The sequence below is a fragment of the Bacillus sp. MBGLi79 genome (genome assembly GCF_002953915.1).
Map to the genome: position 1 here is coordinate 4,724,035 of NZ_CP026521.1, position 45,750 is coordinate 4,769,784.

At 44.5% G+C, this 45,750-nt stretch carries 50 protein-coding genes, 4 tRNA genes and 2 pseudogenes; 16 read left to right on the forward strand and 40 right to left on the reverse strand.

Annotated elements, in window-relative coordinates; all coding sequences use genetic code 11:
• Positions 1-287 precede the first annotated feature (287 nt).
• Both rlmH and C1T29_RS24075 read right to left on the reverse strand, forming a co-directional pair.
• On the reverse strand, positions 288-767 hold the full coding sequence (rlmH, locus tag C1T29_RS24070) for a 23S rRNA (pseudouridine(1915)-N(3))-methyltransferase RlmH (protein WP_044429977.1): 480 nt from the start codon (positions 765-767) through the stop codon (positions 288-290).
• An 80-nt stretch (positions 768-847) separates the two neighbouring features.
• Positions 848-1,018, reverse strand: a complete 171-nt coding sequence (locus tag C1T29_RS24075; RefSeq protein WP_003219122.1) for a CxxH/CxxC protein — start codon at positions 1,016-1,018, stop codon at positions 848-850.
• A 184-nt stretch (positions 1,019-1,202) separates the two neighbouring features.
• On the opposite strand from C1T29_RS24075, the gene C1T29_RS24080 reads away from it, so the two are divergent.
• Entirely contained in the window at positions 1,203-1,613 is a 411-nt protein-coding gene (locus C1T29_RS24080; RefSeq protein WP_103749132.1) for a hypothetical protein, read from the forward strand.
• Between the two features lie 33 nt (positions 1,614-1,646).
• Here C1T29_RS24080 and fdhA read toward each other — a convergent pair whose 3' ends face one another.
• The 6 genes from fdhA to C1T29_RS24110 form a co-directional block, all read right to left on the reverse strand.
• Positions 1,647-2,873, reverse strand: a complete 1,227-nt coding sequence (gene fdhA, locus C1T29_RS24085) for a formaldehyde dehydrogenase, glutathione-independent (protein WP_103749131.1) — start codon at positions 2,871-2,873, stop codon at positions 1,647-1,649.
• Positions 2,874-2,935: 62 nt separating this feature from the next.
• Positions 2,936-3,106 (reverse strand): hypothetical protein, encoded by a 171-nt coding sequence (locus tag C1T29_RS24090; protein ID WP_021481067.1) that lies wholly within the window; start codon positions 3,104-3,106, stop codon positions 2,936-2,938.
• A 103-nt stretch (positions 3,107-3,209) separates the two neighbouring features.
• Positions 3,210-3,458 carry a DUF2651 family protein gene (locus tag C1T29_RS24095; RefSeq protein WP_014478530.1) on the reverse strand — a complete coding sequence of 83 codons (249 nt, stop codon included), beginning with the start codon at positions 3,456-3,458 and terminating at the stop codon, positions 3,210-3,212.
• A gap of 15 nt (positions 3,459-3,473) precedes the next feature.
• On the reverse strand, positions 3,474-4,637 hold the full coding sequence (locus tag C1T29_RS24100; protein ID WP_103749130.1) for a hypothetical protein: 1,164 nt from the start codon (positions 4,635-4,637) through the stop codon (positions 3,474-3,476).
• A 10-nt stretch (positions 4,638-4,647) separates the two neighbouring features.
• On the reverse strand, positions 4,648-5,385 hold the full coding sequence (locus C1T29_RS24105) for a YiiX/YebB-like N1pC/P60 family cysteine hydrolase (protein ID WP_095430990.1): 738 nt from the start codon (positions 5,383-5,385) through the stop codon (positions 4,648-4,650).
• 140 nt (positions 5,386-5,525) lie between these two features.
• Positions 5,526-5,996, reverse strand: a complete 471-nt coding sequence (locus C1T29_RS24110; protein ID WP_095430989.1) for a GNAT family N-acetyltransferase — start codon at positions 5,994-5,996, stop codon at positions 5,526-5,528.
• Positions 5,997-6,106: 110 nt separating this feature from the next.
• Here C1T29_RS24110 and rapG point away from each other — a divergent pair, with 110 nt between their 5' ends.
• Positions 6,107-7,204, forward strand: coding sequence for a response regulator aspartate phosphatase RapG (gene rapG / locus C1T29_RS24115; RefSeq protein ID WP_095430988.1), 1,098 nt, complete (start codon positions 6,107-6,109; stop codon positions 7,202-7,204).
• On the forward strand, positions 7,205-7,321 hold the full coding sequence (locus tag C1T29_RS24120) for a Phr family secreted Rap phosphatase inhibitor (protein ID WP_014666080.1): 117 nt from the start codon (positions 7,205-7,207) through the stop codon (positions 7,319-7,321).
• A gap of 235 nt (positions 7,322-7,556) precedes the next feature.
• Here C1T29_RS24120 and rocF read toward each other — a convergent pair whose 3' ends face one another.
• The 3 genes from rocF to rocD all read right to left on the reverse strand — a co-directional run bounded on the left by rocF (position 7,557) and on the right by rocD (position 11,352).
• The gene (rocF, locus tag C1T29_RS24125) at positions 7,557-8,447 is read right to left on the reverse strand and encodes an arginase (RefSeq protein WP_003226959.1); all 891 of its coding nucleotides are present in this window, start codon (positions 8,445-8,447) and stop codon (positions 7,557-7,559) included.
• Positions 8,448-8,520: 73 nt separating this feature from the next.
• The gene (locus C1T29_RS24130; RefSeq protein WP_095430987.1) at positions 8,521-9,924 is read right to left on the reverse strand and encodes an amino acid permease; all 1,404 of its coding nucleotides are present in this window, start codon (positions 9,922-9,924) and stop codon (positions 8,521-8,523) included.
• 222 nt (positions 9,925-10,146) lie between these two features.
• On the reverse strand, positions 10,147-11,352 hold the full coding sequence (gene rocD / locus C1T29_RS24135; protein ID WP_095430986.1) for an ornithine aminotransferase: 1,206 nt from the start codon (positions 11,350-11,352) through the stop codon (positions 10,147-10,149).
• A gap of 240 nt (positions 11,353-11,592) precedes the next feature.
• Here rocD and rocR point away from each other — a divergent pair, with 240 nt between their 5' ends.
• Positions 11,593-12,975 carry an arginine utilization regulatory protein RocR gene (rocR, locus tag C1T29_RS24140; protein ID WP_014666083.1) on the forward strand — a complete coding sequence of 461 codons (1,383 nt, stop codon included), beginning with the start codon at positions 11,593-11,595 and terminating at the stop codon, positions 12,973-12,975.
• Here the strand turns inward: rocR and C1T29_RS24145 are convergent.
• Both C1T29_RS24145 and C1T29_RS24150 read right to left on the reverse strand, forming a co-directional pair.
• Positions 12,957-14,423: a sensor histidine kinase gene (locus C1T29_RS24145; RefSeq protein WP_095430985.1), complete on the reverse strand. Its 1,467-nt coding sequence runs from the start codon at positions 14,421-14,423 to the stop codon at positions 12,957-12,959. The genes rocR and C1T29_RS24145 overlap by 19 nt on opposite strands.
• Positions 14,420-15,103: a response regulator transcription factor gene (locus C1T29_RS24150; protein WP_103749129.1), complete on the reverse strand. Its 684-nt coding sequence runs from the start codon at positions 15,101-15,103 to the stop codon at positions 14,420-14,422. Before C1T29_RS24150 ends, C1T29_RS24145 begins: the two co-directional genes overlap by 4 nt.
• 211 nt (positions 15,104-15,314) lie before the next feature.
• On the opposite strand from C1T29_RS24150, the gene C1T29_RS24155 reads away from it, so the two are divergent.
• Both C1T29_RS24155 and C1T29_RS24160 read left to right on the forward strand, forming a co-directional pair.
• On the forward strand, positions 15,315-16,214 hold the full coding sequence (locus C1T29_RS24155; RefSeq protein ID WP_095430984.1) for a PepSY domain-containing protein: 900 nt from the start codon (positions 15,315-15,317) through the stop codon (positions 16,212-16,214).
• Between the two features lie 160 nt (positions 16,215-16,374).
• On the forward strand, positions 16,375-16,875 hold the full coding sequence (locus C1T29_RS24160; RefSeq protein ID WP_071581800.1) for a PepSY domain-containing protein: 501 nt from the start codon (positions 16,375-16,377) through the stop codon (positions 16,873-16,875).
• Here the strand turns inward: C1T29_RS24160 and C1T29_RS24165 are convergent.
• From C1T29_RS24165 to dnaB, 14 genes and pseudogenes are all read right to left on the reverse strand, one after another.
• Positions 16,872-17,001: pseudogene (locus C1T29_RS24165) on the reverse strand (hypothetical protein). The gene C1T29_RS24160 and the pseudogene C1T29_RS24165 sit on opposite strands and share 4 nt — an antisense overlap.
• Before the next feature lie 19 nt (positions 17,002-17,020).
• Positions 17,021-18,223 carry a serine protease HtrC gene (gene htrC / locus C1T29_RS24170; RefSeq protein WP_095430983.1) on the reverse strand — a complete coding sequence of 401 codons (1,203 nt, stop codon included), beginning with the start codon at positions 18,221-18,223 and terminating at the stop codon, positions 17,021-17,023.
• A gap of 81 nt (positions 18,224-18,304) precedes the next feature.
• Positions 18,305-19,099 carry an MBL fold metallo-hydrolase gene (locus C1T29_RS24175; protein ID WP_003226939.1) on the reverse strand — a complete coding sequence of 265 codons (795 nt, stop codon included), beginning with the start codon at positions 19,097-19,099 and terminating at the stop codon, positions 18,305-18,307.
• A gap of 21 nt (positions 19,100-19,120) precedes the next feature.
• Positions 19,121-19,963, reverse strand: a complete 843-nt coding sequence (gene walI, locus C1T29_RS24180) for a WalRK two-component regulatory system regulator WalI (RefSeq protein WP_014666090.1) — start codon at positions 19,961-19,963, stop codon at positions 19,121-19,123.
• Entirely contained in the window at positions 19,950-21,317 is a 1,368-nt protein-coding gene (gene walH / locus C1T29_RS24185) for a WalRK two-component regulatory system regulator WalH (RefSeq protein ID WP_095431142.1), read from the reverse strand. Before walH ends, walI begins: the two co-directional genes overlap by 14 nt.
• Positions 21,307-23,142, reverse strand: a complete 1,836-nt coding sequence (gene walK / locus C1T29_RS24190; RefSeq protein ID WP_014666092.1) for a cell wall metabolism sensor histidine kinase WalK — start codon at positions 23,140-23,142, stop codon at positions 21,307-21,309. Before walK ends, walH begins: the two co-directional genes overlap by 11 nt.
• Positions 23,143-23,149: 7 nt before the next feature.
• Complete coding sequence (gene walR, locus C1T29_RS24195) at positions 23,150-23,857, reverse strand: cell wall metabolism DNA-binding response regulator WalR (RefSeq protein ID WP_003244363.1); 708 nt, start codon at positions 23,855-23,857, stop codon at positions 23,150-23,152.
• A 384-nt stretch (positions 23,858-24,241) separates the two neighbouring features.
• Positions 24,242-24,314: transfer RNA gene (locus C1T29_RS24200), tRNA-Phe, on the reverse strand.
• Positions 24,315-24,349: 35 nt separating this feature from the next.
• Positions 24,350-24,426: transfer RNA gene (locus C1T29_RS24205), tRNA-Asp, on the reverse strand.
• A gap of 81 nt (positions 24,427-24,507) precedes the next feature.
• Positions 24,508-24,579 (reverse strand) — tRNA-Glu (locus C1T29_RS24210).
• A gap of 9 nt (positions 24,580-24,588) precedes the next feature.
• A tRNA-Lys gene (locus tag C1T29_RS24215) sits at positions 24,589-24,664 on the reverse strand.
• A gap of 224 nt (positions 24,665-24,888) precedes the next feature.
• Positions 24,889-26,181: an adenylosuccinate synthase gene (gene purA, locus C1T29_RS24220; protein ID WP_014666093.1), complete on the reverse strand. Its 1,293-nt coding sequence runs from the start codon at positions 26,179-26,181 to the stop codon at positions 24,889-24,891.
• Between the two features lie 205 nt (positions 26,182-26,386).
• Complete coding sequence (locus C1T29_RS24225; RefSeq protein WP_095430981.1) at positions 26,387-26,806, reverse strand: VOC family protein; 420 nt, start codon at positions 26,804-26,806, stop codon at positions 26,387-26,389.
• Positions 26,807-26,925: 119 nt separating this feature from the next.
• A complete protein-coding gene (dnaB, locus tag C1T29_RS24230) occupies positions 26,926-28,290 on the reverse strand; it encodes a replicative DNA helicase (RefSeq protein WP_003226923.1) in 1,365 nt (454 codons plus the stop codon).
• Between the two features lie 169 nt (positions 28,291-28,459).
• Between dnaB and C1T29_RS24235 the strand changes: the two genes are divergently transcribed.
• Positions 28,460-28,660, forward strand: coding sequence for a DUF2188 domain-containing protein (locus tag C1T29_RS24235; protein WP_014666095.1), 201 nt, complete (start codon positions 28,460-28,462; stop codon positions 28,658-28,660).
• Between the two features lie 47 nt (positions 28,661-28,707).
• Here C1T29_RS24235 and C1T29_RS24240 read toward each other — a convergent pair whose 3' ends face one another.
• A complete protein-coding gene (locus C1T29_RS24240) occupies positions 28,708-28,911 on the reverse strand; it encodes a hypothetical protein (RefSeq protein WP_014666096.1) in 204 nt (67 codons plus the stop codon).
• Positions 28,912-29,031: 120 nt separating this feature from the next.
• On the opposite strand from C1T29_RS24240, the gene C1T29_RS24245 reads away from it, so the two are divergent.
• The 3 genes from C1T29_RS24245 to C1T29_RS24255 all read left to right on the forward strand — a co-directional run bounded on the left by C1T29_RS24245 (position 29,032) and on the right by C1T29_RS24255 (position 32,619).
• Positions 29,032-29,172 (forward strand): YycC family protein, encoded by a 141-nt coding sequence (locus C1T29_RS24245; RefSeq protein ID WP_003242786.1) that lies wholly within the window; start codon positions 29,032-29,034, stop codon positions 29,170-29,172.
• A gap of 72 nt (positions 29,173-29,244) precedes the next feature.
• Positions 29,245-30,453 carry a CynX/NimT family MFS transporter gene (locus C1T29_RS24250; RefSeq protein ID WP_095430980.1) on the forward strand — a complete coding sequence of 403 codons (1,209 nt, stop codon included), beginning with the start codon at positions 29,245-29,247 and terminating at the stop codon, positions 30,451-30,453.
• A gap of 105 nt (positions 30,454-30,558) precedes the next feature.
• Positions 30,559-32,619: an ArnT family glycosyltransferase gene (locus tag C1T29_RS24255; RefSeq protein ID WP_103749128.1), complete on the forward strand. Its 2,061-nt coding sequence runs from the start codon at positions 30,559-30,561 to the stop codon at positions 32,617-32,619.
• A 36-nt stretch (positions 32,620-32,655) separates the two neighbouring features.
• On the opposite strand, the gene rplI is transcribed toward C1T29_RS24255, so the two are convergent.
• The 4 genes from rplI to C1T29_RS24275 all read right to left on the reverse strand — a co-directional run bounded on the left by rplI (position 32,656) and on the right by C1T29_RS24275 (position 36,422).
• Positions 32,656-33,105, reverse strand: coding sequence for a 50S ribosomal protein L9 (rplI, locus tag C1T29_RS24260; RefSeq protein ID WP_003226915.1), 450 nt, complete (start codon positions 33,103-33,105; stop codon positions 32,656-32,658).
• Positions 33,102-35,081, reverse strand: a complete 1,980-nt coding sequence (gdpP, locus tag C1T29_RS24265) for a cyclic-di-AMP phosphodiesterase GdpP (protein ID WP_040081167.1) — start codon at positions 35,079-35,081, stop codon at positions 33,102-33,104. Before gdpP ends, rplI begins: the two co-directional genes overlap by 4 nt.
• A 36-nt stretch (positions 35,082-35,117) precedes the next feature.
• The gene (locus tag C1T29_RS24270) at positions 35,118-36,047 is read right to left on the reverse strand and encodes a YybS family protein (RefSeq protein WP_103749127.1); all 930 of its coding nucleotides are present in this window, start codon (positions 36,045-36,047) and stop codon (positions 35,118-35,120) included.
• Between the two features lie 225 nt (positions 36,048-36,272).
• Positions 36,273-36,422, reverse strand: a complete 150-nt coding sequence (locus tag C1T29_RS24275; protein ID WP_003226909.1) for a hypothetical protein — start codon at positions 36,420-36,422, stop codon at positions 36,273-36,275.
• Between the two features lie 145 nt (positions 36,423-36,567).
• On the opposite strand from C1T29_RS24275, the gene cotF reads away from it, so the two are divergent.
• Positions 36,568-37,050 carry a spore coat protein CotF gene (cotF, locus tag C1T29_RS24280; protein ID WP_014666104.1) on the forward strand — a complete coding sequence of 161 codons (483 nt, stop codon included), beginning with the start codon at positions 36,568-36,570 and terminating at the stop codon, positions 37,048-37,050.
• A 29-nt stretch (positions 37,051-37,079) separates the two neighbouring features.
• On the opposite strand, the gene hypR is transcribed toward cotF, so the two are convergent.
• Positions 37,080-37,457 carry a transcriptional regulator HypR gene (gene hypR, locus C1T29_RS24285; protein ID WP_014666105.1) on the reverse strand — a complete coding sequence of 126 codons (378 nt, stop codon included), beginning with the start codon at positions 37,455-37,457 and terminating at the stop codon, positions 37,080-37,082.
• Between the two features lie 204 nt (positions 37,458-37,661).
• Here hypR and C1T29_RS24290 point away from each other — a divergent pair, with 204 nt between their 5' ends.
• A complete protein-coding gene (locus C1T29_RS24290) occupies positions 37,662-38,591 on the forward strand; it encodes a manganese-dependent inorganic pyrophosphatase (RefSeq protein WP_103749126.1) in 930 nt (309 codons plus the stop codon).
• Between the two features lie 32 nt (positions 38,592-38,623).
• Here C1T29_RS24290 and C1T29_RS24295 read toward each other — a convergent pair whose 3' ends face one another.
• Together C1T29_RS24295 and C1T29_RS25025 are read right to left on the reverse strand one after the other, a co-directional pair.
• Complete coding sequence (locus C1T29_RS24295) at positions 38,624-39,070, reverse strand: DUF6376 family protein (RefSeq protein WP_069838302.1); 447 nt, start codon at positions 39,068-39,070, stop codon at positions 38,624-38,626.
• Between the two features lie 11 nt (positions 39,071-39,081).
• Positions 39,082-39,402 (reverse strand): hypothetical protein, encoded by a 321-nt coding sequence (locus tag C1T29_RS25025; RefSeq protein WP_069838301.1) that lies wholly within the window; start codon positions 39,400-39,402, stop codon positions 39,082-39,084.
• 100 nt (positions 39,403-39,502) lie between these two features.
• Here C1T29_RS25025 and C1T29_RS24305 point away from each other — a divergent pair, with 100 nt between their 5' ends.
• Together C1T29_RS24305 and C1T29_RS24310 are read left to right on the forward strand one after the other, a co-directional pair.
• Complete coding sequence (locus tag C1T29_RS24305) at positions 39,503-40,813, forward strand: MFS transporter (protein ID WP_103749125.1); 1,311 nt, start codon at positions 39,503-39,505, stop codon at positions 40,811-40,813.
• A 158-nt stretch (positions 40,814-40,971) separates the two neighbouring features.
• The gene (locus C1T29_RS24310) at positions 40,972-41,709 is read left to right on the forward strand and encodes a MerR family transcriptional regulator (protein WP_095430975.1); all 738 of its coding nucleotides are present in this window, start codon (positions 40,972-40,974) and stop codon (positions 41,707-41,709) included.
• 37 nt (positions 41,710-41,746) lie between these two features.
• Here C1T29_RS24310 and C1T29_RS24315 read toward each other — a convergent pair whose 3' ends face one another.
• The 4 genes and pseudogenes from C1T29_RS24315 to C1T29_RS24330 all read right to left on the reverse strand — a co-directional run bounded on the left by C1T29_RS24315 (position 41,747) and on the right by C1T29_RS24330 (position 44,074).
• Positions 41,747-42,535 (reverse strand): hypothetical protein, encoded by a 789-nt coding sequence (locus tag C1T29_RS24315; protein WP_095430974.1) that lies wholly within the window; start codon positions 42,533-42,535, stop codon positions 41,747-41,749.
• Between the two features lie 67 nt (positions 42,536-42,602).
• Positions 42,603-42,776: pseudogene (locus C1T29_RS24320) on the reverse strand (DUF4440 domain-containing protein); the annotation flags it as partial.
• 16 nt (positions 42,777-42,792) lie between these two features.
• Positions 42,793-43,455: an MBL fold metallo-hydrolase gene (locus C1T29_RS24325; RefSeq protein ID WP_103749124.1), complete on the reverse strand. Its 663-nt coding sequence runs from the start codon at positions 43,453-43,455 to the stop codon at positions 42,793-42,795.
• A 166-nt stretch (positions 43,456-43,621) separates the two neighbouring features.
• A complete protein-coding gene (locus tag C1T29_RS24330; protein WP_103749123.1) occupies positions 43,622-44,074 on the reverse strand; it encodes a MarR family transcriptional regulator in 453 nt (150 codons plus the stop codon).
• Positions 44,075-44,191: 117 nt separating this feature from the next.
• Here C1T29_RS24330 and C1T29_RS24335 point away from each other — a divergent pair, with 117 nt between their 5' ends.
• Positions 44,192-44,638: a GNAT family N-acetyltransferase gene (locus C1T29_RS24335; RefSeq protein WP_103749122.1), complete on the forward strand. Its 447-nt coding sequence runs from the start codon at positions 44,192-44,194 to the stop codon at positions 44,636-44,638.
• The gene (locus C1T29_RS24340) at positions 44,635-45,240 is read left to right on the forward strand and encodes a YczE/YyaS/YitT family protein (protein ID WP_040081144.1); all 606 of its coding nucleotides are present in this window, start codon (positions 44,635-44,637) and stop codon (positions 45,238-45,240) included. Before C1T29_RS24335 ends, C1T29_RS24340 begins: the two co-directional genes overlap by 4 nt.
• Before the next feature lie 96 nt (positions 45,241-45,336).
• Here the strand turns inward: C1T29_RS24340 and C1T29_RS24345 are convergent.
• Positions 45,337-45,750 (reverse strand): GNAT family N-acetyltransferase (locus C1T29_RS24345; protein WP_231516527.1); only part of this gene is annotated, 414 nt, incomplete at its 5' end.

The following is a 45,750-nucleotide window of genomic DNA, read 5'->3' on the forward strand; positions in this document are numbered from 1 at the left end:
ACGCCGCACGTGCTAAATCTTCTTTATCTTTAATCAGCGCGAGTTCCGCTTTATCTTGCCAATCTTTAATTTGTTTTATGAACTTATACCTACTCTTTATGATTAATAATATTTTAATTGACTCTCGAAGGGTGCCTAGAATAGCCCTAGAGCTATTTGACATCCTTTTTTTCTAATATTTGTGTCAAAATAAAAGAAATTCTTTCAAATCCATTTGTTAATTAATGGTGTGTAGGTTTTCAAAGCGTAACGATGATACAAAAAGGCGTACCATGTTTATGGTCGCTTTATTTATGATAAGGCTCCCCACGATTAATCCGAAAAGCCCGATAAACCTGCTCCACCAAAATCAATCGCATCAACTGATGAGGAAACGTCATTTTCGAAAACGACAGCTTTTCATCCGCTCGTTTCATCACTGCGTCGCTCAGTCCGAGTGATCCGCCGATGACGAAGGTGACTTTGCTTTTTCCATATGTAGCCAGCTTATCTATTGTATCGGCTAGTTCTTCGGATGTTTTCATTTTTCCTTCGATGGCGAGGGCGATGACGTGGGCGTCGGGACTGATTTTTGATAGGATGCGGTCGCCTTCTTTGTCTTTTATGATTTTCATGTCCTGGTCGCTTAGGTTTTCCGGTGCTTTTTCGTCCGGGAGTTCGATGATGTCGATTTTTGCGTAGGCCGAAAGTCGTTTTGTGTATTCTTCAATGCCTTGCTTGAGGTATTTTTCTTTTAGTTTTCCGATTGTCACAATATTGATATTCACAGGTCATCCCCACTTTAGAAACAAGTTATTCATATATATTGTCCACAATTGTGGATATCTTTTCTGTATTTTGTGTAAGATCATTCGTTCCCCACTATATATACTGCGGGGTCTCCACATAATTCACAGGCTGTGGATAAACTGTTAGTATGTTCGATTTTTCTGATTTCGGGCGGCAGCTCGTGGTCGTCTATGTACATATCCAGCACGGTTTCGATGTGTTCTTCACAGGAATAATAGGCTTGTTTCATGTTCAAATCCTCCGATGGTTTCTTGCTTTTTTGCAAATATTCTCTTCCCAATATAACCTATTTATTCACATGTTAGTAGTGCTTCGGGCTGAGTTTTATCCACAATTCGACAAACAAGCTGTTGATGACTCTATTTCGCTCGTATGTTAGTTTGGATGTAACCGATGGGTGGGGAGGTTTGCATTTGCGCTTTAGATGGGTTTGGCTTTTTGTGATCATGTTGCTGCTTGCTGGGTGTCAGCCGTCTTATTGGGTGTTGGAGAAGGATCGACTTGATGAAGTGACAGATATAAAAATGTACGTAAATGATCTTCAAATGCATGATGACGTGAAAGGATATCAAGTCTTCACCATTTTAGAAGGGAGAAAAATGGTTATTGTGTCTCTCGGAAGCAGCGAGAAAGATAAGAAGCTTGAAGTGTCAGACGTCAAATTCTCACCTAAAGAAACGATTGTAACTGTGAAACGAAAACCTGCTCCTACGGCAAATGAGAAAAACCCTTATATTTTGATTGGACTGGACAAAATCGAAGGGGAATTCATCGTACAGGATGAAATGGGAAATCGATTTGAAGAAACGGATTATCAGCAATAAAGCCGGCGTTCTGAGAACGTCCGGCTTTTTCTTTTACTTCAATGTTCCATGCGGGTCGATGACGAATTTTTTGGCTGCGCCTTTGTCGAAGTCGCTGTAGCCTTTTGGCGCGTCGTCCAGAGAAATGACGGTGGCGTTGACTGCTTTTGCGATCTGCGCTCTGCCGCTCAGGATCGCTTTCATCAAATTGCGGTTGTATGTCATGGCGGGCGTTTGTCCGGTGACGAAGGTGTGGGCTTTGGCCCAGCCGAGTCCGAAGCGGATTTTTAGTGAGCCTGTTTTGGCGTCCGCATCCTTTGCGCCGGGATCTTCGGTCACGTATAAGCCTGGAATGCCAAGGCTGCCTCCGACCTGGGTGACGTCCATGATTGAGTTCAGCACGGCGGCGGGCGCTTCCCCTTGATTGCCGTGTCCGGATGCTTCAAAGCCGACACAGTCCACTGCGGCATCAACGGTTGGTTCACCTAGTATTTGTTCAATTTGCTCGCCGAGGCGGTCGTGTTTTTGTACGTTGACCGTTTCACAGCCGAAGCTTCTCGCCTGTGCCAGTCTATCTTCGTTCAGATCGCCGACAATCACGGTGGAGGCGCCTAGGAGCTGAGCGGAGTGTGCAGCTGCCAAGCCAACAGGCCCCGCTCCCGCGATATAGACGGTTGAACCTGTTTGCACGCCCGCTGTGTAAGCTCCATGGAAGCCGGTCGGGAAAATGTCGGACAGCATGGTCAAATCGAGAATCTTTTCTAACGCCTGTTCTTTATCAGGGAACACCAAAAGCTGAAAGTCAGCGTACGGCACCATGACATATTCAGACTGGCCGCCGACCCAGCCGCCCATATCGACGTAGCCGTAAGCCGATCCCGGCCGGTCCGGATTGACATTCAGGCACACATGCGTTTTCTGCGTTTTGCACATCACACAGCGTCCGCAGGCAATATTGAAAGGAACGGATACGATGTCGCCTTTTTTGATAAATTCAACATCACGCCCCGTTTCAATGACTTCTCCCGTAATTTCATGCCCGAGCACCAAGCCTTCAGGCGCCGTTGTGCGGCCTCTGACCATATGCTGGTCGCTTCCGCAAATGTTGGTTGTAATGACTTTGAGAATAACCCCATGCTCACATTTTCGATTCACATTCGCCTTCGGGACGCCGGGCCCGTCCCTTAAGATTAACTCCGGATAACCGATATCCTCCACCGCTACAGTCCCTTTGCCTTTGTACACAACCGCTATGTTTCCTGTCAACGCCATTCCTCCCATTCATGTGTTTGGACTCTTCGTCCTTGCACATGACTTCGGTTCGGTCTGGCCCTTTCCCTTTTTCACGACTGTTTTTTCTGTATTCTTACAACAACAAATATGCCAAGAAAGCAGCCAATAATAGTTCCGAGGATGTCTAAAAAGTCGACTTTACATCCATTTAACAGGAATACAGTAATGGCCGAAACCAGGCTGATCATAACTGCCAGAAGAATAACCCGTTTGGTGCGCATGTCATTACTCCTTTAGATTCGTTTCTATACCATACCCAAAATCTCTGCGAACTTCGGTTCAACAAAAAAAGAGACTTCATACCAGTCTCTTCATAAACAGAGATCACTCAAAAAATTTCCTGAGAAATAATGTGGCTACACTGGTTACTAACGCAATTGCCGTATACATAACAACCCAAAACATGAATGAGCTATTGCCCGAAGCTAACGTAAATAACAATATCAAACTCGCGATAAGGACGATGAGCGGCGCCACCCAAAATCTCTTAAATAAAAAATGACCCGCTATACCAAATACACCTGCAATGATCGGAAAACCAAAAACGATAAATAAAACGGCGATAGCTCCCATAAAACCTCCTTGCCCTTAAAACCCCTTCATCACCTCAACGTCATACAGCTTCAAATGACTCTTCGGCGTCACGACATCCTTTACCTTCCCAATTTCTTTTTTTTTCATTTTCTTTCCGGTTTTCAGACTGTACTGTTCAATGTAGGCAGGCTTGTTATACGTGTATGTGAAGAAGTAGAGACTGCTGCCTTTTTGGGTGATTTCTTTGAAATCGGCTTTCATTTTGTCGCGGGAAAGAGTGAAGGCGATGCTTGTTTTTCCTGTCTTGGCATCGATTTTGTGCACTTTTCCGAAGCCGTCAATGAAGTACAGGCCCCCGTCATAAGAGAAGAAGCTTTTTTTGAAGCTAAAGGGCATGGAGCTGTATATCGTTTGTTCGTCGTTTTTGTATTCGGCGATGTCGTGCAGCTCTACTTTGCCGCTTTTTTTGTTGATCTTGACCATTTGATAGAGATTTCGCGCCTTCTGGCCGCGAATCATGACATACACAGCTTGGTCGTCCACGGCAAGCTGGGATTCGACTGAGGCTCCTTCCCTGTACTGCCATTCCGTTATCTTGTGGTAGGTGAGCTTCTTCTGATCCGCTTGAATCTGAAGGAGCTCATAGCCTTTTTCGTCAGCTGTCGGAACGAGTGCGAAAATCGCACCGTCATGAAAACCGGAGGCCCGAATGTAGGATGGGATGACGTCTTTTTTCCACTTTCCGTTCATTTGGCGGTACAGCTCTGAGCGGTATCCGTCTCTCTTTTTGTCGTAGCCGGAGTTGTATAAGGTATAAAAACCGTCCGTGTTTTGCAGAAAGCCCGCGCTGTCTCCGGTGTGCTGGTAGGTTCTTTTATGGGAGCGCAACCCGTTTTTGATCGTGTAAATCGTGTTTTTGTCCTCCAGCATCACACTGTCGCCGTGAACCTTGGCTGAGCCCAGCTCAAGGCCCTTCATCTTAAAGGAAGACAGCGACCCGTCCTGGCTGATAAACAGGGCGTAGCTTTTCCCGCCGCCAAATGCATCTTGATCCGCAGAGGATGAGAAATACAGCAGGATTTCTTTGTCATCCAGGAAACCGGGATCTCTAAGATCCTGCTGACTCACGGCTTTATGGCTTTTGAGAGGGGAAACGAAGACAAATAGTGCGATTCCTGCGAGTACAAGCATGGCAATGATGATCATCCACTTTTTCATATCCCTCTCCTTATCTGATGGTCATAATGGTTGCTGTATAGGATGAGCTGGTGATGTCGCGCGGATACACCCCTAAACCTCCGTTGCTGTCTATATCAATGCCGGCTTTCAGCAAAAAGGCGGACCATAGGAGCTTTGAACAGTTTTTGGCGCCGTCATGGCCGGTATTTCTGTTATTGACGAAGTTAAATGAGTATGGGTCACCGACTTTTGATACCGCCCAGTCAGCGGCAGCTGTTTTTTGAGATGAGGTAACACTGACGGTCTGTACAATGGAGTTGTCTTCCACGTCTCTGGCATTGTAAGCGATCTGCCTGACACCGTCACCCGGGACAGATTCAACAATTTTGTCAGCGGCGGAATACATGCCGACGTGGCCATGATTATAGTAGGCTGTGTAGGAGTTCGTGTAATAAATGTTGCCTTTCGCGCTTGTCGGAAGTTTTTTCGTGCCGGACGAGCCGCCCATGATAGACATGCCGCTTTCCTTGGCGAGCCTGTCACCTTCTGCTTTATCTGCTGTGATTTCCTTATAAAACTGCTTCAGAATGACGTCTTGCTTTACATGTTGCTGTTTGGCAATCTGGCTGGCCGATTTCATGATTTCCTCCGGTGTCGTGCCTGGCTGCAGTGCGGCGATTTCTTCAGCATAGTTTGTGGTCTTTACGGCTTTGGCTGGAGAAACAAACAGGCCGCCGTACATTGTAAGCGCTACCAATAACATCGACACTCGTTTCTTCAACTTCATTACATCTCCTCTTTTCTTGTGAATGTAGGAAGGGTAATTCCTCACCCACATTATATTAGAAAAATAAGGAAAGTAACTAGGTTATTTACAGAATTTTTAGAAATCATTTACAGAAAAAGGCCTTTACCAGGCCCTATTCGTTAAAGCTCTTTGCTCATTACCACGTCTGTTTCTTGAAATCCGGTTCGCTCATATAGCTTTCGCGCCGTCTGATTATGGGCAAAGACGTGAAGGGACAGCTTCCGGATTCCCATGCTGCGGGCCGTGTTATCTAATGCTGCCAATGCTTGCTTTGCGTAGCCCTTGCCCCGATACGGTTCATATAACCCGAAATCGTATATATATGCTTCCTGCTGCGGATGCTCCGGTTCAGCATGGATCCAGAGCCAGCCAACGATTTCCTTTTCATTCAGCGTGAGGCTCCACAAATGGTGATGGGGGGTTTCAAGCCCTCTCGGAAGCAGATCAGTAAACGTCTGCCTAGACAAAAGCTGTGCGTCTTCAGGCAGCCATGCTCCCGCTTTTACCTTTTCTTCCGCGTAATGCTTTGTTGTGTACGTGAGATAGGACCGAAATTCTTCTGTCTGCATCGGGGTTAGTATCATTGTCATATCATCTCTCCTTCATATATTGACTAGAGGATTTTACATAAAATAGAAAGAGGTGTTACTATCAGAATAAGCAACTGAGATTGATAAGTCACTAGAGAAAGGAGTTTCACATGAATAAGATTGCACCTGCAGAAATCGCTAGCATGCTCAACGATTGGTACCTTGCTATCAAGAAACATGAAGTGGAAGAGTCCTCCCGTTTATTTGAAGAAGTGAAGCCTTTATTGGATGACATGGAAGAGGATCAGGAGGTGCTTGCCTACTTCTCCTTATTGGAACTGCGCCACAAGGTTTTGCTTCACGAGGCGAGAGGACAGGGTTTTCAGCATGAGGAGCCTTCTCATATGAATGCTACGTCTGACATGCTGAAATATTACTTTTTTCTGTTTGAAGGCATGTATGAGGCCTATAAAAATAATTATGATATTGCCATTGGGCTGTATAAAGATGCTGAGCAGTATCTCAACAACATTCCCGATCCGATTGAGAAAGCCGAATATCACCTGAAGGTCGGAAAGCTCTATTATAAGCTGGGACAAAATATTGTGTCCCTCAATCATACACGGCAAGCGGTCAAAACGTTCAGGGAAGAGACTGATTATAAAAAGAAGCTGGCTTCAGCCCTGATTACCATGTCAGGCAACTTTACAGAAATTGGGCAGTTTGAAGAAGCTAAAACATATTTGGACGAAGCAATTCGGATCACAAGAGAATTGGAGGATCATTTTTTTGAAGCCCAGCTTTTGCATAACTTCGGCCTTCTCCATGCGCAAAGCGGCCAATCAGAACAAGCAGTCTCCAAATTAGAAGAGGCCTTGCAGAACGAAGAGTATGCCCGCTCCGCCTATTATTATCATTCTGCCTACCTGCTGATACGAGAGCTGTTTAAGGTCAAAAAGAAAGAACAGGCCTTATCTTATTACCAAGAAGTGAAGGAAAAATTGACTGCTGAGCCGAATAGAATATGTGAGGCAAAAATAGACATTTTATATGCCATTTATGCAGAAGGGGGTCATGCGGAAACGTTTTACTTATGCAAACAACATATGGATGACTTGTTGTCCGAGAAAGAGTATGACAGTGTAAGAGAACTTTCCATTTTGGCTGGCGAACGGTATAGGGAACTTGGGCTTTACAAAGAAGCTGCCCACTTTTTTTATGAAGCATTACAAATTGAAGAACTGATTAAACGAACGGAGGTTATATAAATGAAAAAATTTTTGATTGGCGCAGGCGTCGCAGCAGTGATGTTATCAGGTTGGTTTATTGCGGACCATCAAACCCATTCACAGGAGATGAAAGTCGCTGAGAAAATGATTGGATAAATGAAAACCCCCGCGGGATGCGGGGGTTCAATTTAACAAAAGAATCCTAAAACGGTTTGTAGTTTTAGGATTCTTTCATCTTTTCAGCGTGATTGAAAACCCTTGAAGTCTAGGAAGAACGAGCATTGGAGCGCAGCGAATGTTTGGAATTCGTGAGCACCGAAGCGCAGGCCTGACAACGAATGCGAGGGTTTGTCGACACGCTGAAACCCCCGCGGGTGCGGGGGTTTTCTTATTACAGGAGCTTCTTCCCTAGCAGAGATTCTACAAGCTCTACTGCTGTTTTGCCCGTTTTGTTTTTGTGATCAAGGATCGGGTTAACCTCAACGAATTCGGCTGAGGTAATGATGCCTGCGTCATACAGCATTTCCATAGCCAGATGGCTCTCCCGGTAGCTGATGCCGCCGACGACAGGGGTTCCGACACCCGGTGCGTCGTTCGGATCAAGTCCGTCCAGATCAAGGCTCAGATGGACGCCATCACATGCTGATAAATAATCAAGGGTTTCTTCAATGACCTTTGTCATGCCAAGACGGTCGATTTCGTGCATCGTATACACCTTCATGCCGCTTTCCTTAATGTACTTGCGCTCCCCTTCATCAAGTGACCGGGCGCCAATGATAACGACGTTTTCCGGTTTGATTTTAGGCGCGTAGCCTTCAAGGTTAACCAGTGACTCGTGGCCAATGCCGAGGCTGACCGCGAGCGGCATGCCGTGAATATTGCCGGATGGTGAAGTTTCAAGTGTATTCAAGTCGCCGTGCGCGTCATACCAGATGACGCCGAGATTATCGTAATGCTTTGCTGTGCCTGCCAGCGTGCCGATCGCAATACTGTGGTCACCGCCCAGGACAAGCGGGAATTTTTTCTCTTCGATGACTTTGTTGACCTTTTGCGCGAGTTTTTCATTTCCCGCCAAAACGGAATTTAGGTTTTTCAGTTCCTCGTCATTTTTGATCTTTTCGCGGTTGATCGGAATGTCACCGAGATCTTCAACCGTATACCCCATGTCTGACAGCCGCTCGATCAGATGAGCGTAGCGGATGGCACTCGGGCCCATATCCACTCCGCGTCGTGCTTGTCCTAAATCCATTGGCATTCCAATAACCGAAATCGTTTTATCCATCTGTGATTCCACCTCAACATTTAAGATAATGTCCTATGCGGGTTCTAACAAAGATGACTTGCGGACAACGTTTTTAAAGCTCTAGCTGACGATTTGCCTGCTGGCGTTTTTTAATGACGACATGATAAATGATGTAGCAAATGATCATAAACGGTACACCGCAATACAGCGCGATACGCTGCTCCGGATCAAATGCGAGGCTGATAAGCACGACTGTATTTAATGTCAGGCCGATCAGCGGAAGCACCGGATACAGCGGTGTTTTGAATTTCAGATCTTCTGTCTTGCCGCCTTCGCGGATATATTTGCGTCTGAACATGATTTGGGAAAGCGAGATCGTAATCCAGCCGACCTGCGCGCTCATGCCCGCCAATGATAACAGCACCATATATACGGTTTCAGCCTGCGCAAACTTTGTCAGAAGTGATAGGCAAGCCACAGCCATCGTTACGATTAACGCATACATCGGTACACCGCGCTTATTTGTTTTGCCGAGCGCTTTAAAGGCCTGTCCTTCATTCGCCATCGCGTACAGGATACGTGTTGATGCGTATAAACCTGAATTCGCAACAGATAACAGTGCGATTAAAATAACAAAGTTCATGATATCAGCAGCATATGGGATTCCAATTTGCTCAAATACGGCAACAAACGGACTTTCCACGACTCCCGCCTGTTTCCACGGAATCATGCCGGCAATGACAATGATTGAAAGCACAAAGAAGACAAGCGTTCTCCATACTGTCTGTTTGATCGACCGAGGAATCGTTTTTTCAGGGTCTTCACTTTCTCCGGCCGCAACCCCGATCAGCTCAGTTCCCTGGAACGCAAAGTTCACGGTAATCATCGTAATCAGCATTGCCTTTATGCCGTTCGGAAATAACCCGTCTTCATAAAAATGCGTCAAAAACGGCGCATGCTCTCCGCCCTTCAGATCAATCAGGCCAAACATGGCAGCTCCGCCGAGAATAATAAATAAAAGGATAATCAAAATTTTAATGCCTGAGAACCAGAATTCAGATTCCGCAAAGGCTTTTGTGGTGATCGCATTTAGAATAAACATCAGTGCCGCAAAGACCAGACACCAGATCCACACGTCTATATGCGGAAACCAGCGTTGCATCAGCTGCCCCGCTGATAAGAATTCAATGGCGCATGTAACCGCCCAGCCGAGCCAGTACAGCCAGCCGAACGCAAACCCAAAGGCCGGGCTGATAAATTTCGTCGCGTAGGTCTGGAAGGACCCCGATACAGGAAAGGCGACTGCCAGCTCTCCTAAGCAGAGCATGGTCAAAAACATGATAAAGCCGCCCACTAAATAGGACAGAACCGCGCCGAGCGGTCCCGCTTGGTTAATGGTAAACCCGGTTCCAAGGAAGAAACCGGTTCCGATCACTCCGCCCAATGAAATCATGAACAAATGGCGTGATTTCATTGTCCGCTGGAGCTGATTTCCGTTATCTTGGTTTGTATTCACATTCTGCACCCCTTCAGCAACTTGTATTGGATCTAAGCTGGAACATCTGCATGGTGCTATCCCAGTTTGCTGTCCAAAGAGCCTCTATCTATTTAATATAAAATTCACTTCTTCTCATAAAGATACATTATACTAAAATACTGTAGCTGAGCAAATAGGGAGTGCTGATTTTTCTGTTGTAAATTTATACAAACGAAGTGAATATCCCTTCATGGTGCGGGTTTATGCGTTTTGCAGCACGTGCTTGATTTTCTCTATCGCCCAATCCAAATCCTTTTTGGAAATGATTAATGGCGGTGCAAAACGAATAACAGTATCATGCGTTTCCTTGCATAAAAGCCCTTCTTCCTTCAAACGCTCACAATACGGACGTGCCGCTTCTGTCAATTCCACACCGATAAACAGCCCTCTGCCACGGACTTCTTTAATGATAGGGTTGTCAATGCTCTCAAGTTCGCTTTTAAAGTATTCGCCAAGCTCAAGAGAACGATCCGCCAGTTTTTCATCCTCCAGCACTTCTAATGAAGCGATAGACACTGCACATGCAAGCGGGTTTCCGCCAAATGTGGAGCCGTGTGATCCCGGGTTAAACACGCCTAAGATCTCGCGGTCCGCCGCAATGCATGAGATCGGGAACACACCGCCGCCAAGCGCTTTGCCCAAGATATACATATCCGGAACAATGCCGTCCCAGTCACAGGCAAACGTCTTGCCTGTACGTCCGAGACCCGTTTGAATTTCATCCGCAATAAACAAGACATTCTCTTCCTTACAAATCGCCGCCGCTTCCTGTAAAAATCCTTCAGGCGGAATGACAATGCCCGCTTCGCCTTGAATCGGTTCAAACAAGAATGCCGCTGTATTCGGCGTAATGGCCTGTCGAAGCGCTTCCACATCGCCGTAAGGAATGAGTTTGATCCCCGGAAGCATCGGGCCGAATCCTCGTTTATATTCCTCTTCAGAAGAAAGAGATACCGCCAGCATCGTGCGGCCGTGGAAGTTCCCGACACACGCGATAATTTCCGCTTGATTGTCTGCTACGCCTTTCACTTCATACGCCCAGCGTCTCGCCGCTTTCACCGCAGATTCAACCGCTTCGGCTCCTGTATTCATCGGCAGAATCATCTCTTTGCCTGACAGCTTAGCTGTTTTTTCGTAAAACGGCCCAAGCTGATCGTTGTGAAACGCGCGTGACGTGAGGGTAATTTTATCAGCCTGATCCTTCAATGCCTGAATGATTTTCGGGTGTCTGTGACCCTGGTTTACCGCAGAGTAAGCACTCAGCATATCCATATATTCATTGCCTTCCGGGTCCTTTACCCAAGCACCCAGCGCTTCAGAAATGACAATCGGGAGCGGATGATAATTGTTGGCTCCATAATGAGACGTCTGATCAATAATTTCTTTGGATTTAGATAAAGCTGGCATATTTGAATTCCCCCTTGTTTTCTGTTTCAACATGTTATCCTGCTTTCCCTTTATATAAATGCAAGTTCTGTGCCAAATCAAGAATTCGTGTGTTTTCTACAATTTTCGAGGACAAGGTGCAAAAACATTCTGATATTTCGAGCAAAAATTTCAATGAGTGCAAAATTCTTTTGCATATCCTCTCCATTTTTTTATAAAATAGAAGAAATATTAAGAAAATAATTGAGGGAGGTTCATACAGTGGTCAAGGACAGCGAATTCCTCACATTGGTTTTTCAGAGCATTTTAGATGAAATCGATGTTGGCCTGCACGTAGTGGACGAGCATGGTAACACGATCGTTTATAACAATAAAATGATGCAGATTGAAGATATGGAGAAGCATGACGTCCTGAATAAAAACCTGATGGATGTGTTTATGTTTTCAAAACAGCAGGACAGTACGCTGGTACAGGCGCTCCAGGAAGGCAAGACGATTAAAAATGTGAAGCAGAGCTACTTCAATAATAAGGGCCAGGAAATCACGACGATCAATCATACCTATCCCATCGTCCAGGACGGCAAAATCAAGGGTGCCGTTGAAATTGCCAAGGATGTGACAAAGCTAGAACGGCTGATCAGGGAGAATATGAACAAAAAGGGCAGCACCACCTATACGTTTGACAGCATCCTCGGCACCAGTCCGGCCATTCAAGACGTCATCGAAAACGCCAAGCGGGCAACCCGCACGTCATCATCTGTCCTTCTCGCAGGTGAAACCGGCACGGGAAAAGAGCTGTTCGCGCAAAGTATTCATAATGGCAGCGATCGTTCAGGCGGCCCGTTTATTTCGCAAAACTGCGCGGCACTGCCAGACAGCCTTGTGGAAAGCATTTTGTTCGGAACGAAAAAAGGCGCTTTTACGGGCGCTGTCGACCAGCCCGGCCTGTTTGAACAAGCCCATGGCGGCACGCTGCTGTTAGATGAAATCAATTCGCTGAATCTCAGCCTTCAGGCAAAGCTGCTGCGCGCCCTTCAAGAACGAAAAATCAGGCGTATCGGTTCAACAAAGGATACTCCGATTGATGTACGTATTATTGCCACGATGAATGAAGACCCAATTGACGCGATTGCCGGCGAACGGATGAGGAAGGACTTGTATTACAGGCTGAGTGTCGTGACGCTGATCATCCCGCCGCTTCGGGAACGAAAAGAAGACATATTGCTTCTCGCGTCGGAGTTCATCCAGAAAAACAACCATCTGTTCCAAATGAATGTTGAACACATCAGCGAAGACGTGAAACAATTTTTTCTTTCTTATGACTGGCCGGGAAATATTCGTGAGCTTGAGCATATGATCGAAGGCGCCATGAATTTCATGACGGACGAGCAAACGATTACGGCCTCCCATCTGCCCTATCAATACCGCATGAAAATCAAGCCTGCTGACATTCCAGAGCCTGAACCAAGACATCAGCCGGCTGCGGATTTAAAAGAAAAAATGGAAAGCTTCGAAAAATATGTGATAGAGAACGTGTTAAGAAAACACGGCCATAACATCTCGAAAGCCGCTCAGGAACTTGGAATCAGCCGACAAAGCCTTCAATACCGGCTGAAGAAATTTTCTCACTCATCTGACGAATAAGCTGGTGCAGGAAGCCTGATCATAAATACAGTGCCTCTGCCGATTTCACTTTTCATGTCAATTGTCCCATTGTGGCTGTCGATAATCGATTTCGTTATGGCGAGGCCCAATCCCGAACCTCCATATTTCCGGGAGCGGGATGGGTCTGCCCTGTAAAACCGGTCAAACACATGCGGTAAGTGCTCCGGCGCGATGCCTGTGCCGTTGTCCGCTATCATCAGCATAACGCTATCACGGCCTTTTTGCAGTGAAATGGTAATGGCACCGGCTTTCTCTTTTGTATACTGCACCGCGTTATAAACCAAATTCAAAATGACCTGTTTCATCTTATCCCTGTCAAACACCGCTTCAGCATCATCTTCTAGCAGCAGCTGCAGTCTTCTTTCTTTTGCAAGCAGACTTAGCTGCGGCTCCATTTCCCTTATGAGCGCATCGAGATTTCCTCTCTTCATTTCAAAGCTCGGCACCCGATCAATTTTTGCTAAAAACAACAGATCCTCTATCAGCCGAGTGGCTCTCTTCGACTCTTCATACATACTATTCAGCGCCCTATCTCTCTGCTCCGGCTGAAGCGCGGCGCCACGCAGCAGCACTTCGATAAAGCCGTGTATGGACGTTAAAGGCGTTCTCAATTCATGTGAAGCGTCTGATACAAATTGCCGGATGCGCTCCTTCGCTTCTTTTTCTGCTTTAAATGACGTTTCAATCCGCTCCAGCATGCGATTAAACGAAATGGCGAGCGTGTCGATTTCCATTTGTTTTCGATATACAGGAAGCCTTTTATTCAAATTTCCTGCATTGATTTCACCCATCATATGTACCATTTGTGATAACGGTTTAAGCGTATGTCTGACCACTGGCAAGAATGTAAAAAGCCCGAGCAGGAGCGCGACAAGCGAGAGCGTGGAGTAAGTGCTGATTTGCCGGAGCAGTACGTCCTTCAGTGGTTCTGTTAAAGCACTCATTTGAATCACGCCTGCTTCTTTTCCATCGATATTAATAGCTTGAAATACAATCAGCACTTCCTCGCCGGATTCATTTTTCGTGACTCTATAATGCAAGGCCATCGTATCTTTTAATGCCTCATCATATACACTTTTATTCACTGTCGGCGGCGCTCCCGCATATGGGTCGGTCGACAATACCGTACTGTCTTTTGTTTTCTTATCAATAAAAACAATGGTCACGCCCGGATAAATATAGGCGGGACGGACAGCACCATCTGACTTTTTCAAGCCGCCGGGATGGCTTTTGTATGTTTTAATGTTATTCCAGATGGTCGGCTCCGTCGAATTGATATAACTCTGAATGCTGACAGCCCGGTTTTCATATAATAGACGTTTTCCATACACATATTGCAAAGCGCCAACAAACACCAATAGAAGAACGAGAATGCATAATGAGCGGCATAAAAGCTGAAAGCGCAGCGTTTTGAATCGTTTTTTCATTCTATATCCACCCGATATCCCGCGCCCCGAACCGTTCGGATCACTTCATGCTTTTTGTCATTCAGCTTTTCCCGCAAGGAACGGATGTACACTTCGACAATATTTTCTTCTCCGTAAAAATCATACCCCCATACTTTATCTAGAATCCTCGCTTTACTGAGCACGAGGCCGTGATTCAGCACCAAAAACTTTAAAAGCTCGTATTCTGTTGCTGAAAGCTTGAGCACCTCTTCATGATAGCGGATTTCTCTGCGCCGATCATCAATTCGAAACGGACCGAGCGCGACTTCTTCAAACAGGTTGGGAAAGTGATCCCGAATTCTCGCGTAGATTCGCGCCAGCAGTTCTTCAAAGCTGAAGGGTTTGATCATATAATCATCAGCGCCCTCTGTCAGCGCTTTTACCCGAACCCCCACCTCATCCTTGGCCGTAAGCATAATAACGGCGGTATGGCCGGTTTTTTTCATCATCCTCGATACTTCCAGTCCATCCATTCCGGGCATCATCACATCCAGGATGGCCACATGCGGCTGAAATGTCTTTACGGTGTTCATCGCTGTCATTCCGTCAGCTGCTGTCTTCACTTCAAAGCCTTCATTTTCAAGGCCCATTGTCAAAAAATCTAATATCGCCGGTTCATCGTCCACGAGCAAAATCTTGATGCCTTTCATCCTATTCATGCTGTGCTCTCTCCTTAGTTGGCATAAACCTCTGATTAGTTTTTTCCCTTCCCCTCCTATTATTCGTTTTTACCTGAAAACAAACTGAATCTTCCCTAAAAATCAGCTGAATTCAGCAAGTTTTCAGCCAGCCCTCATTTGATTTTCAGCTTCAGCCTATACAATTGCCTTAGTTGGTACAGCCAACAATGAAATAAAGGAGGAATCTCACATGAATATCACTAAAGTTTTATCAGGAGCTGCACTGGGAACGATTATTTCAATCAGTTCTTTCACTTCTGCTCACGCCGCGGTCATTCAAAAGGATGATACATCAACGAAGGTCGAGACGAAGCAGCAGGCTTCCATCACAATAGCAAAGGCAAAACAGGTTGCGTTGAACAAATGCAAAGGTACTGTTCAAACGGCCCAAATGAAGAAAGTGAACGGCACATACGTATATGTTGTGAAAGTTCTCGGTGAGGACGGCAAACAGCATACGATGAACGTCAACTGCAACAGCGGCAAAGTTGTGAAACATGATGTTCAAAAGAAACAAATCTATATCAGCAAAACAAAAGCCCAATCGATCGCTTTGAAAAACTGCAAAGGTGCGGTTCAATCTTCTGAGCTGAAGCAAGAAAACGGTGTTTACGCTTACGTCGTGAAAGTAATGGGTGAAGACGGAAGCCTTCACACGCTCCATATCAATGGAGAAAACGGCAAAGTCGCAAAACACGAGCAAAAGAAACAAGCACATCTTTCTAAAACAAAAGCGCATCAAATCGCACTCAACAAATGCAAAGGCGCAGTTCAATCTTCTGAACTGAAGAAAGAAAACGGCGCATACATCTACGTTGTCAAAGTGCTTGGCGAAGATGGAAAAACTCATAAAATCCATGTCAACTGTGACAGCGGTAAAATCGTAAAACAAGAAGTGCAACAGAAAAACGCAGCCGTTACAAAAACAAAAGCACATCAAATTGCACTAAATAAATGTAAAGGCACAGTGAAATCTACTGATTTGAAGAAAGAGAACGGCACATTCGTTTACGTGTTCAAAATTACTGCCCAAAACCACACTGAACATACAGTGAAAGTGAACGCTGAAAACGGAAGCATTTGCAAATAAAATAACTGCTTGCCAGCAGTAAAATAACTGAAATTCAACGTATAACACCAGTCTTGTTTTAACACAAAGTTCTAAGTTCATGTCTACCTTTTTCTAAATACTCTTTTAAACTGAACGTGTGTGACCCGCGTTCAGTTCTTTTTCTAAGGAGGACCTACAAATGAATATGAAAATATGTTCTGCAGCTGCTTTAGGCGCGGTCATTTCAATCAGTTCTTTATCATCCGCACACGCGGCTGTTCTGCATAAAGAAGACACTGCTAAAGTTCAAACCCAGCAGCAGGCTTCTATTACGCTCTCTAAAGCAAAAACTGTCGCTATAAAGAACTGCAAAGGCGCAGTTCAATCAGCACAAATGAAGAAAGCAGATGGCGTTTATGTCTATGTCATTAAAGTGCTTGGTGAGGATGGCAAAATTCATACCTTTAACATTAACCGCAGCAGCGGAAAAATCGTCAAGCATCACGTTGAAAATAAACAAGCCGCGATCACAAAAGCAAAAGCACAAAGCATTGCGTTGAACAAATGCAAAGGTACCGTCACATCTTCTGCATTAAAGAAAGAAAATGGCACCTATGTGTACATCATCACCATCACAGCCAGCAACCACACGGTACAAACCATTAAAGTCCATGCAGATAACGGAAGTATTTGCAGCTAACAGCCATTTACTGCTGTTTCACGTGTAACATCCATCTTGTATTTTTCTTCATATTCGATATATCCTTTTCAACTGAACGGGCGTGACCCCCGTTCAGTTTTTTTGCATATCAAAACAGCCTGGCAAACGATGCCAGACTGTTTGATTAACTTCCTAATTGGTCTGCGGACGACAGCTTGATGTCAACAGATTTTTCTTTTCCGCCGCGGTAAAACTTCACCTTCACCCGATCACCGACTTTTTTCTGATAAAGCCGTTTTCGCAGATCAACAATATCATTTACTTTGTATCCGTCAAATTCCGTGATGACATCGAGTTCCTTCAGTCCTGCTTTTCCGGCAGGTGAAAAGGCGTCTACGCCCATCACAACCGCTCCATTGGTGACGTTCTTAGGAAGCTTTAATGTTTCATCCCAATGATAGCTTGCGATATCGCTTAAGGATTTCATCTCAATGCCAAGGAACGGGCGTTTGACCTTTCCGTATCTCTCTAAATCCTCTATCACAGGGATCACGAGCTTAGACGGAATGGACAGGCCAATCCCTTCAACCGATGATTCGGCAATTTTCATTGAATTGATGCCAATGACCTTCCCATCCATATTTAACAAAGCACCGCCGCTGTTCCCAGGGTTAATGGCCGCATCTGTTTGCAGGACTTCTGCGTTCCAATCAGGCTGTCCGTCACCGTTTGAATCCACTGGGATCGCCCTCTCCGTACCCGAGATGACGCCTTGTGTGACAGAGCCAGCAAACTCAAGGCCTAACGGGTTCCCGATCGCAATAACCGGCTCCCCAGACTTCACTTTATCTGAATTTCCGAAATCGGCGACTGCTTTAATCTTATCGCTTTTCACCCGTAAAACGGCAAGGTCCATCAGCTGGTCACTGCCGACAAGATCAGCTGATACACGTGAGCCGTCTTTCAAGCTGATTTCAATTTGGGAAGCGCCTTCGATGACATGATGGTTAGTCACGACATAAGCGGTATGGTCATTTTTCTTATAGATGACGCCAGAGCCGCTCCCAGCCTCGCCGCTCTCTCCCCGTATATCTGATTTTTGGATGTTCACAACACCCACAACGGCGGGCGACACATTGCTGACAATCTTGGTGACCGTATTGTTGACACTGACATTCACCGTCCTGATTGATTCCCGGCCGTTATTGTTCTGCTGCTGATCTAAAGCGCCTGTATCTAGCCCTTCATTTGAAAGGTACGGCATGATAAACGCCATTAATACGGCACCGACAATCACGCCAATCAGACTTGAAAGAAAATATCCTTTTTTGCTTCTCTTTGGCTTTTCAGGAGTAGTATGTTCTTCCTCACGTTCGTAATCCACCATATTCCATCCTTTCCAAGAACGTTAATATGGTTATATTGTGGGTTAGAAGCTCCTAGAATAGTCATGATTTACATAGAAAAATTATACAGCGCAAAGCGGAGTGGCCTTCTTCGGATCGGTGTCATATAAGTCAAATGTCTCACCCGTCACAAATCCTTTAGAAGCCAATGTCTGCTGTACAGACATCCTTGCCAGCTCCTTCATGTTGTTGTCCTGGCTTAAGTGCGCCAGGTAAATACGAGACGTCTCATCGCCAATGACATCCGTCATCGCCAGGGCAGCATCTTCATTTGAAACGTGCCCGACGTCACTTAAAATCCGCCGCTTAATGCTCCACGGGTATCTTCCCATTTGCAGCATGCCGACATCATGATTGCTTTCAAACACAAACACATTCGCAGAACGGATAATGCCTTTCATCCGGTCGCTGACATATCCCGTATCTGTCATTAACGCGAGCTTTCGGCCGTTATAATGGAACACATAAAACATCGGCTCGGCCGCATCGTGGGAAACGCCAAACGATTCAACATCAAGTCCGCCGAACGACTTCACTGTTTCCATCGGAAATACAAACTTTTGATCGGTGTCAATTTTCCCGATTTGATTCTCCATCGCTTTCCAAGTCTTCTCATTCGCATAGATCGGAAGCTTGTACTTTCTGGCGACCACACCAAGGCCCTTAATATGGTCACTATGCTCATGCGTCACAAAAATGCCGTCTACATCATCCAGCTTACGCCCGATCTGCGCCATCAGCCCATCCATCGCTTTCCCGCTCAAACCGGCGTCCACTAAAAATGCGTGATCCTCTGTTTCAAGGTAAAACGCATTTCCCGTACTCCCGCTCGCAAGTACGCTAAATTGCAAGCTCATGTCTGTCTCACTCCATTATTTTCATTGATCTGTATCTAAAATCGTACTCTCCAAAGCATTCACAGTAAAATACTCTTGTACTGTCTTTTTCTCGCCGTTCACTTTTTTATCGTACTCGACTGTAATTCTCCATACCGGCGCCAGCACCTGCGTACTTGTCAGCGGATATTGTGCTACATAGCCGAATTTACAGCTCTTCACAGTGCTGTATTCTTTTAATTGATTTTGATAGTACAACAGCTCAACCGCATCCATTTCAGTAATTAAGCTTTCTTTCTGGATTTGCTTGAAGGTCTCAAGCGTTGTCTGGTCGTACGACACAACCTCGTTTTTACCGTTTAAGTGCAATACCACTTGCCCGATCATATTAGAGGGATTATCGGTCTTTTGGTAAATATAATGGCCTTCGTACGTTTGGAAGAAAATAATTTCTTTCTTCGATTTATCAACCTTCCAAAGCTTATATTTTTCGCCATCTTGAATCTTCGAAGAAACAAGTGCCTGCGCATCGTCCTCGATATTCTTCTTTGACAGGGCAATTGGATTTGCAAACTTCATTTTCAGGCTCGTTACTTTATGATCATCACTAGGCATGTCCATCAAAGGCTTTTGGTCCTTCAGCGCCTCAATTTCCTCCTTGGTGAAGGCTTTTTGATTTGCTGTGATCCGATAGCCTTCTGTCGCTTCCTTATTCAAGCCTTCATACGTGATATGATCGGCCCTCATGTCGTGCTCGACATCATTTTTAATGACTTCATATTCCTTGCCGGTAGCCTGCCATTTTTGAAAAAACTGATAGCCTAAGAAAATATCTAAAATGAGGAAGGCAACGATGAAGATTGATTTTGTCTTATTCCACTCCACTGTTAGCCTCCTCCTTTTTCAATAAGTCCTTTGTAATCGGCACAATTTTTCCATTTACTTTCATCGCCCAAACCGGTTCCAGTTCAACGAGAGGATCATCGTTGGTTGATGTGGATACCAATTGATAAGCAAGGAAGATCTGATCAATTTTGTCCGTATCATAAGCGGTTTGTCTCGAAAGCAGCATCTTCACTTCACTGCCGCTCATCAGCTCTGTTTCACTTGTTTTAATCGGATTCGTTCCGAGACTGTAATTCGGCCGCTTATAGCTGAGAATGTCATCATTCGCCCATTGCACCGTAATCGCTGAGGTCGCTCCGAAAGGTTTGGCGGTGCTGTTAATGACCGGGAGCTGATCCATAAAGATATAGAAGCTCAGCTGCTGGCTGTCATTGATACTGAAAAATTGATAGTGATCCGTCCAGCTTCCGGTATCCTCAAGGTATTTTTGGCTCTTTTTGATTAATTCTCCCGTTTGATAGGATGTGCTCTGCACCAAATTGCGCTGCTGGAATTGCACCTGGCGCTGGCTAAGATTCACATCTAAACGGCTGATCCCATCTGTCAGTACATTTCTGTTGTTGTAATTCGAATCTTCCCTTACAATGCTCGGATCGCTAAACAAAGCCTGCTTAAAGGTATTTGTTTTAATCGATTCAGTGACAAATTCTTTTTTGTCCATTGTAAGCGGTTTGTTTGGCAGCAAGAACTCTTTCTTTGAGCCAATGGAGAACAAACTGAACGCCGGCATATTTGATTGCCTGTTTTTCAAGTCGTTCATAATGTTCCGGTAGTTTGCCGACTCAACCGTCACTTCAAGAATGAGCTGTTTGCTGTAAGACACCAAATAGATTTTCTTGTTCGCTTTTGTTTCATTGAACGGGATCAGAATATGATCAAACGAACTGTATTCAAACGACTGATTAGACCATTTAAACAGCGTTTGGAAAATATCAATCGGGATCGTATCGCTGAATTGCAAATCAAGCTTGGCTTCAGAACCGCCTATACCATAAAACCAGCTCTTGAATCCAGACTTGTCATACTGATCCGAAATATCTTTAATTCCTTTTACATCCCAATGCGGCAAGTCAGACCAGATTTCTTCATAGAGGGTATTGTCATCCACTTTGTAATGAGCGCCGTCATCATGGATAAACATGTCTCTCGGCCTTACCGTTTCAGACAGCTTTTGGGTCGTTTTTTCGATTTTATGTTTCTCACGCACAGTAGACTCTGTTGAGGATGAGCCTTCAGAAAAGTTTGGCTGGAACGTCCATATCCCCCATGTAAAAACAAGACTGATGACGACGAGTACGGTAAGTAATATCGTTTTTATATTTTCACGCTTCATCCCAATCATCCTCTTGCTCCTCTTTATATGGAAGAGTAAATGTAATCGTCGTGCCTTTTCCTTCTATGCTGTCCGCCCAAATATCTCCGCCGTGCGCCTGTACCATTTCCTTGGCAATCGCCAACCCCAGGCCGGTGCCGCCAAGCTTTCTCGTTCTTGCTTTATCCACCCTGTAGAAGCGGTCAAAGACTTTTTCGACATCTTTTTTCGGAATTCCGATCCCTTCATCCTTCACGCTGATATAGAGCAGTTCTTCCTCTTCATTGACATCAATAGAGAACGTGACATGTCCGCCTTCGGGTGAGTATTTTAATGCGTTAGAAATAATATTATCGAGCACCTGCGTAATTTTATCCTGGTCAATCTCGACGTACAGGTTTCTGTCCGGCAGATTGCGGATAAACTCCACATGCTGCTCTTTTGTCATTTCAAAACGGTCAATAATAAGCGACATAAACCGGACAATCTGAATCCATTCCCGGTTAAATTGATAATCTTTACTGTCAAATTTCGACAGCTGAAGCAGATCATTGACCAGCCGGATCATACGCTCTGTTTCATTTTGCGTCACCATCAAGAAGCGCGGAGCAATGTCTTTATTTTCCCACGCGCCTTCAGCTAACGCTTCTAAATAGCTGCGCATTGTCGTGAGCGGCGTCCGCAGCTCATGTGATACATTCGCAACAAATTCTCTGCGTTCCTGATCCATTTTCTCTTGTTCGGTTACATCATAAATGACAGCGATTAAACCATCAATTTTGCCGTGTTCCCTTTGAATCACAGAGAAATTCACGCGAAGCACCGTTAATTGATCATCGCGCTCAATTTCAAGCAGCATAGAATCCTGCTGCTCCACCAAATCTTCAAAAGTATAATTCTCTTGAAGCCCCAGCAAGCTTGTAATCGGCATTTCTAAGGCTGTTTCACGTGAAACGTTCAACAGCTCCAGCGCCGGACTGTTTAGGAGAATAATTGCTCCGTTTCGGTTTGTAGCGATAACGCCGTCTGTCATATAGGCAATAACAGAGGCTAGCTTTCTTCGTTCCCCTTCAGTCATCGCCTGAGCATCTTCAAGTTCTCTCGTTAAGTGGTTAAACGTTGTGGCGAGCTGACCAATTTCATCATGCCCGTACTTTTTAACCTTCCTTGAGAAATTCCCTTTCGCAAGCTCCATCGCCTGCTTTCGCATATCTGAAAGCGGGTGGGTAATGGTTCTTGCCAGAAAAATACCGAGAAGAGCCGTCAAAACGAGTGCCAAACCTGTGCCGGACGCTAGTATCGTGTTGATTGTCTTCATTTGATTAAAGACATCTTCCATACTCGCGACAACATAGATCGCGCCGACAACCTCTTGGTTTTCAGTCATGACGGGCTTCGCGGAAATAAGAACTCTGATTTTGCTTTTCGGATCATAATATTTTCTTAAATACGACTGTTTGGTAGAAAAAATCCTCTTAAAAATCAGATCGGTCGTTTGTTTCCCTGCCACTTCTTCACCATACGGCTTTGAAGAACCGACCACTTCATAGCTTTTATCTACAAAACTAATTTCCCGAACCTCATCACTTTTCGTGAAATCACTCAGGATACGGCTGACGTCATCCTTTATGACAGTGCTGTCGTTATCGCTCTTATATTCTTGTTCGATATAATAAGAAAGGTTGTCGATTCGCTGATTCAGCGATTGTTCATAAGAGCTGATCAGCGACTTCTCTACCTGATTGACAAAATACACACCAATGATTTGCATAGCAATGATGATCAAAAGCACATAAATCAAGGTAATCTTAAATTGGATCGACCGAAAAAAACCAACCTTATTCATATGGGCATTAGTCCTGTTCTGGGTTTCTCAAGTAATAACCTACACCGCGGCGTGTGACGATCCAATTTGGATGGCTCGGGTTGTCCTCAATTTTCTCACGAAGCCGGCGGACTGTTACGTCAACCGTTCTGACATCGCCGAAGTAATCATAGCCCCAAACGGTTTGAAGCAAGTGTTCACGGGTCATCACTTGTCCGATATGTTTTGCTAAATAATGAAGCAATTCGAACTCACGATGAGTCAATTCGATTGTTTCATCTCGTTTTGATACAACGTACGCGTCAGGGAAGATGACGAGAGAGCCGATATGAATCTCGTTAGAGGAAGGCTCTTCCTCCGCAGGCGCTGTTGTCAGCTGGCGGCGCAGATTCGCTTTTACACGCGCCAGAAGCTCGCGTGTGCTGAATGGTTTTGTGACATAGTCATCAGCACCGATTTCGAGTCCGATAACCTTGTCAATTTCTGAATCCTTAGCCGTCAGCATAATGATTGGCATATCGTATTTCTTTCTGACTTCACGGCATACTTCAACGCCGTCTTTATTAGGGAGCATAATATCTAAAAGAATTAAATCAGGCTGAAGCTCTTCTACCATTTCAACGGCTTCGTTTCCGTCGTGGGCACAGTGCACCTCATAGCCTTCTTTTCTTAAGTTAAATTCCAATATATCTGCAATCGGTTTTTCATCATCTACTACAAGGATCTTTTTATCCATCATTTTGATTTTCCTCCTGCCGAATGACTTCATTTCATCTATATCTCATTCGTTTCGTCACTTAAGGCCCATGTAAAGAATGGGTCCTTGTCTATTATAACGGTTTAAGGGCAAAAGATAAAAAAAATAAAGGTTTAGAAAAAAAACACACATTTCACCTTTATCCGCCCATTGTTTATCTTTTGTCATGCTGGTCAACTTTTTTTAAAAAAGATAACTTTATTGAAACCTCCCCTCACAGGAGTGCGTCTTTATCAATGACGTCTTCTTCTTTGAACCGGCCGCAGGGCCGGTTCTCCCTTTTTCTTCTATTATAACATTCCTCATGTTTGCCTTTTTCCTATAAGAAAAAACGCACCTACGATTGCAGATGCGTTTGGTAAGTGGCTCGGGACGGAATCGAACCGCCGACACACGGATTTTCAGTCCGTTGCTCTACCAACTGAGCTACCGAGCCAAATGTTTTATTTTTCTCTACTAAGTAAAGTAAAATGGCGGTCCGGACGGGACTCGAACCCGCGACCTCCTGCGTGACAGGCAGGCATTCTAACCAACTGAACTACCGGACCTTACAGTAATTGCCCGGAGAGCTGTCGTGTCAGCTCTCACAGACAAATAAGGAATTTAGCAATAACGCTAAAGTAAATCAATGACCCGTACGGGATTCGAACCCGTGTTACCGCCGTGAAAGGGCGGTGTCTTAACCGCTTGACCAACGGGCCTTCACGAAATGGTGAGCCATGAAGGACTCGAACCTTCGACCCTCTGATTAAAAGTCAGATGCTCTACCAACTGAGCTAATGGCTCTTAAAGATGTCGGAATTTCTATAGAGCAAACGACTTAGATCTAGTTCTTATCTCGTACTCTATTGAAGCAGTTTCCGTAACAACGAGATTTATAATATCACGAACAAATAGAAGTGGCAATAACTTTTTTGGTTTTTTTTCATATTTTTTTCTCAGACCAACTTATATGCGGCTTTCAAACAAAAAACAAGCCCCAGATATAGGGGCTTGCAGGCATATTCTATTTAGTTCGCACGGTATACACTGCGAAGGACATTTGTTTGTGAACGGTCTGGACCGACAGAGAAAATAGAAAGCGGAATGCCTGTCAGCTGAGACACACGCTCAAGATAATGGCGCGCATTTTCCGGAAGCTCGCTCAAGCTCTTCGCACCTGTAATATCCTCAGTCCAGCCTGGCATTTCTTCATAAACCGGCTCACATTCAGCAAGTGCTTTAAGACTTGCTGGGAATTCTTCAATGATTTCGCCTTTGTAGCGGTACGCCACACAGATTTTCAACGTTTCAATTCCTGTTAAGACGTCAATTGAGTTCAGAGAAAGATCTGTAATTCCGCTCACACGGCGGGCGTGGCGGACAACGACGCTGTCAAACCAGCCGACGCGGCGCGGGCGGCCTGTTGTTGTTCCATATTCGCGTCCGACTTCACGGATTTGATCACCGATTTCATCTTTCAGCTCAGTCGGGAAAGGACCGTCTCCGACACGAGTCGTATATGCTTTTGATACACCGACAACGTGCTGAATTTTGGTCGGGCCGACACCAGAACCGATCGTGACACCGCCGGCAACCGGGTTAGATGACGTAACAAACGGGTATGTTCCTTGGTCGATATCAAGCATAACCCCTTGTGCGCCTTCAAATAATACACGGCGCCCTTCATCAAGAGCATCGTTTAAGACAACAGATGTATCGCAAACGTATTGTTTGATCTGCTGGCCGTACTCATAATATTCGTCTAAGATATCCTCAATTTTAAACCCTTCTGTCTCGTACATTTTCTCAAGCAGACGGTTTTTTTCTTCCAGATTGCGTTCAAGCTTTTCCGCAAACGCGTCACGGTCTAACAGATCCGCGATGCGAATTCCGATGCGGGCTGCTTTATCCATGTAAGCAGGGCCGATTCCTTTTTTTGTTGTACCGATCTTGTTAGCCCCTTTACGCTCTTCTTCCACTTCATCCAATTTCAAATGATACGGCAGAATGACGTGAGCTCTGTTGCTGATTCTCAGGTTATCTGTACTGACGTTGCGTTCATGAAGATACGCAAGCTCTGTGACTAATGCTTTCGGATCTACAACCATTCCGTTTCCGATGACACACGTTTTATCCTTATAAAAAATTCCAGACGGGATTAAGTGAAGTTTGTATGTGATTCCGTCAAACTTGATTGTATGCCCTGCGTTATTTCCGCCTTGATAACGGGCGATCACTTCTGCATTTTCTGATAGGAAATCTGTGATTTTACCTTTTCCTTCATCGCCCCATTGCGTACCTACTACAACTACTGAAGACATGTCCGTGCACCTCCGTTAACCTTTCAAAACGATTCTATTCAAACAAATCAAGTTTATCAGTGAAGAAACAGAAAGTCAATTGTAAATCCGAACATTAAATTATTGTAAATCTATATTCGTTCGCTTTCATTCGTTTTATAAGCGTTTTCTCACCATTTTGTCATAAAAAGCTTGTGAAACTTTCATCCTTTAGCATGAAAAAGAATTACTTGCCTGATAGCCCTTTTGTGTTCATAAAAACGATTCGCCAGCCGTCCGGATCCTCTATTGTCACGCCTCCATGGCTCCAGTAAGGATTCTCTGATTCAACCTCTTGATAGCCCATGTGCTTCAGCTTTGAAGTGATCGCTTTCAGTTCACCTGCATCCGGCACATAAAAAACGAGGAGGCTGTCGGGATGGGGAACTGGGGCGCCACTTTCCCCATCAAACTGAGTGAATTCCAAATGATAATCGGCATGAGGAAGGCCGAACATGACACCGTCATACCCGTTATGCTGTGAAAATTCACCTATTCGTTTCAAGCCCAGTCCCTCTTCGTAAAAACGAACAATCTCATCAAGCTGGCCTGTAGGACGCGCAATTCGGATTTGTGCTGCGTGAAAAGATGAAAAACGGTTTCCCATATTGATACCATCTCCTTTTTGCACCATTTTATTAAAACGCTTTCAAATTTTCATCCACAGAGCGGACGGTTTTTCTTCCGTCTTTCGAACGAAAAAACCCCAAGATCAGCTCTTGGGGCTTATGCGCCGGGCGGAACGCCTGCGTCATCAAAACGCCGTTCCAGGTTGACGAATTTGTTGTATTCTTTTACGAACGCAAGAGACACGGTTCCTACCGGGCCGTTACGCTGTTTGGCGATAATGATTTCGATAATATTTTTATTCTCGGTTTCTTTGTCATAGTAGTCATCACGATAAAGGAACGCGACAATATCCGCGTCCTGCTCGATACTTCCTGATTCCCGGATATCAGACATCATCGGACGTTTATCCTGACGCTGCTCAACACCCCGGGAAAGCTGAGAAAGCGCGATAACAGGGACTTGCAGCTCCCTGGCAATCGACTTCAGTTCACGGGAAATTTCTGATACTTCCTGCTGACGGTTGTCCTTTGAACGGCCGCTTCCCTGAATCAATTGCAGGTAATCGATCAAAATCATGCCAAGCCCGCTTTCCTGCTTCAAGCGGCGGCACTTGGCGCGGATTTCACTTACCCGAATCCCCGGTGTATCATCGATGTAAATCCCGCTGTTCGACAGGCTTCCCATTGCCATCGTCAGCTTGCCCCAATCCTCTTCGGTAAGGTTACCGGTACGGAGATTCTGGGCATTGATATTTCCCTCGGCACAGAGCATACGCATAACGAGCTGCTCTGCACCCATCTCAAGACTGAAAATCGCTACGCTCTCATCGGTCTTGGTCGCCACGTTTTGTGCGATGTTCAAAGCAAAGGCAGTTTTCCCCACTGACGGACGGGCAGCCACAATGATCAAGTCGTTGCGCTGGAAACCCGCAGTCATCCGGTCAAGCTCCGTAAAACCTGTTGGAATCCCTGTGATATCACCTTTTCGATTGTGAAGCTGTTCGATATTATCATAGGTTTGGACAAGGACGTCCTTAATGTTTTGGAAGGCACTCGTATTTTTGCGCTGTGCCACTTCCATAATCGTTTTTTCCGCTTCACTGAGTAAATCCTCGACCTCATCTTCACGGGTATACCCGTCTTGAGCAATCGTTGTCGCGGTTCTGATTAATCGGCGAAGAATCGATTTTTCCTCAACGATTTTCGCGTAATATTCTATGTTAGCCGCTGTCGGCACCGAGTTTGCGATATCTGTCAGATATGAAATGCCGCCTACTTCTTCCAGCAGGTCTGTGTTCGCAAGCTCTGAAGTTACCGTCACCAGATCAACCGGCTCACCTCGGTCACCGAGCACCAGCATCGCATTATAGATTTTTTGGTGGGACATTCTATAAAAATCATCTGGAATCAATACTTCTGAAGCCAGTGTTAAAGCAGACGGCTGTAAAAAAATAGCGCCTAACACGGCTTGTTCGGCTTCTATATTTTGCGGAGGAAGCCGATCATTCAGAAGGTCTGTCATGCTAAGCACCGTCCTCTCATTAAAAAATCTCCAACCTCCATTCTACCATTTCTACAGAAAAAAAATAGAAAAATTGTCTGTTTCCTATTTTTTTCAGTTAGCAGATTGGATCGTTTTGGACAGTAACAAGGCGGGAAAAATGCAATAAAACATAAGGGAGGAATGAAAAATGATTAAAAAATACGCGATTACACCGAATGTTGATGCGGATGGCTGGTTTATTGAGGTGGAGAATGTGGCGCCGACAGCTTTGTATACGTCTAAAGACGCCGCCATTGAAAAGGCCAAACAGGTGGCTAAGGAAAACAGTCCGGCAAAGCTTGTGATTTATGACCAGTTTAAAAATGTGGAAGAGGAACTCTCATTTTAGTGAATGAAAGCCTTCGCTGCAGCGAGGGTTTTTTAGCGGTTATCGGTTTATTTCATCCATTGAATGCCTATGTCCATCATCAAATCTGCCGCTTTTTGATACAGATCCCACTCCTCGAGCGAAGCAAATTTCCCCATCAGCTCCTGAAGCTTTAGTCTCACTGCTAAGTATTCTTCGAATGTGACAGCTTTTTCAGTGTCTATTTGGTGTTCCTTCAGCATTTGTTTTAATAAGGACAACGGTGCGTGCATAAGAGCCCTCCTTACCTCATTTATAACGGGCATTTTTCGATTGCTCTATTCCTTTGTTACATCTTCTTACATTTCACATTTGATTCTTGTACAATGGACAGAAGAGAGGAGGGATCTTTTGTGAGACCTTTGCAAATTTCTGCTGAAACTGCACAAAAGCTTGCAGAGTCCTTGAATCTGCCGCTTGAACAGATCATGCATATGCCTCAGCATATTCTGCTGGCCAAAATGGCTGAATTGCAAAAAGAGGACAAATCATAGCCTTCATTCACATACTTGCTTACCTGCTTCGGGATAATATGATGTATATGTTAGAAAAAAGGAGTAACTGCTTTGCCACATCCACAAAATAAAAAAATCCAATCATTTTGGCTGATCGCCGGCATTATCTTTATCGCCTTTAACTTACGGCCCGCGATCACTTCAGTCGGTCCGGTCATCAGCTCTATCCGGGCAGAGCTGCACATGTCCAATGGGGCAGCCGGGTTTTTGACCGCACTGCCGCTGCTTTCATTTGCAGTTCTTTCTCCGCTTGCGCCTAAGCTTGGACAGCGCCTCGGAAATGAGCGAACCTTATGGCTAGGTCTCGTGGTACTGTTGATCGGTGTTTTGACTCGTTCTATCGGCTATACTGCCGCTTTGTTTTTTGGAACGGCACTAATCGGAGTCGGAATCGCGATTGGAAATGTACTTTTGCCAAGCTTAATCAAACATAAATACCCTGAAAAGCCAGGGCTCATGATCAGCCTGTATACGACATCAATGAATATATTCGCTGCGTTGGCATCAGGTGTCAGCGTTCCTTTAGCGACCCAGATGAATGGCGGATGGAAACAAGCCTTTCTCTTATGGGGCGGGCTGGCTTTGCTTGCATTGCTGATCTGGATACCCCAGCTGCGCCATCGAGATACAGCAAACAAGGCAGTGAAGCTTCAAAACAGTTCCATTTGGGCTTCCAAAATGGCATGGTATGTCACCATCTTTATGGGACTGCAATCGTTTTTATTTTACAGCAGCATCGCTTGGTTTCCTGAAATTCTCCGTTCACACGGGATTGATACGGCAACAGCCGGGTGGATGGTATCACTCATGCAATTTGCGAGTCTGCCTTCCACTTTTCTGACACCGGTTTTAGCTGATCGTGTGAAACAGCAGCGCGGTATCGTTGCGGCGCTGGCCTCAGTTTATCTAATCGGCCTCTGCGGATTATTAGCGGGCGGCAGCCATACATTGCTTGCCATCTGGATGATCATTATCGGTATCGGGCAAGGCTCCAGCATTAGTCTGGCGCTCACTTTGATTGGTCTCCGCAGTGAAAATGCCCAGCAGGCCGCTGCGCTGTCAGGCATGTCTCAGTCATTCGGCTACCTGCTGGCAGCAGTCGGGCCAATCTTTGTCGGCTATCTCTTTGACCAGACGCATTCATGGACGATGCCGATTGTGCTTCTCATTGCTGCCCTGATCGTAATGGGGGCAGCCGGACAGGGAGCCGGACGAGATCGATACATTTTTCAGTCAGCAAAACAAAGAAATTCAGCATAAAAGCGGGGAAGATATCTCCGCTTTTTTCTTTGAATATTTATGATTTATTCATAGGTTTTTCATATTTGTTTTTTACAATGAGACACTATAAAGAGGTGAAAAACGATGAAAACCAAACGATTCGACGCAGCTCTTATTCTTATTTTGCTTACAGCGGCTTTTCTGAATATGTATAACATTTGGCAGGATGACACAGCAAACCAGTACTATTTGGCTGCTGTGAAAAGCATGACGCAAAGCTTCCACAATTTCTTCTATGCGTCATTTGACCCTTCCGGATTTGTCACAGTGGATAAGCCGCCTGTTGTGTTATGGGTTCAAACGATTTTCGCACTGATTTTCGGCGTTCACACGTGGAGTGTGATCCTTCCTCAGGCTCTCGCCGGAGTTGGATCCGTGTTCCTGCTCTACAGAATGATCAAACCGACCTTTGGAGTTGGAGCGGCCCGCATTGCCGCACTTGTCATGGCACTGACCCCTATCGCAGCAGCTGTCAGCCGGACAAACAATATTGACAGCATGCTTGTCTTTACCTTATTGCTCGGTTCAGCTTGCCTGCTTAAGGCAGTAAAACAAGGCAAGCTGGTTTGGCTGCTGACGGCATTTGCCCTAATTGGGCTCGCCTTTAATATGAAGATGATGCAAGCATTTATGGTCTTGCCTGCATTTGTGATATTCTACCTGATTGCTTCCCGGGTTGCTCTGAAGAAAAAAATCGGATCTCTGATTCTGTCTCTTGTCCTTCTCACAGGCCTCTCCCTCTCATGGGCGGTTGCAGTGGATTCGACCTCACCCTCCAGCCGGCCTTATGTCGGAAGCAGCCAGACCAACTCTGTGTTAGAACTGGCCTTTGGCTACAACGGCACCGAGCGTCTGCTTGGGCAAACTACGGGCCTGGCAAAGGGTGATATGAATGCTGCTGGCGGAGGGAACATGCAGAATCAAGACAACATACAAGCGCCAAATGGCAATGGTTCATCTTTTTCTCAGAACGGAAATCAATCATTCGGAACCCATTCACAGGCGCCTCAGCCGCCTAACGGACAAACCGGCGCTTCCAATGGAGGCGGAGGCACATCTCCCACAGGTGGCAACGGACCTGGAAGTGGCGGGCCTGGCGGTGGCGGCGGAAAAAGCATGAATATGTTCGGCACCGGTGATGCTGGACCGCTCCGTCTCTTCCAATCGGCACTTTCCGGCCAAATCAGCTGGATGCTTCCATTCGCATTGATCGGATTGCTAGGCGGAATCGTCAGCTGGTATCGTGATCGCCGCGGACAGGCTGCTGAAATGAAAGAAACGCTATTCTGGACGGCATGGCTCGTTCCTGTGGCTGGTTTCTTCAGCATCGCGGGATTCTTCCACCAGTATTACTTGATTATGCTGGCACCGCCGATTGCCGCGCTTTCTGGAATCGGCTGGCATTCGATGTACCGCTTATACAAAAACAATAAAGACTGGTCCAGCTATCTTCTGCCAGCAGCCGTTCTGATCACATCCGCGTTCCAGGTGTATATCCTGAGTGCTTATACAAGCCAAATCGGCAGTGTATGGATGTACGTACTGGGACTCTTAGGACTCGGGATCACCCTTGCACTTTTGATGCTTAAACGCAATCATCCGTTCAGTAAGCAACTGACCATCCTCAGCTTGTGCATTCTGCTGCTCACACCAGTCTATTGGTCAGCAACGCCGCTTCTATACGGAGGCAACAGCGTCCTTCCTGAATCCGGCCCGCAGCTCAAAAGCTCGGCAAACGGCGGGAACATGTTCTCTTCAGAGGTCGACAGCGGGCTCCTGTCCTATCTGAAAAAGCACAATACTGGCGAAGAATATTTATTTGCCACTTTGACAACCGTAACAGCTGCGCCATACATCATTAACGAAAATGAGTCTGTTATGGCAATGGGTGGGTTTAACGGCACGGATCCCATTCTGACTGTGTCCGAACTGAAAAAACTAATCAAAGAAGGCAAAGTGAAATACTTTCTTCTCTCAGAAAACAACTCAGGCAACAGCGAACTTGTTTCCTGGATTAAGAAAAACGGAAAAGAAATATCGTCTGAAGAGTACAGCAGTTCCTCCAGCAGCATAAACAGCGGCCTGCAAGGCATGGGAGGAGGACCTGGCGGAGAAAGCCAGCAAACTCTTTATCTCGTGGAATAAAAAAGAGGCTTGGATCAATCCAAGCCTCTTTTTCTATTAAGCTTCTTCTTTTACATGTACCTTTAACACTGCCTGCACCTCAGGATGCAGCTTCACAGGCACGTTTGTGTATCCTAATGCACGAATGCCGTCCGGCAGTTCAAGCTTCCGCTTATCTACTTTAATGTTATGGTCTTTTTGCAGCTGTTCAGTGATTTGCTTGCTTGTCACTGAACCAAATAAACGGCCGCCTTCACCTGATTTTGCGCTAAGTTCAACAGTCAGTTTTTCTAATGTCTCTTTCAAGCTCTTAGCCTGCTCAAGCTCGGCAATGGCTTCTTTTTTCTCTTTCTGCTTTTGTCCGTTTAGCGCGCTGATGTTTGACGCGTTCGCTTCAACCGCGAGGCCTTTTTTAATGAGAAAGTTATGCGCATAACCGTCTGCTACGTTTTTGACTTCACCTTTTTTTCCTTTTCCTTTTACATCTTGTAAGAAAATAACCTTCATCTCTGTACGCCTCCCTCAAAATACTCATCTATGGCGTGCTTCAGCCGTTCCAGCGCTTCAGAAACTGAAATGCCGGACAACTGCGTCGCCGCATTTGTTAAATGCCCTCCGCCTTCTAGCGCCTCCATGATGATCTGCACATTTACCTCGCCAAGTGACCGCGCACTGATACAAACCGTTTGTTCATCCCGTCTCGCCACCGCAAATGAAGCCTCAACCTCACTCATCGACAGCAGCGAATCGGCAGCCTGCGCAATCAGGACTTGATCGAAGTATTCCTCTTCATTTTCAGGAAGAGAAGCAATCGCAATGTTATCTTTATAGAGGACCGTATGCTGGATCAGCTTCGCCCGTTTAATATACGAATCAACGGTTTCTTTCAGGAACTTCTGCACCAGCACCGTATCGGCGCCTTTTGCCCTTAAATAAGAAGCCGCATCAAAAGTCCGCGAGCCCGTGCGGAGAGAAAAGCTCTTTGTATCCACTATTATACCAGCTAATAGGGCTGTTGCTTCAATCATATTGATTTTTAAGCGCTTCGGCTGATATTCAAGCAGCTCTGTCACCAATTCCGCTGTGGAAGAAGCGTATGGTTCCATATAAACGAGCAGCGGGTCTCTGATAAACTCCTCACCCCTGCGGTGATGGTCGATGACCACGATATGTTCAATTTTATTGACCAGCCGTTCCTCCATAACAAGTGACGGCTTATGTGTATCAACGATCACAAGGAGCGTGTCATCATTAGAAATTTCCATCGCTTCTTCAGGCGTAATAAATCTTGACCACAGCTCTTCATATTTTTTGATTTCCTCAATCAAACGCTGCACACTTGATCCGATTTGATTTGGGTCAATCACAATAAAGCCATCTTTGTTATTTGCCTGTGCCACCTTTAAAATCCCGATCGCTGCGCCGATAGAATCCATGTCGGGGAATTTATGCCCCATGATAATCACATTGCTGCTTTCAGAGACGATTTCCTTTAAGGCATGAGAAATGACGCGGGCCCGCACCCTTGTTCGTTTCTCCATTGGGTTTGTTTTACCTCCGTAAAACTTCACCTTGCCGTTTGGCAGCTTAATGGCTACCTGGTCTCCGCCGCGTCCCAGTGCTAAGTCCAAGCTGGATTGCGCCAAATCGCCAAGTTCTTTCAAGGAAGAGACTGAAGCGCCGACACCGACGCTTAACGTCAGCGCTACACCGTCAAATGAGGTTTTTTCCCGCACTTCATCAAGAATCGAAAACTTCGAATTTTCGAGTTCAGTTAAGATGTGTTCATTAAGCACAGCGATAAAGCGTTCTGAAGACGTCCGTTTCAAGAAGATCCCGTACTCCTGCGCCCAAGCGTTCAGCAGAGATGTCACCTGGCTGTTCATCGTGCTTCTCGTCTGGTCATCCAATCCTTGTGTCACATCATCATAGTTATCAAGGAAAATATAGGCCAGCACGGTTCTTTCGTTTTCATATAGCTTTTCAATCTGGATTTGTTCTGTAACATCAAAGAAGTATAAGAGACGCTCATCCCGTTTGATGACAACCCTAAACTTGCGGTCATTCAATGAAACCGTTTCCGATTCCACCTCTTGTTTGATCAGCGGCACTACCGATTCACAAGTATCGTAAAGTGATCTCCCCACTAAAGTGCTTTCATTAAAGCAAGAGGAAAGAAACGGATTTGCCCATTCTATATAATATTGGTCATTAAAAAGCATGATTCCGATCGGCATTTCCATCAATGCCTCTTCACCGACTTTTTTCAACCTGTAGGATAACGTTGAAATATAAGCATCTATCTCTTTTCGAATAAGAGAATCAGCACGTTTAATAAAAAACAAAATAACTGCCAGCAGCAGCACTTCGACGGCTCCTAATATCCAGTTAAAATAAAAGCTGATGAGGATTGTAATGATTGACAGAGCAATCAATGCATAGATGGGATACCGAAACAGCGGTTTTTCATAAAAGCTTGGCATTTCTATCACTCCCCACCATGTGAGTAAAACTCATGTTCACTTCACCTTATTCCTTATATGAAAGCCCATATCTAAGACGCCTAAAATGCGAATGACTGCCATGAATACCGGATGCACAAACCCGAGTACGACAGCAATCACAGCCGCAGCCTTCGGATATTGTTTCTTATGGCAATAGAAAAAGATAAATGATAAACCTTGGATAAAAATCAGAAACCCGAGTATAAACTCCCCATTTAAAGCGATAGAGTACAGCATTTGGCCTTTTTCTAAAGGCAAAAATGAAAGCATGACAATGATCAAATACAGCACTACAACACTTTGCGGAAACTTCAACTCTCTAAAAGGCTTTAGATTAGGAATATCGGGGGAGAATCGCCTTAAGAGCGGCTTAGCGATAAGGTAACTGAGGAAAGAAAAAATAGCTCCTACCATCACAATAGCTGTTGGAAAAAGATATTGAACGATACCCAATTGTTCTTCCATCAGTTTTAATTGCTTCTCAAACTGTTCAGCATTGCCCGACTGCTTCACTACAGTTTCTACAATATCAAGAGATTGCCGGTATTGTGTCATCGCCTCATCAATGATATTGATACCCAAAAACTGAATGCTTATCACAAAATAGAAGACAATACTAAGCATATAAATAAGCGCGCCCGAAATAATGGCGTTCCCGGGCTCTTTCCTTTTGAAAAAATGTCCCATGGCAATGCCGGCGCAAGCTGACATAAAAGCTACAATAAGTCCGTTAAAGGACCCAACAATAAAAACAACCGGAAGACTGACAGCGCCCATCCATATCCCTAACTTCAATCCATGTCTGATCGTATACAGGATCATTGGCAGCGGCAGTGCAAATAACAGAATTGTTCCAATCACAGGAACATAAACGACCAAAAGCGTGATGATCGCAAACAGACTGATTAAAATAGCACCTTCCATTAATGCTCTCGTTTGTTTCACTTAGTCACCTCGTATCATCTTGAACATACGAATAGAAAAGAGCAGCATAAACGACTGCTCTTTTTTCATCGCTGCAAACGCTTTGCACCGAATGTTTTTATATCATCTCTAAATTTTACTTTTATATTTTAACATAAGTCCAAATCGCAAGTAAAATGACGCTAATGTTTCATGTGAAACATAAAAAAAGGAAAAGACATTCTTGGAAAAGAATGCCCATCACCATTAATGTTTATCATCCATAAAGCCAGAAGATTCTTTGTTTTTCTTTTTCGTTTTTCTGACATACATAAAAATTAAGATCACCAGTAAAAGGGTTGTTGCTTGCAGAACGCCGCTGCTAAACAAGAAAAAGTTCTTTATCATGTCCCACATTGTATTTCACCTCTTTGTGCATGTTCTCAACCCGTAGCCTATATAAGGTGAATTTCCCTTTTTAAAAACTTCAAAACATCATGAACAACATTGAGCGTTGGGCATATGCTGATATGGAATCTGATTGATAAAGGAGAATTTTCACATGGATGAACGCAGAACATTGGCTTGGCATGAAACACTAGAAATGCACGAGCTGGTTGCTTTTCAATCAAACGGACTCATTAAACTGAAGAAAATGGTAAGAGAAGTAAAAGACCCTCAGCTCAAACAGCTTTACAACGTGTCTATTCAGGCCGTTGAGCAAAATTTGAGAGAGCTTCTTCCGTTCTTTCCACAGGCTCCGCACAGAGAGGATGAGGAAGAAGAACGCGCAGATAACCCATTTTACAGCGGTGACCTGCTCGGTTTTGCCAAAACATCTGTCCGCAGCTATGCCATCGCCATTACAGAAACAGCAACACCTCAATTAAGAAACGTACTGGTCAAACAGCTGAATGCTGCCATCCAGCTGCACGGCCAAGTTTATCGATACATGTATCAGCATGGATACTATCCGTCTTACAACCTTTCTGAACTGTTGAAAAATGACGTCAGAAACGCCAACAGAGCCCTTTCAATGAAATAAAACAAGCAGCAAAGGAGCTCCCTTTGCTGCTATTTTTGCTGATCCTTCAGCAAGCCGTTCGTACGATAAGATTCCAGCACATCTCTGTTGGATTCTCCCCATTCTTTCATTTGCAAAACAATCGGTTCAAGTGTTCGCCCGAATTCTGTCAGAGAATACTCAACCTTCGGCGGCACCTGTTGATAAACCTCACGATGCACGATACCGTCCGCTTCCAGCTCCCGCAGCTGAAGAGTAAGCATTCTTTGAGTAATATTCGGGCAGATTCGCCGAAACTCATTAAACCGTTTCTTGCCCTCTATCATGTGATAAAAAAGAATTCCTTTCCACTTTCCGCCAATGACATCTAGCGTAAATTCAACTGGACAGCCTTCTTTGTTCGGGTATATATTCTTTTTTTCACTCATTTATAACCCTCCAATAGTACCTTTTTTGATACTACATTACATTTTGCAACTAAGCTACCCAGTATTTTACACAGCTTTTCTCCTCAGCTCAAAGAAAATGCTTCTTATTCACATCAATTTTTAAGGGTTTGCATGATTACACCTGCAGCAAGACGTGTTAAACTATATAAAGATGACACTACTTAAAAAAGGATAGGAGCTATCATGGAAAAGATACTTATTTTCGGACACCAAAACCCAGACACAGATACGATTTGTTCTGCGATTGCTTATGCTGATTTGAAAAACAAACTCGGCTTCAATGCTGAGCCTGTCCGTCTTGGACAAGTCAACGGCGAAACACAATACGCGCTTGACTATTTCAAACAAGAAAGCCCGCGCCTTGTTGAAACAGCTGCAAACGAAGTAAACGGCGTTATCCTGGTTGACCATAACGAACGCCAGCAAAGCATCAAAGACATTGAAGATGTTCAGGTTTTAGAGGTTATCGACCATCACCGCATCGCTAACTTTGAAACAGCTGAGCCGCTTTACTATCGTGCTGAGCCTGTAGGCTGTACAGCTACGATCTTAAACAAAATGTACAAAGAAAATAACGTGAAAATCGAGAAAGAAATTGCCGGCCTGATGCTGTCTGCGATCATTTCTGACTCACTGTTATTCAAATCCCCAACTTGCACGGACCAAGACGTAGCAGCAGCAAAAGAGCTTGCAGAGATCGCTGGCGTAGATACTGAAGAATACGGCTTGAACATGCTGAAAGCAGGCGCTGATCTAAGCAAGAAAACAGTGGAAGAGCTCATTTCTCTTGATGCGAAAGAATTTACACTCGGCAGCAAGAAAGTCGAAATCGCACAAGTAAACACAGTGGACATTGAAGATGTGAAAAAACGCCAAGCTGAATTAGAAGCTGTGATCTCAAACGTTGTGGCTGAGAAGAATCTTGATCTGTTCCTTCTTGTTATCACAGATATCTTAGAAAATGATTCACTTGCTCTTGCAATCGGTAACGAAGCAGCGAAAGTGGAAAAAGCGTTCAACGTGACATTAGAAAACAACACAGCTCTCTTAAAAGGCGTTGTGTCCCGTAAAAAACAAGTCGTTCCTGTCTTAACTGACGCAATGGCTGAATAATCAAAAAGCATCCCGTGTCGGGATGCTTTTTCTTATTCACCCAGCTTTTCAATCTGTCCCATCACATCAGTGATTTGCTTTGCGTTTTGGACCAGATCTGACTGCTCCAAATCTTCAAGCGATACATTGCCTTCCTCCACTTGTTTCAACACCTCTTCAGCGCTTTTCTGCAAGGTTTCGTTATGCTCCTGAATGGTTTGATGAATCTCCGTTGCAGCATCAGGCGGTGTTAATTCATTAAAATCAGCGGCAGCCTTCTGAATCGACTCAAGCTGCGCTTCAAGGTTTTCTTTCGCCTCGGTGTCATTTACAGCTTTCTCAGCCAATTCAGGCGCTTCCTCTGCAAATGTCTTCACCTTCTCCACATACCCCGCTGCCTCACCCGTATAGTTCAATCCGTCGTTCACCTGATCAAGCATGCCGCAGCCGCCTGCACTCAAAAGACCCACTCCGGCAAGTACTGTCAAAATAATCTTCATTGTCAGCCTCCTCATCGTTTCTTCTTCATTTTTTCTTTTAAGATCGGAATCAATTTCTCTTTCGCTAACGGCAGCCCTTTCCTCACCAGTTCACGCTTCAGCCACTTTTTCAACGTAGACATCCTGACGCTCCTCTCCCGTTTTGATAAAAATGAAAAAAACTCCACCAATTTGGTGAAGTTCCGAAACAAAAAGACCTTCACCAAATCAGATTTGGCAAAGGTCTCGCTAACAATTAGATTGCCAGCAAAGCCGAGGACATCTTGTCCCGTAATGACGACTTTACTGTGAAAGCTACTCCCCTTTGGAGTGTTCATTTTTATTACTTTCATTCTAAAGCACCCATCTGTTCCAGTCAAATTCCTTCCGTTTACATAAAAGCGCGCTGTGGTATTTAAAATTTGAATGGTTTTTCCACCAGGAGATCATGCTATGAAAGAGGAGGTTTTCATCATGAGTCAAGAGCGCGTGAAACGGCCTGGGCATACCAGATGGTACATATCTTCGTTACTTAGCGGCATTATTATTCTTAATTATTTTGACCGAGTGGCCATCTCTGTAGCGGCACCTGCGATACAAGATTCGTTTCACCTTACTGCAACTGAACTCGGCATCGTATTTTCCATTTACACCTATTCCTATACACTGATGCAGCTGCCTGTCGGAAGTTTGCTGGACCGATTTGGGGTGGCATGGGTCACAAGGGTTGGAATGACAATATGGAGCATTTTAACGATCCTTCTTGCTTTTTTACAGGGAAAATTGCTGCTGTATCTGTTCCGGTTTCTCATTGGGCTGACGAGCGCCTCTGCATTCCCTGCTGCCTCTAAGGCAACCGCTCTATGGTTTCCTCCAAGTGAGCGGGGATTGGCAAATTCACTGTTCGATTCAGCCGCCAAGTTTTCAAACGTCATCGGAGCGCCATTGGTCGCCTTTCTTGTCACAACGTTTGACTGGCGTGTCGCCTTTTTGACGATTGGATGCATCAATGTGCTGTTTACGATCTTTTTCTGGCAGTATTATGAACAGCCTGAACGGCACAAACGCATTTCTAAAAGTGAACTCAACTATATTCAAAAACACAACACCATTAATACAGAGCAAATCCCTTACAAAACGGGTCCGCTTTTAAAAAAGCTTTTCACCAACCGCAAAGTATGGGGCTTAATGATCGGATTTACAGGGTACGGGTATACATTCAATCTGCTGCTCACCTGGCTTCCGACTTTCTTTAAACATACATACGGGATGGATCTCATGTCGTCCGGTTTATTTACAGCTGTGCCGTGGCTGATTTCAACCATTTCCGGAATCGCCGTCGGCGGCTGGCTCGTCGATTATTTTATTAAGAAAGGCTATCCTAACACCAAGGTGTACCGAACCGTAATCATAGTCGGGATGAGCTTCGGCTTTTTCTTTTTAGGCTCCATTCTGACGAACAATATTACCGTAGCGATTATTTGTATTTCCATCGGGCTCGCTGGAATTTCTGCTACCGCTCCGGTTGGCTGGTCCATCTCCGCTGAGCTCGCGCCGATCGGTTCCGTATCCATGCTGAGCTCGATGGTAAACCTCGCAAACAACCTGTTCGGAGGCATTATTGCTGCATCACTGACAGGGTATTTGTTTGATGTGACAGGCTCCTTTACGCTTAGCTTTCTGGTAGCCGGTTTTGTACTGTTGCTAGGCTTGGTTTTTTATGTGTTTGTATTAGGGGATGTAAAACGAATTAAACTGGAATAAAGAGTGCTTGCAGAAAGCACTCTTTTCTTTGAATCCGTCTGGTTTGATCTTCTTTCTCCCACATTCACTAGGCTGTCTTCGGACGAAAACACCACCATTTTATCCTTGACTCCAACCAAAGGTAAGGCCTCATAGTGAAAGAAGAAAGGAGGAGTCGGATGGTGAAATTAACAGTAAAAGAACTATCCAATATTGCGAATGTCACAATCAAAACGCTTTATCATTACCACAAAATCGGTTTGCTGGCCCCAAAGGAAATAAGCGAAGCCGGATATCGGTACTATGGTGCTGCCGAACTAAAAAGACTGCAGGAAATCCTTTTTTACAAAGAATTAGATATTCCTTTATCAGAAATCAAAACATTACTAAATGAGGATACTAAAAGAACAAGTACATTAGAAAAACAAAAAAAGCTGTTTGAAAAGAAAATTGAAAAGTATCAGCGTCTCATTCAAACAGTCAATACATCTTTAGAATACACGAGAAAAGGCGAAAACATGGATCATAAGGTAATGTTTAAAGGATTTGAAAGCGCTGAAGAATGGAAACAATCTTTAGCAGAACAAAATGGGCATTTAAAAGAGCGTTACGATTTTGAATTGGATACACATACAATCAATGTCGATGAAATGAACAAAATGGCAATAGAGGCTAAACATTTTCTTGATAGGATGGCTGATTTTTTAAGAAACGGTGTAACGTATCATGACCCTTCCGTGCAAGAGCATGTCATGAATCATCTTAAGTTCCTAAATCAGAACGGGCATCCGACAAGTAAAGAAGATTACGTAAAACAAACACGTTTTTTTATGCAAGATGATTTCCATAGAGGAATGTTAGAAGAGCAGCAAACCGGTTTATCTTATTATTTAGTTGTCGTTGCAGAACACCTGTAGTGTTTTGTCACCCTTTTTAGGGTGGCAGCCATCAGGATTACGAGACAGCACTGCCAACAATCGAAACATTCTGCCGGTCAACGGCAAAACGCCGTCCGTTCCATTTCAATACGGTTTGAACATATCCCAATGAGTCGGCGTTATACCTTCCCGCTATCCGCTGGTACGCCAATAATTCGTATACGCCGTCTCTGTCAAAATCAACCGGATACAAGCCCGATAAAGGATTCACCCATCCTTCTATCGGCATTTTTAACACACCTTGGCTGTTATAAATCTCATTCAGATATTCCCTGCCCTTGTAAGTAAGGTCGAGGATATACTTTTCGTTTTGCTGATGACTGATGACGCTCGCTTTATATTGATTTTGATACGTCACACTGTACGTTAATTCATCATTCAATACATCTGAATTGAAAATTCGCCGGAACTGCCTGTTTAGATAGGCAAACACATATGCATAAATAGCACCGCCGCTTCCCCCTGTGTCCATTACCACTGCCACATCCTCAATCTTGTCGCCTGTCATATCCCCCAGAAAAAGTGACGGATTGTATCCCATATTGTTTTGAAGCTGAATCTGCTGCTCCTGATGGGTTCTGCCATCACGGATCACCAATGTGATATTTCTCCATAACGGGCTGCCGGGCATTTGATTTCCAGTTAGAAAGACCTCGTCAATAACGCCGTCTCCCGTTACATCGCCGCGGGTAGATGCAATAATTGCACGTGAGGAGACAGGCTGCCGAAATACGTATGGATGTTGAACAAGTCCTCTGCTTTCATAAAACCAATAAGGAGCCATTCTGATGTCATACAAATTCAATTGTGTCACCTTCCCTAATCAGCTGAATGAATCATTATATGCAGGAATGGCACATCAAAGACATATCTTACACACCAATTAAATCAGTACCATATGAATTATCGATTACACAAAGCCACTCGTCTTTCGCATTCTTCTTAAAGACATAGGTTGCCCTTCTTCCCATCGCATACTCGGAGTCCTTTTTATCCGAATCAAGCAGTGTCTGAGAAAGAACGAGGACAGTGTCACCTGCTTCCAGTTCTATCGCTACTGCATTAATCCCTATACCTTACCACATAGTTTTTATACAATTCATCGTTATAAAGAATTTCTTCGCCATGTGAAGAGCAAATGAGCGTTGGTTTGATTTGATCTATGATTGAGCCGCTATCGATGTTCTCATTTATATCAACACTGAATCTTCTTATAGGTGGGTGTAAATCCTCCTTACTTGTGATAAAAAGATCACCCGTTAATAGCGTACGATCGATTTTATGATAATACACGACATGCCCCGGGGAATGTCCGGGTGTTAAATCATATTGCAGAGGCAGGTGAGCAAGCGTTTGCTCTGTCAGCGGCTGAACAATATGGGCTACCCCTGTGTTCTCTGCTTCATTTTTGTTTGGATAAGGCGCTTCTCCATTGATATATATAAGTTCTTTCTGGTGGGCATAAATCGGAAGATCAAATCTCTCTAACCATTTTGATGCACCTCCGATATGATCACTGTGGCCATGGGTAAGCAAAATGGCTTTTGGATTGCCGATCGCTAACGCTGCCCTAATTTGAGCATCAGCAAAACGTTCTATCCCCGTATCAACAATATAAACATCATCGCCATCTTTAATAAACCAAGTATGAACCGGGACACGAAGGGGAACATCAAGCTCAAATTCACATTGAAAGACATGTTCTGATAGTTGTCTCAAGTTCATCAAAACCACTCCCTTTGGAAATTTCTTGCTATCATTACTGTAATACAAATCAATTCAATATGTAACTACGCACATTTTTGTAACTTGCATTGTGAAATGATCGAAACAGGAAATTGGCCCTTTCCGGACTCATATTTGCTTCCGTCGATAAGGTACATTTTGCACATTAATAATCCCTTTTGTTCCCCTTCTTCACATACTCCCAATCACGTTCTACATTTTTCCTTACTCTCTGAAGGAGTGCAGAAATGGTTTCCTTTTCCTCATGTGTAAAACCGGACAAAGCGACTTCCGTAGAATGTTCTCCTTCTCTTCTTAACAAGGGATACACCTTTTTCCCTTTCTCAGTCGGAAACAATTTTTTTATTTTTTTATTTTGCTCATCTGGCAGTTTTTGAATAAACCCCTGCATTTCCAGCTTCTTAATGGCCCGCGCAGCCGTTGTCCGGTCCACTTTTATCATTTCTGCCAATTTTTCTTGAATCATTCCCGGATTTTCGTATATGCGTACGAGATAGAGATACTGCCCTCTTGTTAAGTCCAAATCTTTAAATTCGATATTGCTTATGGAATCCAACGCTCTTGCTATCATGCCGATTTCACGCAAAATATCATTCATTCTAAAACCCCTCACGTATTTTTGTTGTAATTACAACAAAACTGTTTTAACCTTACTATTATAAGACCACATGCATGCTGGACAGTCCAGACTAATATCAGAAAAGGATTGATTTAGATGAGTATAAAAAGAATAACAACTGAAGCGGATTTACATGAAGCTTTAAAGATTAGAAGAGGCGTTTTCATTGAGGAGCAACATGTTTCTGAAGCCGATGAGTTCGATGAATTTGATACGCTTCAGGAACAATGCCAGCATATCTTGGTATATCATGAGAATCAGCCTGTCGGCACCGGACGCGCACGCATCGTTGGCCATACAGCAAAGCTGGAAAGAATCTGCACCCTAAAACCTTACCGTAAGTACGGATTGGGGAAGATCATCGTAAGCGGGTTAGAGGAAATCATGAAAGAAAAAGGACTGACTTCATATAAGCTGCATGGTCAAACACAAGCGGCAGGCTTTTATCAAAAACTGGGCTATCAGACTTCTTCACAGGAATTTATGGAGGACGGCATCCCTCACGTCTTGATGACAAAAGAAATATCGCGGAATATAACATGAAATATATGTATTACGGAATAGGCATACTCATATTAAGTTTGGGCATTTCCTTAACCATACAATCAGGACTGGGCACATCACCCTTCGATGCCCTTTTGGTTGGTCTGTCAAAAGAAATCGGTCTTACCGTAGGAAGCTGGGAGGTCCTTATTTCTGTGATCCTCTTAATCTGCAACGCTATATTAACGAGAAAAAAACCTATTTTGCTGGGCTTGATTACAGCATTCATTACTGGAATAGGCATTGACCTATGGTTGTTTGTTGTAAAAAACACCATCTATCTAAACGCGTTGTTAAGCAAACTGATTTGTTTCGGAATTGGTTTGGTGCTCATCGGTCTTGGAACAGCCATCTATCTTCAGACAAAATTCGCATCAACACCGATCGATCATTTAACACTTATTATCCGAGATCTCTCCAAAAGAACAATCTTGTTTTCAAGAACATTGGTATACGCTCTTTTCTTAGTATTAGCCATCATCTTTAAAGGCCCTATCGGCATCGGAACCCTATTAACCGTCTGCTTAGGAGGAATGCTCCTTCACGTTTTTATGCCTATTGTGGAAAGACATTTCTTATCAAAGAATAGAAGAGGTTATTAAGAAACCTCTTCTCGATCCAAAAAACGAAACGCAAAACAAGCCCCGTTTCGTTCGTCAATTCTTTATCTCTGGTACTGTTGAGATTTTTATAATCAATTAAAATTTATAGTACCAAAAAATCGCAATTTCATTTGCTGTTGGAAAGTTGGAATAAAGCATCGTATCAACCGCACCTATTATAAAGTGATGTTTGGCATAAAAATGACAAGCTGAAACATTAATATCTTGGGTTTCAAGCATAAGACCACAAAAATGATTCTCCTTTGCCCACTCAATCGCTTTATGTAATAATGCTGTTCCAACACCTTTTTTTCTATAGTCTTTTGCCACGGCAATGTCCTCTATTAGTGCATACCCATTCCAGTTAGAACGGATCTTAATCCGGCCAATGCAGTTGTTTTCAAGATAATATAAAAAAGCCGCTTTCCCCTCTTCCATTGCATCGAAAGTCCACCCCATTCCGGCAATACATAACAATTTACGACGAGAAAGTACCGTTGGTTCTTTTGC

Coding starts and splice junctions, on each gene's coding strand:
- C1T29_RS24075 (WP_003219122.1), bottom strand. CDS start 1,018: ATGAAACAAGCCTATTATTCCTGTGAAGAACACATCGAAACCGTGCTG.
- fdhA (WP_103749131.1), bottom strand. CDS start 2,873: ATGGGAGGAATGGCGTTGACAGGAAACATAGCGGTTGTGTACAAAGGC.
- C1T29_RS24090 (WP_021481067.1), bottom strand. CDS start 3,106: ATGCGCACCAAACGGGTTATTCTTCTGGCAGTTATGATCAGCCTGGTT.
- C1T29_RS24095 (WP_014478530.1), bottom strand. CDS start 3,458: ATGGGAGCTATCGCCGTTTTATTTATCGTTTTTGGTTTTCCGATCATT.
- C1T29_RS24100 (WP_103749130.1), bottom strand. CDS start 4,637: ATGAAAAAGTGGATGATCATCATTGCCATGCTTGTACTCGCAGGAATC.
- C1T29_RS24105 (WP_095430990.1), bottom strand. CDS start 5,385: ATGAAGTTGAAGAAACGAGTGTCGATGTTATTGGTAGCGCTTACAATG.
- C1T29_RS24110 (WP_095430989.1), bottom strand. CDS start 5,996: ATGACAATGATACTAACCCCGATGCAGACAGAAGAATTTCGGTCCTAT.
- rapG (WP_095430988.1), top strand. CDS start 6,107: ATGAATAAGATTGCACCTGCAGAAATCGCTAGCATGCTCAACGATTGG.
- C1T29_RS24120 (WP_014666080.1), top strand. CDS start 7,205: ATGAAAAAATTTTTGATTGGCGCAGGCGTCGCAGCAGTGATGTTATCA.
- rocF (WP_003226959.1), bottom strand. CDS start 8,447: ATGGATAAAACGATTTCGGTTATTGGAATGCCAATGGATTTAGGACAA.
- rocD (WP_095430986.1), bottom strand. CDS start 11,352: ATGCCAGCTTTATCTAAATCCAAAGAAATTATTGATCAGACGTCTCAT.
- C1T29_RS24145 (WP_095430985.1), bottom strand. CDS start 14,423: ATGAAAAAACGATTCAAAACGCTGCGCTTTCAGCTTTTATGCCGCTCA.
- C1T29_RS24150 (WP_103749129.1), bottom strand. CDS start 15,103: ATGAATAGGATGAAAGGCATCAAGATTTTGCTCGTGGACGATGAACCG.
- C1T29_RS24155 (WP_095430984.1), top strand. CDS start 15,315: ATGAATATCACTAAAGTTTTATCAGGAGCTGCACTGGGAACGATTATT.
- C1T29_RS24160 (WP_071581800.1), top strand. CDS start 16,375: ATGAATATGAAAATATGTTCTGCAGCTGCTTTAGGCGCGGTCATTTCA.
- htrC (WP_095430983.1), bottom strand. CDS start 18,223: ATGGTGGATTACGAACGTGAGGAAGAACATACTACTCCTGAAAAGCCA.
- C1T29_RS24175 (WP_003226939.1), bottom strand. CDS start 19,099: ATGAGCTTGCAATTTAGCGTACTTGCGAGCGGGAGTACGGGAAATGCG.
- walH (WP_095431142.1), bottom strand. CDS start 21,317: ATGAAGCGTGAAAATATAAAAACGATATTACTTACCGTACTCGTCGTC.
- walK (WP_014666092.1), bottom strand. CDS start 23,142: ATGAATAAGGTTGGTTTTTTTCGGTCGATCCAATTTAAGATTACCTTG.
- walR (WP_003244363.1), bottom strand. CDS start 23,857: ATGGATAAAAAGATCCTTGTAGTAGATGATGAAAAACCGATTGCAGAT.
- purA (WP_014666093.1), bottom strand. CDS start 26,181: ATGTCTTCAGTAGTTGTAGTAGGTACGCAATGGGGCGATGAAGGAAAA.
- C1T29_RS24225 (WP_095430981.1), bottom strand. CDS start 26,806: ATGGGAAACCGTTTTTCATCTTTTCACGCAGCACAAATCCGAATTGCG.
- dnaB (WP_003226923.1), bottom strand. CDS start 28,290: ATGACAGACCTTCTGAATGATCGGCTTCCTCCGCAAAATATAGAAGCC.
- C1T29_RS24235 (WP_014666095.1), top strand. CDS start 28,460: ATGATTAAAAAATACGCGATTACACCGAATGTTGATGCGGATGGCTGG.
- C1T29_RS24240 (WP_014666096.1), bottom strand. CDS start 28,911: ATGCACGCACCGTTGTCCTTATTAAAACAAATGCTGAAGGAACACCAA.
- C1T29_RS24255 (WP_103749128.1), top strand. CDS start 30,559: ATGAAAACCAAACGATTCGACGCAGCTCTTATTCTTATTTTGCTTACA.
- rplI (WP_003226915.1), bottom strand. CDS start 33,105: ATGAAGGTTATTTTCTTACAAGATGTAAAAGGAAAAGGAAAAAAAGGT.
- gdpP (WP_040081167.1), bottom strand. CDS start 35,081: ATGCCAAGCTTTTATGAAAAACCGCTGTTTCGGTATCCCATCTATGCA.
- C1T29_RS24275 (WP_003226909.1), bottom strand. CDS start 36,422: ATGTGGGACATGATAAAGAACTTTTTCTTGTTTAGCAGCGGCGTTCTG.
- cotF (WP_014666104.1), top strand. CDS start 36,568: ATGGATGAACGCAGAACATTGGCTTGGCATGAAACACTAGAAATGCAC.
- hypR (WP_014666105.1), bottom strand. CDS start 37,457: ATGAGTGAAAAAAAGAATATATACCCGAACAAAGAAGGCTGTCCAGTT.
- C1T29_RS24290 (WP_103749126.1), top strand. CDS start 37,662: ATGGAAAAGATACTTATTTTCGGACACCAAAACCCAGACACAGATACG.
- C1T29_RS24295 (WP_069838302.1), bottom strand. CDS start 39,070: ATGAAGATTATTTTGACAGTACTTGCCGGAGTGGGTCTTTTGAGTGCA.
- C1T29_RS25025 (WP_069838301.1), bottom strand. CDS start 39,402: ATGAAAGTAATAAAAATGAACACTCCAAAGGGGAGTAGCTTTCACAGT.
- C1T29_RS24305 (WP_103749125.1), top strand. CDS start 39,503: ATGAAAGAGGAGGTTTTCATCATGAGTCAAGAGCGCGTGAAACGGCCT.
- C1T29_RS24310 (WP_095430975.1), top strand. CDS start 40,972: ATGGTGAAATTAACAGTAAAAGAACTATCCAATATTGCGAATGTCACA.
- C1T29_RS24325 (WP_103749124.1), bottom strand. CDS start 43,455: ATGAACTTGAGACAACTATCAGAACATGTCTTTCAATGTGAATTTGAG.
- C1T29_RS24330 (WP_103749123.1), bottom strand. CDS start 44,074: ATGAATGATATTTTGCGTGAAATCGGCATGATAGCAAGAGCGTTGGAT.
- C1T29_RS24335 (WP_103749122.1), top strand. CDS start 44,192: ATGAGTATAAAAAGAATAACAACTGAAGCGGATTTACATGAAGCTTTA.
- C1T29_RS24340 (WP_040081144.1), top strand. CDS start 44,635: ATGAAATATATGTATTACGGAATAGGCATACTCATATTAAGTTTGGGC.